The organism is Oceanisphaera litoralis, from assembly GCF_016907015.1.
Lineage (GTDB): Bacteria > Pseudomonadota > Gammaproteobacteria > Enterobacterales > Aeromonadaceae > Oceanimonas > Oceanimonas litoralis.
This window is the reverse complement of the sequence record NZ_JAFBBE010000008.1, coordinates 57672-113665: the sequence shown is the minus strand read 5'-3', so window position 1 is coordinate 113665 and position 55994 is coordinate 57672. Positions and strand designations below refer to the sequence as shown.

Below are 55994 nucleotides of genomic sequence, written 5' to 3'. Positions count from 1 at the left end.
ATGCGCCAGGCGACGAACTGTGTGTCATCGACAGCCCCTTCGGGCGTCTGGGCTTGTCTATCTGTTATGATTTACGTTTTCCCGAGTTGTATCGGGCGTTACGCGAACGGGGTGCCGAGATCCTGATGGTACCGGCGGCCTTTACCCGGGTCACGGGGCTGGCGCACTGGCTGCCGCTGCTGCAGGCTCGAGCCATCGAAAACCAGTGTTATGTGCTGGCGGCGGGCCTCTACGGCGATCAGGGTAAACGACAGACCTGGGGGCATTCGGTTATCCTCGACCCATGGGGAGAGGTTCAGGCCTGTCTACCCGAAGGCGAGGGGCTTGTCATTGCCCCGCTGGAACCCGAACGACTGTCCCGTATTCGCCGTCAGATGCCGGTTGCACAACATGCCCGCCTGAGCGCGGTTTGGAGAAACAAGCATGAGTATTGAACAGATTAACCGCAGCCTGCTGATCCCGAACGAACTGGATATGGCGCTGCTGGATGCCCAGCTGGCACGACTGAGCCGACATCAGATCGACTTTGCCGATCTCTATTTTCAGAACAGCGTGCACGAGTCCTGGGTGCTGGAAGACGGTATCGTCAAGGACGGCAGCTACAACATAGAGCAGGGTGTGGGCGTGCGGGCGGTCAGTGGTGAAAAGACCGGTTTCGCCTATTCCGATGAACTGACGGCGACGGCGCTGGATCAGGCGGTGAGCGCCGCCCGCGGCATTGCCGAGCAGGGCGGTGATGGTCGCTTCCAGATTGGTCGCGAGCGAGCCATCACGCCGCGTTATGTCGGCCTCAATCCGCTCGACAGCCTGAGTCGGGAGCAGAAAATTTCCCTGTTGCAGCAGATGGATGCCTTCGCCCGCAGCCTGGATCCGGCGGTCACCCAGGTGATTGCCTCCATCTCCGGTGTGTATGAAGAGATACTGGTGCTGGCCACCGACGGTACCCTGGCCACCGATCTGCGCCCCCTGGTACGGCTGAACTGCTCGGTGCTGGTGGAGCGCAAGGGGCGGCGCGAACGGGGCGGCAGCGGCGGCGGTGGCCGGGTCGGTTATGACTATTTCCTGGAGGAAGTGGACGGCCAGCCCAGAGCCATGAGCTATGTGAAAGAAGCGGTGCGGCAGGCATTGGTCAACCTGGAGGCGATAGACGCCCCGGCCGGCACCATGCCGGTGGTACTGGGTGCCGGCTGGCCCGGCGTCTTGCTGCACGAAGCGGTGGGCCACGGCCTGGAAGGCGACTTCAACCGCAAGGGCTCGTCCGCCTATGCCGGTCGAATCGGCGAACAGGTCGCCTCCAGTTTGTGCACCATAGTGGATGACGGTACCTTGCCGAACCGTCGGGGCTCGCTGACCATCGACGATGAAGGCACCGCCACCGGTTATAACGTGCTGATCGAAAACGGCATCCTCAAGGGCTACATGCAGGACAAGCTCAATGCCCGACTGATGGGGATGGCACCGACCGGCAACGGCCGGCGGGAGTCTTATGCTCATCTGCCGATGCCGCGCATGACCAACACCTATATGTTACCGGGCGAGACACCGCCGGAAGAGATCATCAGCAGCGTGAAGAAGGGCATCTATGCGCCCAACTTTGGCGGTGGCCAGGTGGATATTACCTCCGGTCGTTTCGTGTTCTCCGCCTCCGAGGCCTATCTCATCGAAGACGGCAAGCTGACGGCGCCAATCAAGGGGGCGACCCTGATCGGCAACGGCCCCGAGGCCATGAGTCAGGTCTCCATGGTGGGGAACGATCTGGCACTGGATGCCGGTGTGGGCGTGTGTGGCAAGGATGGCCAGAGCGTACCGGTAGGGGTCGGCCAGCCGACACTCAAGCTGGATCGGATGACGGTAGGTGGTACTCAGTAAGCACCCTGATTGATTTTCGGGTTGTATTATCAACCTTGTATTGTCAGCCTTGCATTGTTAACCAATAGTTAATGGTTTTTTTCTGTGCACTCCAGGGGCAAGACGATGTCTAACAGGGTGCTGAATCACGCAAAAGCGTGGCGGCAACCTGGAGGCGATAATGATGAAAGCATTGCTATCGATAGCCTTTGCCTCTGTCCTTGGGTTGATGTTAATGCCGGCTCAGGCCGGTTCGGTACTGAATGTGCAGCAGCCTGTAGTGCAGGAAATGGCGAGCGAGGGCGACGGTGCTGATAACCGTGAATGTGCCAAATTACGTAAAATGGGTAAAAAACCGGCGGATATGTGTTTTTAACTGCTGAGTGACCCTGTTAATAACAACGGGAGCCGTGGCTCCCGTTGTGCTGTCCGGCTTATCTTGCTTCGTCATCCTTGCTTCGTCATCAATGACGGCTCGGTCATGATCAAGAGGACGGCCCGGTCATGATTAAGAGGCGTCGGATCCCAGATTCAGCTTCAGATACTGAAACAGTTCGCGGTAACCCTGGGGGGGCAGGCCGGCGGCCAGTTCCTTGCGAGCCTGGCGAGCCAGCTGACGCAGTTTTTGCCGATCCAGATTACGGTGCTCGGCCAGCAGGGCGTTCACCCCTTTGTCGCCTTCCTTGATCAGGCGGTCACGCCACAATTCCAGCTTGTGAAACTGGGCGTTGGCCACGGCGCTCTTGTGCTCGAAGCCCGCCAGTGCCTTCTGAATATCGGTGACGTCCCGGGTGCGCATCAGCTTGCCGATATAGGACATGTGCCGGCGCAGACCTTCCCGCTTGTTGTGGAGTTTGTGCGCCAGCTCTATGGCTTCCAGCAAATCCTCGTCCAGTGGCACCCTGGCCAGTTCATGGGGTTGAAGCTTGACCAGTGACTCACCGAGTTTCTGCAGGGCGCGGCTTTCCCGTTTCATCTCACTTTTACTGACCCATTCGATTTCATCATCGTGCCCGGTGGGATCGTCATGCTGGCTCATAGTTTTTCCGTCTCAATTAACATTTACATATATATTACCAGCTTCTCCCAAGGCGCGCAGGGGTCTGTTATGCTAACTCCAAACCGAGCCAGCGATGTTAATCATGACCCCAGCAGAAATTCAAACCGAACAGCGCCAGCTAGAGCTGGCCGTAGAACAGGCACTGGACAGCGCCAGGCGACTGGGCGCAGACAGCGCCGAAGTGTCCATCAGCAAGCAGACCGGGCTGTCGGTCAATACCCGTAACGGCGAACTGGAAAATATCGAGTTCAACAAGGACGGTGCTCTAGGGATCGCCGTTTATCGGGATGGTCGCAAGGGCTCTGCCTCTACCTCGGATCTGCGCCCGGACGCCATCGCCCGCACCGTGGCGGCGGCGCTGGATATTTCCCGCTATACCACCGCCGATCCCTTCGCCGGTATCGCCGATGCCGACACCCTGGCCTGGGATGCACCCGAACTTGAGCTGTGCTTCCCTCGTCAGCTCGAGCCCGCCGACGGTATCGAACTGGCGCTGCGCTGCGAACAACAGGCGCTGGGCCGGGATCCCCGCATCAAGCAGTCGGACGGCGCCAGTTTTTCCAGCAACCTGGGCATCAAGGTCTACGGTAACAGCCACGGCTTTATCAAGGGCTATGCGGGCAGCCGCTTCGGCATGAGCTGTGTGCTGATCGGCGAACAGAACGGCGACATGCAGCGTGAATACGGCTACACCTCGGCGCGCAGCTTCGAGGATCTCTGGACGCCCGAACAGGTGGCGGATGAAGCCGTCAGTCGCACCCTGGGGCGTCTGGGTGGACGTAAAATCGACACCACCCGGGCGCCGGTGCTGTTTCACCCGGACGTGGCCGCCAGCCTGTTCGGCCATCTGGTGATGGCCATCAGCGGCGGCAACCTGTATCGCCAATCGTCCTTTCTGCTCGATGCCCTTGGCGAGCGGATTTTTCCCGACTGGTTCGATATTCACGAACAGCCGCACCTGCACAAGGGACTGGCCAGCTCGCCGTTCGATAACGAAGGGGTGCGCACGCACGATCGTCATATCATCGAGAAGGGTGAGCTGAAATCCTACCTGCTGACCAGCTATTCGGCCCGCAAGCTGGGCATGGAGCTGACCGGCCACGCCGGTGGCATTCACAACTGGACGGTGGCGAACAGCGGTCACCGTCTGGAACAGTTGCTGAAGATGATGGGCACCGGCCTGCTGGTGACCGAAATGATGGGCCAGGGCGTGAATATCGTCACCGGCGACTATTCCCGCGGTGCGGCCGGTTTCTGGGTGGAAAACGGTGAAATCGCCTATCCGGTGGAAGAGATCACCATCGCCGGTAATCTGAAAGATATGTTTGCGGGCATTCAGGCCATCGGTACCGACGTGGAAACCCGCTCCAGCCTGCAGACCGGCTCGGTGCTGATCGACGAGATGAAAATCGCCGGACAATAAGAACTGTAAGTCTGTCAGTCCGTAAAATAGGCTCAGAGGCAACTGGGTAGCCTCTTCCGACACGCTAAACCGCATCCCTGCGACGCTCAGCACATGACGTCCTGTCATGTGATGGTCGGCTGAGGCTATCCCAGTCACTTCTTTTTAGGCGCCGAGTCGTCGGTGAACACCACTGACAGACCACTCCGCTGCCAACGGGAGGGCAAAGGGTGTCTGCTCAACCGACCATCCGCGCCAAGGATGGCGCGGTTTGAGCCCCCAGGGAGGGGTTTACGGCGTGTCGGCTGAGCAGTGCGTTTTGCCTGATGACATCATTAAGATCAACAAAAACTTGTGACTAAGTGACAGGCTGACCGCTTACAGCTTTAATTCAGTGCAGCAGGATCAGGGTCGAGAGGCCGAGGAAGGAGAACAGGCCGACGATGTCGGTGACGGTGGTCAGGGCCATGGAGCCGGCCAGCGCCGGATCGATGTTGAGCTTGCGCATGACCAGCGGAATGGCGGCGCCGGCCAGACCGGCCACCGACAGGTTGATGAACATGGCCGATGCCAGCACCAGGCCTATCTCCCAGCTGCCTTTCCACAGACTCACCACTATCGCCACCATCACCGCCCACAGCAGGCCGTTGAACAGCCCCACCAGTGCTTCCTTGGTCAGCAGCCAGCGGGCGTTGCTGTCGCCGATATGGCCTACCGCCATGCCGCGGATCACCAGTGCCAGGGTCTGATTGCCGGCGATGCCGCCCATGGAAGGCACTATGGTCATCAGAATGGCCAGGGTGGCCAGCTGTGACAGGGTTTCTTCGAACATGTTGGACACGCTGGCGGCGAGCAGGGCCGAACCCAGGTTGACGGTGAGCCAGATGGAGCGACGGCGGGCACTGGTCAGCACCGGCGCGAAGGTATCTTCATCATCGTCCATCTTGGCCATGCCCATCATGGAGTGCTCACCCTCTTCACGGATGATGTCCACCACGTCATCGATGGTGATACGGCCCAGCAACTGGTAGTCGTCGTCGACCACAGGGGCCGATAGCCAGTCGTGGCGCTCGAACAGGTTGGCGACTTCGGTATCGCTCATGGCCAGCGGAATGGCTTCCACCTGGGTGTCCATGGCGTCGGCGACCCTGGTGGCCGGATCCTGCACCACCAGTCTGGCGAGGGAGATATCGCCCAGCAGCCGGTTATGTTGATCGACCACATAGAGGGTATCGGTGCCCTCCGGCAGTTCGGTGTGCAGGCGCAGATAACGCAGTACCACCTCGATGCTGACATCGGCGCGCAGGGTAATGAACTCGGTGTTCATGATGGAGCCGGCGGTATCTTCCGGGTATGACAACGCCTGTTGTGCCCGCTGCCGGTCCTGCTCGTCCATCTGGGTGAGCACCTGGTTGAACAGCTGCTCGGGCAGGTCCCGCAGTACATAGGCCAGATCGTCCGACTCCATGTCTTCCAGCGCGGCGGCCAGCTTTCCCGGATCCATCAACCGGATAATACCGTCCCTGACTTCTTCCGACAGCTCTTCCAGAATTTCGCCGTATTCATCCGGATCTATCAGTTGCCACAAGACCTTGCGGCTGGGGGAGGGGGAAGATTCCAGCAGCCAGGCGACGTCGCCTGGGCGCATCTGCTGCAGCATGCGGCGAACGTGCACGAACATGCCGCCGTTCAGCGCCTGGGTGATGGTTTCCAGGTGATCCGGCGTCCTTGGTTTTTCGATTGATTCTGTCATCCGGGCTCAGGCCTCTGCGCGGGACGGGATAGGGGAATTATTCCGATTCGTTGAAGCGGTCGGCGACCAGGCGGGACACGGCGTTCATGGCCGCTTCTGCATCCGGCCCTTCGGCGACGACGCGAATGGCGTGCCCCTGGGCGGTCTCCAGCATCAGCAGGCCCATGACGCTGTTGGCCGGGGCCTGTTTTTCCTGAGTACAGACGGTGACGGTGGCATCGAATTGTTGCGTTAACTGCACCAGCTGAATGGCGGCTCGGGCATGGAGTCCGAGCTTGTTGACGATTTGCAGATCTCGCTCAATTCTAGCCATGTTTTTTTTCCAGGGTGCGGTGGCGCAGTTGTACGCTTTTGCCCATCTGCCGGAATACCCGCGCCAGCTGTTCGACGATATACACGGATCTGTGCTTGCCCCCGGTGCAGCCGATGGCGACAGTGACATAGCTGCGGTTGTTGCGTTCCAGATGCGGCATCCAGGTGACCAGCAGGTTTTCAATCTGCCACAGGTACTTGGTGACCTCGGGCTGGCTGCCCAGATAGCCGGCGACCGGCTCGTCCTGGCCGGTAAAGGGGCGCAGTTCGGCTATCCAGTGGGGGTTGGGCAGAAAGCGGGCATCGAACACGAAGTCCGCATCCTGAGAGATACCGTATTTGTAGCCGAAGGACTCGAATACCCAGTTCAGCTCCCGTTCCTTCTTGCCGAGAATACGGGCGCGGATAATTTCGCTCAGATCGTGAATGCTGAGGTCGGAGGTATCGATGCGTAGATCGGCGGCGGAAGACAAGGGCGCCAGCAGATGGGTCTCCTGACGGATGGCTTCGTCCAGGGTCAGGCTGAGACGAGACAGAGGGTGCAGTCGGCGGGTGTCGCCGAAGCGGCGAATAAGGGCGGCGTTGTCCGCATCGATGAAGATACTCGACAGGCTGACGCCTTCCATGGCGCACACTTCGGCCAGACAGGCTTCCAGTTTGTCGGCACTGTCGGGCAGGTTGCGCACGTCGATACTGACCGCCACCTCACCGGGTTCGCGCCGACGCATCTGTACCAGGTCGGGCAGCAACTCGACGGGCAGATTGTCGACACAGTAATAGCCCAGATCCTCGAGCACACGCAGGGCCACGGTTTTACCCGAGCCCGAACGACCACTGACGATCACCAACTGCATATTGCTCTCCTCAGGAAGAAACCATGATGTTGTAGAGTTCGTCATCGCTGCCGGCCTGGCGCAATTGCTTGCAGACTTGCTTGTTGCTGAGTTTTTCGGCAATCAATGACAGTGTCTTGAGATGCAGTTTACACTCCTGCTCCGGTACCAGCAGGGCAAACACCAGGCCCACCGGTTGATTGTCGATGGCATCGAATTCCACCGGGTCGGCAAAGGTGAGTAACACCGCCGTCGCCCGGTTGTTATTGCCGATACGGCCATGGGGAATGGCGATACCGTTACCGATGCCGGTGCTACCCATTTTTTCCCGGGCCAGCAGGCAGTCGAACAACTGCTGGCTGCTGACATCGAGATGCAGGGCGGCCAGTTCACTGATGATTTCCAGAGCACGTTTTTTGCTCGTGCAGGGGACTGCACTGCGGGTGCAGTCCCTGCTAAGTATGTCGGCGACTTCCATGGTTATTTTTGCTTGAGCTTCTCTTTGTGTTTGATGATCTGGCGATCGAGCTTGTCGATCAAGCCATCGATGGCGGCATACATATCGTCATGTTGAGAGTTGGCAAAGAGTTCACCGCCGCTGAGATGGATTTTGGCTTCGGCAACCTGTTGCAATTTTTCGAGTGTGAGGACGACGTGTACATTGGTAATGTTGTCGAAATGACGCTCCAGTCGGGAAAACTTGCTGTTCACATAGTCACGCAGGGAATCCGTGATGTCTACATGGTGTCCAGTCAGATTTATTTGCATATCGTCTTCCTTCTAGATCTGCCTTTACATCAGGCGTTTACGCTGATTGGAAGGGGGGATGGCCAGCGATTCCCTGTACTTGGCGATGGTCCGTCTGGCCACCTGTATCCCCTGTTCGGCCAGCAGCTGGGCAATTTTACTGTCGCTCAGTGGCTTGACCGGGTTTTCCGCACCGACCAGTTTCCTGATCAGGGCGCGAATTGCCGTCGACGAACATTCTCCGCCATCGTCTGTACCCACATGGCTGGAGAAAAAGTACTTCAGCTCGAACACCCCTCTGGGAGTATGCATGAATTTCTGTGTGGTCACCCGGGAGATGGTGGATTCGTGCATTTCCACCGCCTCGGCCACATCATTCAGCACCATCGGCTTCATGGCCTCGGGCCCATACTCAAAGAATGCCTGTTGTTGTTCAACAATACAATTGGCAACCTTGAGCAGGGTCTCATTTCGGCTTTCCAGGCTCTTGATAAACCACTTGGCGTCCTGCAAATGGTTGCGGATAAACTGGCCGTCTTCACTGTTTCTGGGCTGGCGCGCCATGGCGGCATAGGTTTGGTTCAGCCGTACCTTCGGCATGGCTTCCTGGTTGAGTTCGACCATCCAGGCACCCTGGCGCTTGGTGACCACCACATCCGGGATCACGTATTCGGAGCTGCTCTGGATCACGCTGTTACCGGGCCTGGGCTCCAGCTGCTGGATCAGGGCCAGTACCTCCCTGAGCTCCTCTTCCTTCAGTCTGGTCTTGCGTTGCAGGGTGCGGTAATCCCGGGTGCCGAGCAAATCCATATGCTGGTCAATCACGAGGCGGGCCTGGTTCAGCCAGGGCGTGTCGGCCGGAAAGGGGTCCAGCTGAATGCGCAGACATTCCTGCACGCTGCGGGCGGCGACACCGACAGGATCGAAATGCTGGATACGCTTCAGCACCGCCTCCACCTCATCCGCTTCGATCTCCTGTTCACCGCCGGAGACGGCGGCAAGGATATCTTCCAGATCCTGGGTCAGGTAGCCGGCGTCATCGATGGCGTCGATAATGGCCAGTGCTATGGCCTGATCGGTATCACTGAAAGGGGTCAGTTGCATCTGCCACAGCAGGTAATCCTGCAGCGTCTCGGTGGTTTCGCCCTGATAGACGGTATCTTCCATGCCTTCGGGCAGGCCGCCGTTACCACCGCTTCCGGATGAGGTGGTATAGATATCGTCCCAGTGGGTGTCCATCGGCAGTTCGTCGGACAGCTGATTCTGCTCCATGGCGGTATCGGCGGCCATCTGTTCGTCGTTGCCGCCGTCGGTCACCTCAATGCTGTCCGGCTCTTCCTGTTCCAGCAGGGGGTTGCTTTCCAGCGCCAGCTGAATTTCCTGCTGCAGCTCCAGGCTCGACAGTTGCAGCAGGCGAATGGCCTGTTGCAACTGGGGGGTCATGGTCAGCTGCTGTCCCATACGTAACTGAAGAGTTGGCTTCATCGTTGGTAAAGTCCTTCTATGTCAACCGCATATGTCACCGCAGGGAGCTCCGGCGGATCAGCTCAGAGGCTGAATTGTTCACCAAGATAGACTTTCTTGACCTGCTCGTTCGCGAGAATCTCGGCCGGAGTGCCGGCGGCGATACGGTGACCATGACTGACAATATAGGCCCGTTCGCAGACGTCCAGGGTCTCGCGCACATTGTGATCGGTAATCAGTACCCCCAGGCCTCTATCACGCAGATGCAGAATGATTTTCTTGATGTCGATGACCGAGATGGGATCGACCCCGGCAAAGGGTTCATCCAGCAGTATGAAGCGGGGATCGGCCGCCAGTGCGCGGGCAATTTCCACCCGGCGGCGTTCACCACCGGACAGACTCATGCCGGTATTGTCGCGGATATGAGTGATGTTGAACTCTTCCAGCAGTTGCTCCATTTTTTCGCTGCGGCCGTCGGCGTCCAGATCCTGGCGGGTTTCGAGCACCGCCATTAAATTGTCGGCTACGCTCAGGCGCCGAAAAATGGAGGCCTCCTGGGGCAGGTAACCGATACCGGCCCGGGCTCGCACATGCATGGGTTCATGGCTGATGTCATGCTCGTCGATGGTAATGCTGCCGGCGTCGCGCTGCACCAGGCCCACTATCATGTAGAAAGAGGTGGTCTTGCCGGCCCCGTTGGGGCCGAGCAGGCCGACGATCTGGCCGGTATTGACGGTCAGGCTGACATCGGCCACGACCTGGCGCCCCTTGTAACTCTTCTGCAGCCCACGGGCTTTCAGTATTGCCATGATCAGTTCTGGGTCTCTTTTTTATTCATGTCCTGCAGCTGTTCGGGCAGAAAAATGGTGGTGACGCGGTCTGATCCACCCTGGCTTTCTGCCTCCATCTGTTCCTTGTCGATATGGTAGCGAATCCGGTAGCCGGTCACGATGTTGTCGTTCTGCTTCAGCTTCGCTTCCTTCAGCAGGGTGATGGTGCGCGCCTTCATATCGTAGTGGATTTCCCGGGCCTCGGCCTTGACCGGCTGGCCGCTGTCCAGCACTTGATAATAGGTGGCTGGCGCACCGTGAGCGGTCATTGATTGCAGTCCCTGCTCGTTGCGGATCACCACCAGTTTGTCGGCCCGCACATCCATGGTGCCCTGTTTGACCACGACCCGATCGCTGAAGGTCACCTTGTTGTCGACCAGCTCCACCAGCTGACGACCGGCATCTATGGTCACCGGCTGGTTGAAATCAGACTCTTTGGCCTCGGCCAGGCTCAGGCCGAGGGCCAGCAGGCCGCCGATGCTAAGGAGTAAAGTAGGTTGCCCGGGTTTCATGCAGTAATTCCACCGTTTGTTGATCAAGCTTGCCCAGCAGCCCCTGGCCCTGGGCCCGGAAAGTTGGGCTGCTCAGCTGCACATTCCGGTTGGAACGCAGCTGGTTTTTAATAAAATCCAGTTCCAGATATTCGGTGGTCAGGGTTCTCACCAGGGCATCGGGTTGCAGCCCCCGGCCGACCACGGTGCCGTTCAATACCGCATTATCATTGGTATTGATCATGCCCTCATCACCGCTCAACTGCCATTGGGGCCGGCCATCGGGCGAATAAAGCAAGATAACAGGTTTTTCCATCAGGGTCATGGCCAGCGGTTCGTAGTACTCCGCATATTCCGCATCCATGCCGCGGTAGGGCAGACCCAGTTGATTGTATTGCACGCTGCTCAGGTTTTTGGCAATAAAATCCGGCTGATAATCCTGCTGGTTGGCGGGGGCGTCGGTGACCGGCCGGAACCACTGCCAGCAGACAAGGGCGAGCAGGAAGAGGCCGCCAAACCACCAGGTCTGGCGACTCACAGGCTCATGCCTCTGGCCTGTTCCAGCTCTCCCCGCGCCTCAAGCAGCAGATCGCACAACTCGCGCACCGCGCCCCGGCCGCCCTGGATTCGGGTGACGTAGTCGGCGTGCCGCAGCACCAGCGGATGGGCATCGGATACCGCTACCCCCAGGCCGCAGTCCCGCATCACCGGCAAATCGACCACATCGTCGCCGATATAGGAAACCTGCTCCGGCCCCAGCTTTAGGGTATCCAGCAGGGCGCGATAGCTGTGCATCTTGTCGCTCTGGCCCTGATAGACGTGAGTGACGCCGAGCGAGGCCATGCGTTCGCTGACGATACGGGAGTCCCGGCCGGTGATCACCGCCACCTGAATACCGGCATTGAGCAGGGCTTTGATGCCGAAACCGTCTTTGGTGCAGAAATTCTTGTATTCTTCGCCCCGGTTGCCGAGATAGATCATGCCGTCGGACAGCACCCCGTCCACATCGCAGATCAGCAGCTTGATCCCGGCCATTCGCTGCCAGATGTCGTTGGCTACCGGACCGTAAAGGCTTGCTTGTTCCATCAGATCACTCCCGCCCGTAACAGGTCATGCATATTGAAGGCGCCGACCGGATACTGTTGTTCGTCTACCACCAGCAGACCGCTTATTTTCTTTTCTTCCATCAGCTTGACCGCTTCCGCCACCAGCATGGCGGCGTGTGTCGTGGTGCAGCTGCGGGTCATGACCTGTTCGATGGAGGTGTGATGTACATCGATTTTATGATCCAGGGTGCGGCGCAGGTCGCCATCGGTATAGATACCCACCAGCTTCTGCCGCTCATCGACCACGGCGGTAAAGCCCAGGCCGGAGCGGCCGATTTCCAGCAGCGCATCGATAATCAGCGTATTCAGTCCGACTTTCGGGACCTGCTCGTCTCTGTGCATCACATCGCCCACCCGCAGCAGCAGACGCTTGCCGAGGGCACCGCCGGGGTGACTGAGCGCAAAATCATCGGCGGTAAAGCCACGGGCCTCCAGCAGGGAGACGGCCAGGGCATCGCCCATCACCAGGGCGGCGGTGGTGCTGGCGGTCGGGGCCAGGCCGAGCGGGCAGGCTTCCTGCTCCACCCGGGTGCACAGATGCACATTGGCTTCTCGCGCCATGGTGGAGGCGGGGTTGCCGGTCAGACAGATCAACGGCAGGCCACGGCGCTTGAGTACGGGCAACAGTGAAATGATTTCACTGCTTTCGCCCGAGTTGGACAGGGCCAGTACCACATCGTCCCTGCCTATCATGCCGAGGTCCCCATGGCTGGCCTCGCCCGGATGCACGAAAAAGGCGGGGGTGCCGGTACTGGCCAGGGTGGCGGCAATCTTGTGGGCGATGTGCCCGGATTTACCCATGCCGGTCACGATGACTTTCCCCGGGCACTGGAACATCAGCCGGCAGGCATGATTGAATGCCGGGTCCAGATATTGATAAAGGCCATCGATGGCTGCCTTTTCAATATCCAGCACCTGCTTGGCGGTTTTCCGATAATCAAATTCTGCAGTCATAGTTTTCTCCACACCTTAGGCGGCGCCATTATAGAAAAGCTTGTGCCGATAAGCGACTGATGTAACAAAAACGGTAGGAGGTAAGGGGCCACTCTCTTCCCATCTTCCTTCCCACCTTCTTTTATCCGGCAAGAAGACAGAGAGTGGCGCACCGGCTAAGGAAAAGCGGTCGGTCTGGTTGCCCATCCCGCGGGGAACTCATACAATTCTTTCTTTTTATTGAGGAATCAGTTTGAGCCAGAGCCTCGTCGAAATAAGGGATCTTTGCTTCAGCCATGGTGACCGAACCCTGTATGACGGGATCAGCCTGCAGATCCCCAAAGGTAAAATTACCGCCATCATGGGCCCGAGTGGTATCGGTAAAACCACCCTGTTGCGACTCATCGGTGGCCAGATCAAGCCGAGCAGTGGCGATGTGCTGTTCGACGGCGAGTCCATACCCAGTCTGAATCGCTCTCGTCTGTATCGGGTGCGCCGCCGCATGGGCATGCTGTTTCAGAGCGGCGCCCTGTTCACCGGCATGTCGGTATTCGACAATGTGGCGTTCCCGCTGCGCGAGCACAGCGGCTTGCCCGAGGCCATGATCCGTACCCTGGTGATGATGAAGCTGGAAGCGGTAGGGTTGCGCGGTGCGGCGAAGCTATTACCGTCCGAGCTGTCCGGCGGCATGGCGCGGCGGGCAGCATTGGCGCGCTCCATTGCACTGGATCCCGAGCTTATCATGTATGATGAGCCCTTTGCCGGGCAGGATCCCATCAGCATGGGCGTCTTGGTCAAGCTGATATCCGAGCTGAACCGGGCCCAGGGGCTGACCTCCATTATTGTCACCCATGATGTGGACGAGGTGATGAATATTGCCGATTACGCCTATATCATCGCCAACAAAAAAGTGATAGCGGCGGGGACGCCGGCCGAGCTGCAGCAGAATACAGATGCCCAGGTGGTCCAGTTCCTGCAGGGTCTGGCCGACGGCCCGGTGGCGTTTCATTATCCGGCACCTTCATTCAGGGAGTCGTTAGTCGATGTTGATTGATATGATAGGACGCCTGGGGCGTCAGGGGGTGGCCGGAATCACCGCCACCGGGCGCGCCGGCTTCATGTTGTTGCATGCCCTGGTGGGGCCGCCTCAACCAAAGAAACACTTTCCACTGCTGATACAGCAGTTGCAGGTGGTCGGCGTACAGTCGGTGGCCATCATACTGGTGTCGGGGCTCTTCATCGGCATGGTGCTGGCCTTGCAAGGCTACAACGTGCTGGTGGACTTCGGTGCCGAAGGCAGCCTGGGCCCCCTGGTGTCATTGTCGTTGTTGCGGGAACTGGGTCCCGTGGTGACCGGCCTCCTGTTTGCCGGCCGGGCCGGTTCGGCACTGACCGCCGAGCTGGGCCTGATGAAGGCGACCGAACAGCTCTCCAGTCTGGAGATGATGGGCATAGATCCCCTGCGCCGGGTGGTGGCGCCTCGTTTCTGGGCCGGCTTTATCAGCATGCCCTTGCTGGCGCTGATGTTCAGCCTGATAGGCATCTGGGGCGCCAAGCTGGTGGGTGTTGACTGGCTGGGGGTAGACGAAGGTGGCTTCTGGTCGGCGATGCAGGCGGCGGTCGACTGGCAGCAGGACATCATGCAGGGGGTGATCAAGAGCCTGGTATTTGCCCTGGTGGTCACCTGGATTGCCCTGTTCAACGGTTTCGATGCACAGCCGACGGCGGCCGGTATCAGTCAGGCCACGACGCGTACCGTGGTTCATTCTTCTCTGGCGGTACTGGGGCTCGATTTTTCCCTCACCGCCGTCATGTTCGGGTAAATAACAATGAAATACAGCAAACTGGAATTCAGCGTCGGCTGCTTTATGCTGGCCGGCATCGGTGCCTTGCTGCTGCTGGCGTTCAAGGTCGCCGGTGTTGGCGCCAACGGTCAGGGAGAAAGCTATACCCTCTATGCCAAGTTCGATAATATCGGCGGTCTCAAGGTGCGTTCGCCGGTCAAGGTAGGCGGCGTTGTGGTGGGACGAGTCAGCCAGATAACCCTGGATCCCAAGGATCAGGTGCCGGTGGTGACGCTGACGGTCAGCCGCAACGCCGGTGAATTTTCCGAAAGCAGCACGGCGGCCATCCAGACTTCGGGTCTGCTTGGTGAGCAGTATCTGGGGCTGAGCCCCGGGTTTGCCGATGAGGACATGGGCATCGGCATGCTCAAGGACGGCGATACCATAACGGACACCCAATCGGCACTGGTACTGGAAGAGCTGATCGGTAAGTTCATTTATTCCATCGGCGACAAATAAGCCGTAGCCGACTCCCTAGGAGCTAATGATGAAAAAATTACTGATGTCAGGGCTGTTGATACTGGCCGGGCTCTGGACCCCGCTGGTTGCCGCCATTACGCTGTCGAACCCTTATGTGCTGGTGAATGAAGTCGCCCAGAACACCTTCGATCGATTGAACAGACAGCAGGCGGAAATCAAGGCCAATCCGGAATATTTGCGCACCATAGTGCGGGAAGAAATGCTGCCGGCGGTGGATGTGCGTTTTTCCGCCTTTCGGGTGATCGGCAACCAGCTCAACAACACCACCCCCGAACAGCGGGACCGCTTTGTTGCCGCCTTCAGCGACTACCTGGTGGTGACCTATGCCGATGCACTGGCGGCCTACAAGGAACAGAAACTGGACATAGGTACCGGCACCGTCGCCAAGGGCGAAAAGCTGGTATCGGTGCCGGTTTCGGTACTGGAGACCAACAAGCCGGCCATCAAACTGGAGTTCAAACTTCGCCAGAACAGCCGCACCGGCGAGTGGCGAGTATTCGACATGGTGGCCGAGGGCATTAGCCTCTTGTCCGCCAAACAGGCCGAGCTGAGTGGTCTTATCCGTCAGAATGGGATCGACCAGGTGACCCTTCAGTTGCAGGCACACACCCAGAAGCCGGTGACGCCGCTGGAAAGAACCCAATGAAGCTCGAACGGGAACTGACCCGGGATATGCTGCCGGCCTACTGGGCCGAGCGGGCAACCCTGTTCGGTGCCGATCGGGTGGATTTAAGCGAGCTGAAGCAGATCGACTCGGTTGGTCTGGCCTTTCTGGTGCAATGGAGTCAGGCGCTGGCCGCCGGTAACAAGCCACTGACCCTGCTATCCCCCCCGGCCAGCTTTTATCCGCTGGCCGATTTATACGGCGTCAGTTCCCTGTTTGAACTGGTCGACAATACTGCCAAAAGCGCAACATGAGCGAGAGCCAACATGAGCGGGAGCCAACATGGATCTGAATAAAGAAGTTGAACGTTTACTGCGGCAGGCACTGCCGCTGGACGAGCTTTACATCAAAAGCGAAGGCAGCCATTTCGAGGTGATAGCAGTATCTGCCGATTTCACCGACATGAGCCGGCTCAAGCGGCAACAGGCGGTCAATGGCCCCCTGAGGGAGCTGATCGCCCAGAACAGCATCCATGCGCTGACCGTGAAGACCTTTACTCCCGAGCAATGGGCGCGGGAACGAAAATTTATTATGCCTTCCTGAGCAGGAACCGAAATGGATAAATTTAAAATTCAGGGACCTTGCCGGCTTGCCGGCGAGGTCACCATATCCGGCGCCAAGAATGCCGCGCTGCCGATACTCTTTGGTACCCTGCTGTGTGATGAAACGGTGCACCTGTCCAACGTGCCCAGGCTGAAAGACGTGGACACCACGCTGCAACTGCTGGCTTCCATGGGGCTGCAGGTCGGCGAGCAGGATGAGGTTATCGTTATCTCCGGGGCTGTGAACAAGCATGTGGCGCCCTATGAGCTGGTGCGTACCATGCGGGCCTCCATCCTGGCGCTGGGGCCCCTGGTGGCCCGTTTCGGCAAGGCCGATGTCTCTCTGCCCGGCGGCTGCGCCATCGGCGCACGACCGGTGAACCTGCATATTCACGGTCTGGAACAGATGGGTGCCGAGATCCGGGTGGAAGACGGCTACATCAAGGCCCGGGTAGACGGCCGCCTGCAGGGCGCCCATATCCTGATGGACATGGTCAGCGTCACCGGTACCGAAAACCTGATGATGGCGGCGGTACTGGCCGAAGGCCGTACCATTATCGAAAACGCCGCCCGAGAGCCGGAAGTGGTGGATCTGGCCCATTTCCTCAACGCGTTGGGCGCCAGGATCCAGGGCATGGGTCAGGACACGCTGATCATCGATGGTGTCGAGGCGCTGCACGGCGGCGAGTATCGGGTTCAGCCCGACCGCATCGAAACCGGTACCTTCCTGGTCGGCGCGGCCGTCACCGGCGGTGATGTTACCTGTCGCAATACGGATCCGCATCTGCTGGAAGCGGTACTGGTCAAGCTCAAGGATGCGGGAGCGCGGGTGGAAACCGGCGAGGATTGGATCCGCCTGGATATGACGGATCGGGTGCTGAAGCCGGTCGATATCAAGACGGCGCCGTATCCGGCCTTTCCGACCGATATGCAGGCCCAGTTTACCGTGCTGAATGCGGTGGCCAAGGGCGTGGGGCGAGTGACCGAGACCATCTTCGAAAACCGCTTCATGCATGTGCCCGAGCTGAACCGCATGGGTGCTCATATCGAACTGAACGGCAACCTGGCGATCTGTGATGACACCGAGCAGCTGACCGGTGCCACCGTGATGGCCACCGATCTGCGGGCTTCTGCCAGCCTGGTACTGGCCGGTTTCGTGGCCGAAGGCACCACCATAGTGGATCGTATCTATCATATCGACCGGGGGTACGAGTTTATCGAAGACAAACTGTCCGCGCTGGGCGGCAAGATAGAGCGAATTAAAGGCTAACCGCGTCATTGGGGACTGGAGACTGGGGACTGGCCTGGTTTCCAGCCCCATTTTTACGCTTTACTAATCCCCAATCCCTTTCTTTACCGTAACCGCTGAAAGCGGCTGTCTTCTTCGATCATCACCGTTAGTGTCAATATCTTGCCTTTTCGCAGCAAGGTTACCTGTATGTCGGTACCTGGGCGGGTTTCGGCAATCATGTCCATGGCATGGCGCATATTGCGAATGGCCTTGCCATCGATACTCATCAGCACATCTTCCTGGGCAATGCCGGCCTTGGCTGCAGGGCCCTGCTCGTTGACCCTTTCCACATAGATACCGGTGCGTTCTCCCAGCTTGAGCAGCTGGGCCATCATCGGCGGAATATCGGCACCACTGATGCCCAGATAGCCCCGGATCACCCGACCGTTGACGATCAGCTCCTGCATGATGCGGTGGGCCAGGGCATAGGGAATGGCGAAGTTGATGCCGTAGCTTTCCTGATGGGCCAGGCTCTGAAAGGAAGCGGTATTGATGCCGACCATCTCGCCGTAGACGTTGACCAGGGCGCCACCGGAGTTGCCGGCATTGATGGCGGCATCGGTCTGCAGCAAATCCTGACGGCCGTTGCTGTCCGGCCCCATGCTGGACAGACCGGTGCGGCCGGTGGCACTGATAATGCCCTGGGTAATGGTCTGGCCCACGTTATAAGGGTTACCGATGGCCAGCACAATATCGCCGACCTGGGGGGAAAGATCCTGGTCCTGAGGGATCACCGGCAACTGGCCGGCGGTAATTTTCAGTACCGCCAGATCCGTGGGCACATCGAAACCGGTGACGTCACCGGCGAGAATGCGACCATCCTGCAACGCGACTATGACCTGATCCGCATCGGCAATGACATGGTAATTGGTGAGCACATAGCCCAGATCCGACATGATGACGCCGGATCCCAGACCGGTGGCGCTGAGTTCGGGTGACTCGCTGCCCCGTTGAAAGCTGCGGGTATAAATATTGACCACGGCGGGGCCGGCCCGACCGGCGGCATAGGAAAAACTGGACACGCCGACCTGCTGGTTACGCCACCAGTGCTCGAAAGGCTGGGTCTTTAGTTGCGGAAACAGCAATAGCAGGATCAGGGCCATCAGGATGCCTAAGGCCCCGGCCTGAAGCAGAAACTTGAGAAAAGAGGCTAGCCGCATGGGATGTGGTGATTGTTGTCGAATGACTACAGCATAACATAGTGAGGGGTGAGGGGTGAGGGGTGAGGGGTGAGGGGTGAGGGGTGAGGGGTGAGGAGTGAGGAGTGAGGAGTGAGGGAAAGAGCCCCTCACTCCTTGCTGAATTACCTGAGTACCAGATAGATGGAAGATTTGCCGCGCTGTATGTTGAGCGCCAGTACTTCCGGCTTTTCCTGCACTATCTGACGCAGATCGTTCAGGTCCTTTACCCGCTGGCGATTGACGCCGATGATGATGTCGCCCTTTTCCAGGCCGGACATGGCGGCCGGGGAGCGGGGGGTTACTTCGGCTACCTTGACACCCTGCACCCTGTCTTCGTCGCTGGTCTGGGCCAGTAGCGCGCCTTCCAGCGATTCATTCAGGGTGTTGGCCTGAATGTTTTCTTCATCGGCCCGGGACAGGGTCACCTCGACCTGCTGCTCCTTGCCATCGCGGAACAGCCCCAGGCTGACGGTTTTGTCGGCACCCATGGTCGCCACCTTGGCGCGTAACTCTCCGAAGGAACGGATGGGTTTACCATCCAGGCTGATGATGATGTCACCGGCTTTCAGTCCCGCCTTTTCGGCGGAAGAGTTTTCCAGTACCTGGCTGACAAAGGCGCCGTGCTGGCTGCGGTAGCCGAAGGTCCGGGCCAGCTCCGAGGTCAGTTCACCGCCCATCACGCCCAGAACACCACGACGGACTTCGCCGTATTCGAGAATTTGATCGGCCAGGTTCTTGACCATGTTGGAGGGAATGGCGAAACCGATGCCAATATTACCGCCGCCCGGGCCGAGAATGGCGGTATTGATGCCGACCAGCTTACCGTCCAGATTCAGCAAGGCGCCACCGGAATTACCGGAGTTGATGGCCGCATCGGTCTGGATGAAGTTTTCCAGATTCTCCACGTTGAGGCCGGAACGGCCCAGGGCGCTGATGATACCGGAAGTGACGGTCTGCCCCAGGCCGAAGGGGTTGCCGATGGCGATGGCGAAGTCACCCACCCGGAGCCGATCGGAGTCGGCAAATTCGACTTCGACCAGATTCTTGGCATCTACTTTCAACAGCGCTATGTCGCTTTGTTTATCGCGACCGATAAGTTCGGCTTCGTATTCCTGGCCGTCCGTCAGGGTGATGAGTATTTTGTCGGCGTCTTCGATGACGTGGTTATTGGTAATGACATAGCCTTTTTTCGCATCGATAATCACGCCGGATCCCAGCGCCTGAAAGGGTCTTTCCCGCACCTGTTCGCCGGGAAGGCCGGGGCCGAAGAAAAAGCGGAAGGGCTCGGGAAGCGCCTGGCGGCTGACCTTGCTGCCGGACACCGAAATATTGACCACGCCGGGAGTGACTTTTTCCAGCACCGGAGCCAGGCTGCGGATGTCGCTACCGGCACCGAATGGCAGGGCAGCCTGAGCCAGGGGCAGTATGGCCAGACCCAGGCTCAGAGCCAGGGCGGGTACCAGGGGGAGTCGACGTTTCATGCAGATGCTCCTAAATCGATGGATTCTTCAAAAAAGAGTTCATTCAGACCTTCAGCGTGGAACAAGAGTTCCGATTCGGTCTGTATTATTTATTGTGTTTTTTGCTGGCGAGATCAAGTCCCGGCCTTTGGCAGCACTTGCCTGGGTGGGGATGGCGCCTTTACACTGGCAGTCACCACCCGTTATTAGCCAAGTTGTTACATACACTAATGACCCCTAGTCAAAAATACCAGTCAGACCTCAGCCGTCACGACTTTGTCCGCGATCCGGCTCAGGCCCTGGCGGTGTCACATCTACAGCGACTGTTTGACGAGCTGATGGCGCCGTCTCCGGTTCGGCCCCGGCTCAGCCTGTGGCACAAGTTGACCGGAAACAAGTTGACCGGTAACAAGCCGGAGCCGGTGAACAGCATACAGGGACTTTACTTCTGGGGGGGTGTCGGCCGGGGCAAGACCTATCTGGTGGACACCTTCTATGATTGTCTGCCCTTCGATAACAAGCTCAGGGTACATTTTCACCGTTTCATGGTGCGGGTGCATGAGGAACTGCAGAGCCTGAAGGGACAGGCGGATCCACTCAAGCTGGTTGCCGAGCGCCTGGCCCGGGAAGCCCGGGTGATTTGTTTCGACGAATTTTTCGTGTCCGACATCACGGATGCCATGATACTGGGCACCCTGTTCCAGTACCTGTTTGGCCATGGGGTCATACTGGTGGCAACCTCCAACATACCGCCAGGCGATCTGTACCGAAACGGCCTGCAGCGGGCCCGTTTTCTGCCGGCCATCGCACTTATCAAGCAACATTGCGAGGTGGTCAACGTCGACTCGGGTGTGGATTACCGGCTGCGTACCCTGGAGCAGGCCGAAATTTATCACTCGCCGCTCGATGCCGAGGCCAAGACCAATCTCGAGCGGTATTTCGAGCGTCTGACCAGCGAGCCCGGCACCAGAGGGGCCGAGATCGACATCAACCATCGCCGGCTCAAGACCCTCGCCGAAGGCGACGGCGTGCTCCATATCGACTTTCAGGAGCTGTGTTGCACGGCACGATCCCAGCTGGACTATATCGAGCTGGCTCGCTGTTATCATTCGGTACTGCTGGCCAACGTGGTCCCCATGGGCCGGGACAGCGATGATGCGGCCCGGCGCTTTATCGCCATGGTCGATGAATTCTATGAACGACACGTCAAATTAATCATATCGGCGTCGGTACCGATGACGCAACTTTACGGTGAGGGCAGGCTTGGTTTCGAGTTCAAACGCTGTCTGTCGCGACTGACTGAAATGCAATCCCACGAATATCTTGCCAGAGAGCACCTTCCTTAGTCACAATACCCGCCCCGGTATCTGGGCATGATGCCGGGAAGGGGCGGGCGGGCCGACTAATTTTAATGGGCATTAAAATTAGCAGGTGATTTTTACGGCAACTTTACCTATAATCGCTCGGCCCACGTTACACAGCTGTCGATGAGGCAGCATCACTGTAAGAAGACTGGTGCTCGAAGGGGTACAGGTCTTGTCGTGTTTTGCGCATGTGCGCAAGTGTATGATTCATTTTAAGTAATTTGGGTTTATCCATGAAAACTTTTGTTGCTAAGCCAGAAACCGTAAAGCGTGACTGGTATGTTGTTGATGCAGAGGGCAAAACTCTGGGTCGTTTGGCCACCGAGATTGCCAGCCGTCTGCGTGGTAAGCACAAGCCGGAATATACTCCGCATGTTGACTGTGGCGATTACATCGTCGTGATCAATGCCGAGAAAATTCAGGTAACCGGTAATAAAGCCGAAGGCAAAATCTACTATTCTCACTCCGGTTTTCCGGGTGGCATCAAGTCCATCAGCTTCGAGAAGCTGATTGTACGCAAGCCCGAGATGGTAATTGAGTCTGCCGTTCGCGGCATGCTGCCACGTGGCCCCTTGGGTCGTGCTATGTTCCGCAAGATGAAAGTCTTTGTCGGCGGCCAGCACAACCACGCTGCGCAACAACCTCAAGTACTGGACATCTAAGGCGGGATTAGGCAAATGGCAGAAACTCAATACTACGGTACCGGTCGTCGCAAAAGCTCTACTGCACGGGTATTCGTGAAGCAGGGTAGCGGTAACATCGTTATCAATAAACGTTCACTGGATCAGTACTTTGGTCGCGAAACCGCCCGTATGGTGGTTCGTCAGCCGTTGGAACTGGTTGAGATGACCGATAAATTCGATCTGTTCATCACCGTTGCCGGTGGTGGCATTTCCGGTCAGGCCGGCGCTATTCGTCACGGCATTACTCGTGCCCTGATGCAATACGACGAAACCCTGCGCGGTTCGCTGCGCAAGGCTGGCTTCGTTACTCGTGACGCTCGTAAAGTGGAACGTAAGAAAGTCGGTCTGCATAAAGCACGTAAGCGTCCTCAGTTCTCCAAGCGTTAATTGGGATTGCGTTTATATCAGAGCCCGGGTTTACCCGGGCTTTTTTATATTTGAAAGAAATGGATCGGATTCACTAATAAATCCTTGTTTCATAACAAATTATGCTGTGAAACAGTGATTTGTTGACCCTTTAGCCGTCCTTGTAAAAGACCGCGCTTTTCTTTAGAATTTCAGGGTTTTTTCGTGGCAATTGAAACCATAATATCCGCCGCAGTTGTCATAAGCCGTCTCGAAGCATGGAACGAACAATAAACGCGCGGAGACCAAATGGGAGAGTTTTTGGATGAGCAATGCGCCAGTTGATACCGGTCGCCGCAGATTTCTGACCTGGTCAACCACAGCTGTGGGTGGGGTCGGAGCTGCTTTTGTCGCTGTGCCTTTTATCGCATCGTGGAATCCCAGCGCCAAAGCAAAGGCGGCTGGAGCCCCGGTAGAAGTAGATGTCAGTAAAGTCGAACCGGGTCAGTTGATCCGGGTGGAATGGCGAGGAAAGCCGGTCTGGATAGTCCGCCGCACCCAGGACACCCTGGATGCCCTGTCCAAGCACGACAACCAGCTGCGGGATCCTGCCTCCGAGCAGCCGCAACAACCGGATTACGCCCAGAATGGTTACCGCTCGATCAAACCCGAGTTGTTTGTGGCGGTAGGGCTTTGTACCCACCTGGGCTGTTCACCCACCTACCTGCCGGATTCGTTCGGCGAACAGGTTCAGGGGATTACCTCTGGTTTCTTCTGCCCTTGCCACGGCTCCAAGTTCGACATGGCCGGTCGCGTCTTCCAGAGCGTACCCGCCCCGCTGAACCTGGTGATCCCCCCTTATTACTATGTCAATGATGCCACCATTCTGGTTGGCGCAGACAAGGAAGGAGCCTAAGCATGCTGGGTAAACTTGTAGCCTGGATCGATGAGCGGATTCCGATGACCGCGACCTACAACAAGCACGTAGGTCAGTATCCGGCACCGAAAAACTTCAACTTCTGGTACTTCTTTGGCTCCCTGGCCATGCTGGTGCTGGTTAACCAGATACTGACCGGTGTCTGGCTGACCATGAACTACAACCCTTCCGGCGAGGGTGCCTTCGCCTCTGTCGAATACATAATGCGTGATGTGGAATACGGCTGGTTGCTGCGTTACATGCACTCCACCGGTGCCTCCGCCTTCTTCGTGGTCGTGTATCTGCACATGTTCCGCGGCCTGATCTACGGCTCTTATCAGAAGCCCCGTGAACTGCTGTGGCTGTTCGGCATGCTGATCTTCCTGGTGCTGATGGCCGAAGCCTTCATGGGCTATCTGCTGCCCTGGGGACAGATGTCGTTCTGGGGTGCTCAGGTGATCATCTCGCTGTTCGGTGCCATTCCGGTCATCGGCGACGATCTGACCCTGTGGATCCGCGGTGACTACGTCATTTCCGGTGCTACCCTGACCCGCTTCTTCGCGCTGCACGTGATTGCCCTGCCGCTGGTGCTGGTCATTCTGGTGTTCCTGCATATAGTGGCGCTGCACGAGGTCGGTTCCAACAACCCCGATGGCATCGATATCAAGAAGCACAAGGACGAAAACGGCTGGCCCAAAGACGCCATTCCGTTCCACCCTTACTACACCGTCAAGGATGTGGTGGGCGTGGCCGGCTTCCTGTTCCTGTTCGCCTTCGTGATTTTCTTCATGCCTGAAGGTGGCGGTTACTTCCTGGAAGGGCCCAACTTCGAAGCGGCCAACGGCCTGAAAACCCCGGAGCATATTGCGCCCGTGTGGTACTTCACCCCCTTCTACGCCATTCTGCGGGCGGTGCCCGACAAGTTGACCGGCGTTATCCTGATGGGGCTGTCGATTGCCGTGCTGTTCGTGCTGCCCTGGCTGGATCGCTGCAAGGTGCGTTCGTTCCGCTACCGCAGCAAGCTGCACCTGCTGAACATCGCTCAGTTCGTGATCTGCTTCATCATCCTGGGTGTTCTGGGTGCCTTGCCGTCCACCTCGCTGCTGACGCTGATCGCCCAGATTTGTTCGTTCGGCTACTTCGCCTTCTTCGTACTGTTGTTCTTCTACAGCAAAAACGAAAAAACCAAGCCGCTGCCAGAGAGGGTCACGTTCAAATGAAGAAGTTAATCATCGCTGTATTTGCGTTCCTGCCGTCTCTGGTGATGGCGGCCGGTGGCGCCGTTCATCTGGACAAGGCCGACTACGATCTGAGTGACAAGGCGTCGCTGCAGAACGGTGCCAAGCTGTTCATGAACTATTGTTCCGCTTGCCACAGCACCCAGTATCAGCGTTATAACCGGGTGGCCGAGGATCTGGGTATTCCGGAAGACATCATGCAGGCCAACCTGAATTTCACCGGTGTCGGTATCGGTGAACTGATGGAAAATGCCATTCCCGAAAAAGATGCGGCCAGCTGGTTTGGCGCACCGCCGCCCGACCTGACCCTGGTGGCCCGGGTACGTGGAGCCGACTGGCTGTACACCTACCTGCGTTCCTTTTACAAGGACGACAGCCGCCCGTTCGGGGTGAACAACCTGGTCTTCCCGTCTGTGGGCATGCCTCATGTACTGGAGCCGCTGCAGGGTAGTGCACACCTGAAAACCGTGGTGCACACCGTGGATGGCCATGAGGTGGCAACACCGGTGGGGATCGAGACCGAGGGTAACGGTGAGCTGACCACGGAAGAGTACGACAAGGCGGTACTGGATATTGTCAACTTCCTGGTCTATTCCGGTGAGCCAGTCAAGCTGGAACGTCAGCGTATGGGCTACTGGGTACTGGGTTTCCTGGCTATCTTCTTTGTCTTTGCCTACATGCTGAAGAAAGAATACTGGCGTGACGTACACTGAGTAGACATCGTTTAAGCTAGGCAGGGGAGCGGCAATGGGGCGAATATGCTTCCATTGCCGTTCCTATTTATGATTTGCGGAGGATTCAATGGCAGTTGCAGCTAATAAGCGTTCCATCATGACGCTGTTTTCAGGGGCTGAGGATATTTACAGCCACCAGGTGCGTATCGTCCTGGCAGAAAAAGGGGTAAGTGTCGAGATCAGCCATGTTGAACCCGACAGCCTGCCCGAGGAGATGCTGGAGCTGAACCCTTACGGCACCCTGCCGACCCTGGTCGACCGGGAGCTGGTGCTTTACGAATCTCATATCATCATGGAATACCTGGATGAGCGTTTTCCTCATCCGCCGCTGATGCCGGTCTATCCGGTCGCCCGGGGTACCAGCCGACTGATGATGCACCGCATCGCTCAGGACTGGTATTCACTGGTCAAGCGTATCCAGCGCAATGAAAAAGCGGACGAAGCCCGCAAGGAACTGCGTGAGGCCTTGCTGGCCGTAGCGCCTGTATTTGCCGAGTATCCTTACTTCATGAGTGAGGAGTTCAGCCTGGTCGATTGCTACATGGCCCCCTTGCTGTGGCGTTTGCCGTCACTGGGTATCGAGTTGTCCGGTCGCGGTGCCAAAGAGCTCAAGACCTATATGATCCGTCTGTTCGAGCGGGAGTCGTTCCAGGCTTCCCTGACCGAAGACGAACGTGATATCGGTGGTAAGGTCTGAGCATGGACAAGATGACGCCCAGCCGGCCCTATTTGCTGCGCGCTTTCTATGACTGGCTGCTGGATAACGAACTGACGCCACACCTGGTGGTCAATGCCGAAGTGGCTCACACCAGGGTGCCGCACCAGTATGTGCAGGACGGACAGATAGTGTTGAGCATTGCCCCCCAGGCGGTGGTCGGTTTGCACATGGATAACGAAGCGGTCACCTTCAGCGCCCGTTTCGGCGGCTCGCCGTTCCAGGTGTATGTGCCGATGGCGGCGGTGGTATCGATTCAGGCGCGGGAAAACGGCGCCGGTACCTTCTTTCCGCCGGAGCCGGCCTATGAGGCCTGGTTGGCTGCTGCCGACGAGGTAGCGGAAGATGAAGCCGATACGCCGCCGGCACCGGAGCCGGCGGCTTCTGTACCGAAGAAAGGCAAGCCCACCCTGAGGGTGATTAAATAAAAAAACGCAGCCAGTTGGCTGCGTTTTTTATGGCTGAGCTATATGGTAATTTACGGTGCCGCCTGTACAAACTCGAACACGGTGATCACGCGTTTCACGCCGCTGATATTGCGGGTCAGTTGCACGGAAATATCCGCTTCCTTGCGGGTGACCAGGCCAATCAGAAAGACTTCGCCATTCTCGCTTACTACCTTGATCTTGGTGCCATCGATGTTCTTTTCCGCCAGCAGGGTGCTCTTGACCTTGGACGTCAGCCAGGTGTCCTGGCTGCGGCCCGCCAGCTCGACCGGCTGGCCGATGCGTACCTCGTTGAACACCTCGGAGACACCGGGTACGCCCCGGACTATGTCTTCCGCCTGCCGACGATAGGCGTCAGTCGGGGTCTGGCCGATCAGCAGGCTCTTGCCGTTGGTGGTGATCACCGCCAGCCGGCTGTCATCCCACAGGGGTTTGGTGGCGCCGAGGCGATGCAGGGCGCGCATATCTATGGTCTGATCGCTGATCTGGGTACCCAGGGTCCGACGGTCGGTGGCGGAATTGACGCCGGTACCGGCGCCGACCAGCATGGCGCCGGCGCAGCCTTGCAGCAGCAGCGCCGACGTCAGTATCAGCATATATCCTTGTTTCATTATTCATCTTCCTGTTGGGGGAACAGAGTGCGGTCGATCAAATCGCACAGGCAATGCAGGGTCAGCAAATTGACCTCATGAATGCGGGGCGCCCGTAACGCCGGCACCCGGATTTCCACGTCGTTGGGGCCGAGCAGGCCGGCAAGCTCGCCGCCGTCACCGCCACTCAATGCCACTATGGTCATGTCCCGGCTGAGCGCGGCTTCCGCCGCCTTGATCAGATTGCGGCTGTTGCCGCCGGTGGAGATCACCACCAGCACATCGCCGGTCTGGCCCAGGGCGCGTATCTGGCGGGCGTAGGCCTCGTCGAAATGCTGATCGACCGCAATGGCGCTGATGCTGCTGGTATCGAGCGTCAGGCAGAGGGCGGGCAGGGCCGGGCGCTCGGTTTCGTAGCGGTTGATCAGCTCGCTGACAAACAGTTGCGCCAGGGCATTGGAGCCGCCGTTGCCACAGACCAGCAACTTGTTGCCGTTGAGCAGGCACATCACCATCATCTGGGCGGCGGCCAGAATATCATCCGGCAGCGCTTCGGCGGCGGCGATTTTGGTCTGGATGCTTTCGGTAAAACTGGCTTTGATTTCTTCCTGCATGGGGTTCCTTAAAAGGCGTTGGGTATCCAGTGAACATGATTTCCTTCACAGGCAACCAAATCGAATCGACAGGACTGGCGGGATTCATTCAGCCCTTTTGATTGCAGGTAGCTGTGGGCCGTTCGTCGTAATCGCTGCTGTTTGGCCGGGGTCACCGAGGCGGCGGCACCGCCGAAGCCGCTGTTCTTGCGGTAACGGACCTCGACGAAGATCAGGGTGTTGTCTGTGCTCATGATCAAGTCGATTTCGCCGAGCTTGCACTGATAGTTACGCACCAGCAGCGTCAGCCCCTGCTCGAGTAAAAATTGTTCGGCCCGGCGTTCAAACTGCTCGCCTCTGGCCCGGCTAGTATTCAGCGGGTAGCCATTCGCCATTGCGGTACTCCATCCATTGCAGTCGGCGCTGCACCACGCCGCGCTCGTTCAGACTGAGCTCACCGGTCAACGCCGGTACTGCCGGCGCATTATCCCGTAGCTGAGTCAGTTGGGGGATCAGGGTCAGGGCATCATAACCGAAGGCGAACAGTCGTAACCAGCTGGAGCCGACGGTGGGCCACAGAGTCTCGACTTCTTCCATCAGCTGCGGCGCCCCGCCGAACAGCCAGGGCATGTCGGCCAGCCGCAGGCCGTTCAGCTCGCTCATCGGCGGTTCACCACCGGGTACATAGCTGCGCGAGGTGACATAGGTCGGCAGGCGGGCGGCGCGGCTGTCTCGGACGAAATCGAAATAGGGCAGAATAAAGCGGGTTTCAGTGCTGTTGCTCACCATGAATACCGAATCGATGGGCCCTGCCGGTGGCACGGCCTCGATGCTGCCTCTGATCACGCCAATGCCGGCCGCCACACCGGAGGTCACACCGGCGTTGCCGTTATCAAGAGCACGTCGCACATCGGACTCGATGGATTGCTGGTTGTTGAAGTAGGCCAGTATGGCCGGACTACCACTCTGCTGCTGCCAGCGGGTATTGAACTCGGCGGCGACCCGGCGGCCCAGCTCGTTGTCGGGAGCAAATACCAGCGGTTGGTGGTGGCCCTGTTCCCACATATGAAGCGCCGCTTCGCTCGCTTCCGCTTCCGGTGACAGGGAGAAGTAGTAGCGGTGTGGCAACACAGGTTGATAGGCAGGGTTATTGAGGGCGAACACCGGAATGGCCGGATCCAGGCTGCTCAGGGCATCGATATCTTCTTTCAGCAGCGGGCCCAGAATGAAATCGGCCCCGGCCTGCTGGATCTGCTGGTAGAGGCCGACCATGTCCCGGCCGTGTGTGTCGAAGAAGCTGACCCGTGACGACTGGCCCTGATGGGCACTCAGTATACCGTTGCGAATGGCATCGGCCTGCTCGGCCAGCTTGCCGGTCATCGGCAACAGCACGGCAATATGGGTCGGTTGATAGGATGCCAGCGTCATCACAGGCCCCGGGCTGTCGGACAGATAGCGGTGCCCCGGATGATCCGGATAGGCATGGCGCCAGGACTGCAGCTGCCAGCGGCGCTGACCCGGATCGACCTCGGTGTTGTTCACAATCGCCATCAGCCGCAGCCAGCCGTTGACCGGCTCGCTGTTACCGGTGTTCTGAGCCCGCCGCAAGGCCAGCGGCGACGCTTGGGTCAGCAGCTGATAGATACGCTCCAGGCCGGCGTTTTGCTCCTGGCCATCCAGCAGCGATTGGCGTTCGATCAGCATTTTGGCGGCGTCGATCGGCTGTTGCTGCTGTTCGAACCTGTTGGCCTGCAGCAACAGATAATAGCTGGCCGCGCTGGGTGGCAGGACTGTGTTGTCCACGGCGGCCAGTCGCTGGTCGGCCAGCCCGGTATTGCCGTCTGCGAGGGCGGCGGCGCTGTCCAGCAAGGCGACTAATGGCCGTTGTGCCAGTGTGGCTTGCTGCCGCAGGCGGGCCAGCTGGGGTTCGGCGGCACCGACATTGCCCTGTTGCAGCCAGGCGCGAATGGCCAGTGCCCGCCAGGAAAAGGCATCCGGCTCGGGGGCTTGCTCCGCCTGGGCCAGATATTGCTCGGCGCTTCTGTCGGTCTGGCCAAACATGTCCGGCGCCGGCTCTAATGGCCCCTTTTGCAGGGGACCGGTACCACAGGCCAGCAGGACGGATGAAAGCACCAGGGTGCACAGCAGTCGTGTTACACTGTTACGTTGAATTTGTGTCGCCAATCCCTTTATCCCAAGCTGTGTCATTCTGGCCCTAAGTGTAATAGGGCCATGACGGTGAAACAATTGCTTGCACAGGAGTCCCCATGAGCCAAGCGGCTGCACTTTATATTGTGCCTACCCCTATCGGCAACCTGAATGATATCAGCCAGCGTGCACTGGACACATTACAACAGGTTGATTTGATTGCCTGTGAAGATACCCGCCATACGGCGAAACTGCTATCCCATTACCAGATTAGTACGCCAACCTGGGCGCTACATGATCATAATGAGCAGTATAAATCCGAGCAGCTGGTGACGCGGCTGCAGGGTGGTCAGTCGGTGGCACTGGTATCGGATGCCGGCACCCCCCTGATCAGTGACCCGGGTTATCATCTGGTCAACAGCTGTCGTGATGCGGGGGTACAGGTTATTGCCTTGCCCGGCCCCTGTGCGGCGGTAACGGCGCTGTCGGCCGCCGGTCTGCCCACGGATCGCTTTGCATTCGAAGGTTTTCTGCCGGCGAAGGAAAAGGCCCGGCTGGACAAGATCGAGAGCCTGAAGGACGAACCTCGTACCCTGGTGTTCTACGAATCACCCCGTCGCCTGCTCGACAGCGTGGCGGCGCTGGTCGCGGTGCTGGGCGACCAGCGCCGGCTGGTGGTGGCGCGGGAGCTGACCAAGACCTTTGAAACCATTCACAGCCTGCCCGCCGCCGAGATGCTGGTCTGGCTGCAGCAGGACAGCAATCGCAGCCGGGGTGAAATCGTGCTGATGGTCGCCGGCTACCGGCCCGACAGCGAGGATGAACTGTCGGCCGAGGTGCTGCGCACCCTGGCCTTGCTGCGTGGCGAGTTGCCGTTGAAGAAGGCGGCGGCGCTTACTGCCGAAATTCACGGAGTCAAAAAAAACGCCCTCTACAAGTACGGACTCGAGAATGGGCTTTAAGGGCTATTGGCTCTAAGAGGCTAAGGTAGGAATTGTGCATCAGATCCAGCGTTGCTGGATTTCGTGGCTAAAGCGCGCGACTACATTCGTGCACCATGCGAGTATCGGAAGGGCTGGTGTCATCATGCCGGCTGGTGTACACTCCGCCGCGGAGTTGGCCGGGTAATCGCTGCTTCGTCGTTGTGTCTTCGGGCATACGGGCGGAGGGGAGGAAAGTCCGGGCTCCACAGGGCAGGGTGCCAGGTAACGCCTGGGGGGTGCGAACCCACGACCAGTGCAGCAGAGAGTAGACCGCCGATGGCCCGCAAGGGATCAGGTAAGGGTGAAAGGGTGCGGTAAGAGCGCACCGCGCGACTGGCAACAGTTCGTGGCACGGTAAACTCCACCCGGAGCAAGACCAAATAGGCCTCCTACAGGCGCGGCCCGCGCTGGAGGCGGGTAGGTTGCTGGAGCCAGTGAGCGATTGCTGGCCTAGAGGAATGATTACTAATCGAGCTTGCTCGATACAGAACCCGGCTTACAGGCCAACTCCCATTATTTTATAAAACGCAGCTTCGGCTGCGTTTTCTGTTTACCAGCACCGCCGATGTGGCCGCTTCATTTCCCCCTCCGCTTCACACCATCTTTGTTCGGGTTGCAATGTTCGGGTTGCAAGGTATAGCGCGGTTAATACCCATCACCGGCCTGAACATCAACTTTCTCTTCTTTGCTTGCTTGAAAAGCTTGAGCCCGCTCCTTACACTTGAGCGGGGTGGGAAAAAGTGGTTTTTTGTGGAACAAAGTAGATCTTAAGGACTCAGAATGCTGCGTGGTGCTCACGCCATCAGCCTGGATACCAAGGGCCGGTTGGCAATACCGACACGACTCCGGGATGCGTTGCGCGATGAATGTGACGGTCTACTGATCTGTACCATAGATCTCAGCAATCCCTGTCTGCTGCTTTATCCCCTTGCCGAATGGGAACTGATAGAAAAAAAATTGCGGGCCCTGTCGAGCACCAATCCGGTGGAACGGCGCCTGCAACGGGTATTGCTGGGACATGCTGCCGAGTGCGAGTTGGATGCTCAGGGCCGGTTTTTAATACCGGGCCCACTCAGACAACATGCGGGACTCGACAAAAAAATCATGCTGGTGGGGCAACTCAACAAGTTCGAAATATGGGATGACACCCGCTGGCAACAACAAATCAACGATGACTTACTGGCGCTCCTGCGGGAAGGCTGGGAGTCATCGGAACGACTGCGGGACTTCGCGCTATAACATGAGTCAACAACAGACACATATCACGGTACTGCTGCACGAAGCCGTGGACGGCTTGAATATCAAGCCGAATGGCATTTATGTCGACGGTACCTTCGGCCGCGGTGGGCACTCCCGGCATATCCTGTCCCGGCTGGGGCCCGATGGGCGCCTGCTGGCAATCGATCGCGACCCTCAGGCCATTGCCGAAGCGGGCAAGATTGATGATCCCCGCTTCCAGATACTGCACGGTCCCTTCTCCCGTCTGGCGGAGATGGTGGAAGAGCGGGGGTTGACGGGGCGCATCGATGGCGTCCTGCTCGATCTGGGGGTGTCTTCTCCCCAGCTGGATCAGGCCGAACGCGGCTTCAGCTTTCAGAAGGACGGCCCTCTGGATATGCGCATGGATCCCACCAGTGGCCAGAGTGCCGCCGAATGGCTGGCCCGTGCCGATGTGGATGATATCGCCTGGGTGCTGAAAACCTTCGGTGAAGAGAAATTTGCCAGGAAGATAGCCCGTGCCATCGTGCATGACAGGGCAACAGAGCCTTATACCCGCACTCGCGCCCTGGCAGAGATGATCGCCAGGGTCAGCCCCAGCCGAGATAAGCACAAACATGCGGCGACCCGCAGTTTTCAGGCGATTCGTATCTATATCAACAGCGAGCTGGAAGAAATCGAGCAGGCATTGAACGGCGCCATGCAGGTACTGGCTACGGGCGGCCGCTTGTCGGTGATCAGCTTCCATTCGCTGGAAGACCGGCTGGTCAAACACTTCATCCGCAAACAGGAAAAGGGCCCCGAGGTTCCGCCCGGACTGCCGTTGACCGAGGCCCAGCTGTCCGGTGGCCGTCTGTTGAAGAGCATCGGCAAGGCGCAAAAACCGTCGGCCGCCGAGGTGGACGCCAACCCGCGTTCACGCAGCTCAGTGCTGCGCGTTGCCGAGCGTCTGGATACCCCTGCGTGATAGCCGGACGCATCAACCTGGCCAGGGAGATTGGCCAGGATTTGTTGCGGCACAAGTGGCAATTGCTGCTGACGCTGGTGACCCTGAGTTCGGCCCTGCTGGTCATCGTCATTACCCAGGGGACCCGACAGCTGACCAGTGAATACAACGAACTGATGGCGGAGCAGGACCGGCTGGATATCGAGTGGCGGCATCTGCTGCTGGAGCAAAGCACCCTGATGGAGCATAGCAGGATAGAGGCACTGGCCCGAGACAAGCTTGGTATGCAACGGCCGGCCCCGGCGCAGGAAAAACTGGTGACGCAACGATGAGACGGCGCAAGCAGAATAAAAAAGAACCCATGCTGACCGGTTGGCGTTTTATGACCGTCTGCGGGGTGATCCTGTTCGCCTTTGTCGCCCTGTTCGCCCGGGCCGCCTGGATCCAGGTGGTGTCACCGGATCGGCTGCGGCTGGAAGGCGATATGCGCTCGCTGCGCACCACAGTCACCAGTACCAGCCGTGGCATGATCATGGATCGCAACGGCGAAGAGCTGGCGGTGTCGGTGCCGGTACAGGCGGTATGGGCCGATCCCAAGCAGGTGCATACCGAGCTGAGTCTGGAAAAAGGACAGGCCTGGCAGGCGCTGGCCGATGTGTTGGGTGTTCCGCATGAAACCTTGATGAAGCGGGTCGGGGACCCCCGGCGTCGCTTCGTCTATCTGCAGCGTCAGGTGACCCCGGCGGTGGCGGAATATATCCGTCGGCTTCGGCTGCCCGGCGTGCATTTGCGACCGGAAGAGCGTCGCTTCTACCCCACCGGCGAAATCAATGCCCATCTGGTGGGGTTGACCAATATCGACGGCGCCGGTATCGAAGGCATAGAGCGGGGCTTCAACGAGTGGCTTACCGCTCAGGCCGGCGAGCGCCGGGTACGCAAAGACAGAACCGGCCGGGTGATCGAGGATCTGGGCCTGGTCTCCGAGGCGCGGGAAGCGAACAATATTCAGTTGACCATCGATCAGCGTATTCAGGCGCTGGCCTACCGTTCGCTCAAGCGGGCCAGCGAATACCATCGCGCCACCTCTGCCTCCCTGGTGATGCTGGACGTGAAAACCGGCGAAGTGCTGGCCATGGTCAACAGTCCCTCCTTCAACCCCAATAACCGCAGCCAGTACCAGAGCTTTCGGGCGCGCAACCGGGCGGTCACCGATACCTATGAACCCGGCTCTACCATCAAGCCGTTGATCGTGGTCAGTGCCCTGGAAAACGGCGTGGTCAACGCCGACAGCATCGTCGATACCAGCCCCGGCTGGATGCGACTGGGTGGGAAACGCGTGTCCGATACCCGCAACCTGGGCCCCATCAGCGTGCAAACCGTGCTGCAACGCTCGTCCAACATGGGGATGGCGCGCATGGCACTGCAGGAAACCCCGGAGCAACTGCTCGACACCCTCTATCGCTTCGGACTGGGTATCGACTCGGGCATGGGGCTGGTGGGCGAAAGCACCGGCCTGGTGCCCCAGCGTCGGCGCTGGTCCGACATAGAAAGGGCGACCCTGTCGTTCGGTTATGGCATCACAGTGACCCCGCTGCAGCTGGCCCAGTCTTATGCGGTGCTGGCCAATGGTGGCGTACGCTATCCGCTGACCATCATCAAGCGTAGCCAGCCTCCGGTGGGCGAGCAGGTGGTGCCGAGGCAGCATGCGGATGCGGTGCTGCATATGCTCGAAAGCGTGGTCGGACCCGGTGGCACGGCGCGCAAGGCGGAGATTCCCGGTTATAGAGTCGCCGGCAAGACCGGCACTTCACGCAAGGCCATCGCCGGTGGCTATGGCAGCGACTATGTGGGTGTCTTTGCCGGCATGGCGCCGGTCAGTAACCCGCGGCTGGCCATGGTGGTGGTGGTGAACGAACCCCAGGGTGAAAAATATTACGGCGGTGACGTGGCGGCACCGGTCTTTGCCGAGGTGATGAGCGGTGCCCTGCAATTATTGAATATTCGTCCGGATGGGGCGACCCAGGAACAGTTCCAGCTGGCAGGTCAGGAGGCAAAACGTGTCCCTCACACTTAGAGATCTGGCGGTGCCGCTGGGTCTGTCGGCCCCGGCCATCGCCATCAATGCCATGACCCTCGACAGCCGGGCCGTGACGCCCGGCGCTTTGTTTGTTGCCGTTAAAGGTCATAGCGTCGACGGTCGTCGCTTTATTGAATCCGCGTTGAACAAGGGCGCGGCGGCGGTGCTGTTCGAGGTGGACAGCCCGGAACAGTCCGGTCTGGATCATCGGGATCATCGTCTGCTGGGGGTGTACCGTCTGCCCGAAAGCCTGTCGCTGCTGGCCGGGGTGTTTTACGGCGAGCCGTCCACCGAGCTGCAACTGATTGGCGTGACCGGCACCAATGGCAAGAGTACCGTCACCCAGCTTATCGCCAACTGGAGCTGCCTGTTGGGCACTCAGACCGGGACCATGGGCACCCTGGGTAACGGGCTTTACGGTCAGTTGCAGGAGGCGGTCAATACCACGGGTTCGGCGTTGGAGGTCCAGCACCAACTGGCCGAGCAGCAGCGTGCGGGAGCCCAGCGGCTGGCGATGGAAGTCTCGTCCCATGGGCTGGCTCAGCACCGGGTGGCTGCGTTGAGTTTTGACGTGGCGGTGTTCACCAATCTCAGCCGGGATCATCTGGATTATCACGGCACCATGGCCGCCTATGGCGAGGCCAAGCGGCAGCTGTTCGAACAGTGTCGCCAGGCGCGCGTCATCAATGCGGACGACCCGCTCGGGCGGCGCTGGCTGGGCCGGTATCCGGACGCCATTGCCTTTGGTCTTCATGGCCGCATGGGTGATTTCGGTGGCCGTCAGCTGGTGGCGGAAATCGTTCACTTTTACAGCGAAGGCGTGAAAGTGTCCATTAACTCAGACTGGGGGAATGGTGTATTATCCGCCCCCCTGATGGGCCGCTTCAACGTGTCCAACCTGTTGGCGGCCATGGCCGCCCTGCTGGCGCTGGGTGAATCCTTCGAGCGGCTGCTGGCAACGGCGCCGCAGCTCGCTGGCGTGGCCGGGCGAATGGAGCCTTTTACCGCCCCCGGCCAGCCGCTGGTGGTGGTGGATTATGCCCATACCCCCGATGCGCTCGAGCAGGCATTGCAGGCGCTGCGTCAGCACTGCAAGGGTCGGTTATGGTGCCTGACCGGTTGCGGCGGCGACAGAGACAAGGGCAAGCGCCCGCTGATGGCGGCGGCGGCACAGGCCGGTGCCGATGTGGTGATCCTGACCGACGACAACCCGCGTACCGAGCCGGCCGAGGCCATAGTGGCAGACATGAAGCAGGGCCTGAGCGAGCCCGATGCCGTGCTGGTGATCCACCGGCGAGCGGAGGCCATTGCTCATGCCATCGAGCAGGCGGATGCGGAAGATATTATTTTGGTGGCCGGCAAGGGCCATGAGGATTATCAGATAGTGGGTACTGACAAGATGCATTACAGCGACCGGGAAACCGTGTCCGGCCTCTTGGGGCTGAATACATGATACCGCTCAGTCTCGAGCAGCTGGCTCAGGCCTCCGGCGGTGAACTGCGCGGTGCCGATGGTGCCATAGTGGCGGTGACCACCGACAGCCGGCAGGCGCTGCCCGACGGCGGCCTCTTCGTGGCCCTGAGTGGCGAACGCTTCGACGGCCATGACTTCGCCGCCAAGGCGCAGCAACAGGGGGCCACCGCCCTCTTGGTAGAGCGCTGGCTGGAACTGGACCTGCCCCAGATCAGGGTGGCGGATACCCGCCTGGCGCTGGGCGTGCTCGGTGGCCTGGTACGGGAGCTGAGTTCGGCGCGGGTGCTGGCCATTACCGGCAGCTGTGGCAAGACCACGGTCAAGGAAATGGCGGCGTCGATTCTGCGCCGGAAAGGCAAGGTGCTGGCCACCAGGGGCAACCTCAACAACGAAATCGGTGTGCCTCTTACTCTCTGTGAACTGACCGCGGATACCGAATACGCCGTGGTCGAGCTGGGTGCCAATCATATCGGCGAGATTGCCTGGACCTGTTCGCTGGTGAAGCCTCATGCCGCACTTATCAACAATGTGGAAGCCTCTCATCTCGAGGGCTTTGGCTCACTCGAGGGCGTGGCCCGGGCCAAAGGCGAAATTTACGACGGTCTGGCAGAAGGTGGCGTGGCCATCGCCAATGGCGACAGTCCCTTCTGTGCCCTGTGGCGTCAGCAACATGAGCTGGTGTATTTCGGTGAGCAGCGGGAATATCAGGCCCGGCAAATCAGCCTCGACAAGTCGGGCTGCGCTCGTTTTCGTCTGCTGACTCCCCAGGGGGAGGTGGATGTGCAGTTACCGATACCCGGTAAACACAACGTATCCAATGCCCTGGCCGCCGCCGCCGGCACCGAGGCGCTGGGCGCGAGCCTGGAAGAAATCTCGGCCGGGCTGCGTCAGTTTGGCTCGCCTGCGGGTCGACTGCAGGTCTGGACGCGACCCGGACTGACGGTGCTGGATGACACCTATAATGCCAGCGTCGCTTCCGTGCTGGCGGGACTCGATACCCTGGCCAGCCTGTCCGGTTACCGTATCTTCGTCTTCGGTGATATGGCGGAGCTGGGTGACTACAGCAAAGAGATGCATATCCGGGTGGGCGAGTACGCCCGCAAGCTGGGTATCGATCGGGTATTGACCGTGGGTCGAGACAGCAAACATACGGCGAGTGCGGCCCAGGGGCAGCACTTCGACCAGAAACAACAATTACAGCCGGTCCTCTTCGAGGCGCTGTCACAACATAATAAGGTAGTGATTTTGATCAAGGGCGCGCGCAGTGCACGGATGGAAGAGATAGTTAAGGCCATTCAGGAGGGTGAGGCATGCTAGTCTGGCTGGCGGAGTGGCTGACCCCTCATTTCAGCTTTTTGAACGTCTTTTCCTATCTCACCTTTAGAGCGGTGATTTCCATTCTCACCGGCCTGGTGGTCTGCCTCTGGATAGGCCCGCGGCTGATCCGCCGGCTGCAGGCGCTGCAGATCGGTCAGGTGGTACGCAACGACGGGCCCGAGTCTCATTTCAGCAAGGCCGGCACCCCCACCATGGGTGGCCTCATGATACTGGTCTCCATCTTCGTGTCGGTCTTGCTGTGGGCGCGGCTGGACAACCCCTATGTGTGGGTGGTGCTGTTCGTGCTGGGTGCCTTCGGTGCCATCGGCTTTGTCGATGACTACCGCAAGGTGGTACGCAAGAACACCGATGGCCTGGTTGCACGCTGGAAGTACTTCTGGCAATCGGCGGCGGCATTGGCGGCGGCGGTCTTCGTGTACTGGATAGCCAGGGATCCGGCCCAGACCCAGCTGGTGGTGCCCTTTTTCAAGGACGTTATGCCCCAGCTCGGCCTCTTCTTCATCGTGCTCAGCTACTTCGTGATCGTCGGTTCCAGCAACGCGGTCAACCTGACCGACGGCCTGGACGGTCTGGCCATCATGCCCACCGTCATGGTGGCGGCGGGCTTTGCCCTGGTGGCCTGGGCCACCGGCAACGTCAACTTTGCCGCCTACCTGCATATTCCCTATGTGGCTCATGCGGGCGAGCTGACCGTGGTCTGCACCGCCATGGTGGGCGCGGGGCTGGGGTTTCTCTGGTTCAATACCTTTCCGGCCCAGGTGTTCATGGGCGATGTGGGCTCCCTGGCACTGGGGGCGGCGCTGGGCGCCATCGCCGTGCTGGTACGACAGGAATTTCTGCTGGTGATCATGGGCGGTATCTTCGTGATCGAAACCCTGTCGGTGATACTGCAGGTGGGCTCCTACAAGTTGCGTGGTCAGCGGATTTTCCGTATGGCCCCCATTCATCACCATTACGAGCTGAAGGGCTGGCCCGAGCCGCGGGTGATAGTACGTTTCTGGATTATTACCCTGATGCTGGTGCTGATTGGCCTGGCCACCCTTAAGGTGAGATAAGCGTATGTTACCCGAGCGTATCCTGATTATTGGCCTGGGGCAGACGGGACTTTCCTGTCTGCGTTACTGCCTGCAGCGAGGCGTCAGCCCCGTGGTGATGGATACCCGTGCCCGGCCCCCGGGCGCCGAGCAGTTGCCCGCGCAGACCGAGCATCACTTCGGTGGCCTGAGCCTGGCGCCGATACTGGCGGCCGAGCTGATTATCGTCAGCCCCGGCCTGCCGCTGACCAGCCCCGAGCTGCAGCAGGCATTGGCCGCCGGCATCGAGATTGTCGGCGACATCGAGCTGTTCGTACGCGAGTGCACCGCCCCCATCGTCGCCATTACCGGCTCCAACGGCAAGAGCACAGTGACCACCCTGGTCGGAGAGATGGCGGCCGAGGCAGGCATCCGGGTCGGGGTGGGCGGTAATATCGGCATACCGGCGCTGGACCTGTTGCAGCGGCAGACAGGGCAGCCACCACTGGCGCTGGCGGTGCTGGAGTTGTCCAGCTTTCAGCTGGAAACCACCCCCGGCCTGCGGGCCTGTGCCGCCACCGTGCTCAATATCAGCGAAGATCACCTGGATCGTTACGACTCGCTGGCCCATTACCGCGATACCAAGCTGGGTATCTATGAAGGGGCCGAACTTGCGGTGTACAACCGGGAAGACGGCGAGACCCGGCCGCGGCAAGCGCAGGCCGCCGTCAGCTTCGGCCTGGATTCGGCGGAATATGGCCGCATGGAACAGGACGGCGAGCTCTGGCTGAGCCGCTTCGGCGAGCCGGTGTTGCCGGTGTCGGCGCTGAAGATCATCGGCGCTCACAACCAGCTCAATGCGCTGGCGGCGATGGCGCTGGCGGATCAGGCCGGTATTGCCGTTGACGTTCAGCTCAGGGTGTTGCGCCGCTTCGGCGGTCTGGCGCACCGGTGCCAGTTTGTGGCCGAGAAAAACGGTGTGTGCTGGGTCAACGACACCAAGGCGACCAATGTGGGCGCCACCCTGGCGGCCATCGCCGGTATCCAGGATGCGGTCTCTGGCCGGCTGTGGCTGATTGCCGGCGGCCAGGGCAAGGGCCAGGATTTCGGGCCTCTGGTGCCCCTGCTCGAGGGCGTCGTTGCCGGTATGGTCTGCTTCGGGCAGGACAGCGCTCAATTGCTTCAGCTTGCCGACAACACCCATGAGGTGGCGACTCTGGAAGAGGCGGTAGCCTGGTGTGCCGGGCAGGCCAGGCCCGGCGACTGGGTGCTGCTGGCACCGGCCTGTGCCAGTCTGGACATGTATCCCAGCTATCAGAAACGGGGCGAGCACTTTATCGCCCTGGTGGAGGCGCTATGAACCTGGTGGAGGCGATATGAAGTGGTGGCCTTCCTCCGGCAGCGGCTGGTTGCTGCGGCCCTCCCAGGGGCTGATCTACGATCGGCAGCTGGTGATATTGGCGTTGTCGCTGATGGCCATCGGCCTGGTGATGGTGTCGTCGGCTTCCATTGCCGAGGGCATCAACATTGGCAATGACCCCTTCTATTTCGTCAAGCGGCACGGCGCTTTTCTGCTGATCTGCCTGATGCTGGCCAGCCTGATACTGCAGGTGCCCATGGCCCGCTGGCAGCAATGCAACACCGGGTTTCTGGTGCTGGCAATCGTGCTGCTGGTGGTGGTGCTGCTGGTGGGACGTGAAATCAACGGCAGTCAGCGCTGGCTGCCGCTGGGGCCGCTGAACGTGCAACCGGCGGAAATTGCCAAGCTGGCGCTGTTTACCTTCCTGGCCGGTTATCTGGTTCGCCGGCAGGATGAAGTTCGGGGCCAGTGGAAGGGCTTTCTCAAGCCGCTGGCGGTGATGGGGGTGATGTCGGTGCTGTTGCTGCAGCAGCCGGATCTGGGCTCTGTGGTCGTGCTGTTCGTCACCACCCTCGGCATGCTGTTTCTGGCCGGGGCCCGGCTCAGCCAGTTTTTGAGTCTGGTGGGGCTGGGCGCCGGCCTGCTGACCTTTCTGATCATCAGTGCGCCCTATCGTATTCGGCGGGTGACCTCCTTTCTCAACCCCTGGGAAGATCCCTTCGGCAGCGGTTATCAGCTGACTCAGTCGCTGATGGCCTTCGGTCGCGGCGGCTGGTTTGGCGAAGGACTGGGCAACTCCATTCAGAAGCTGGAATATCTGCCCGAGGCCCATACCGATTTCGTGTTCGCCATTCTCGGCGAAGAGCTGGGCTTTACCGGCGTGCTGCTGGTGCTGCTGCTGCAGGCCTGGCTGGCGTTCAAGGCGCTGCATATCGGCCAGAAAGTCCTGCTGGGCGGCCGTCAGTACGAAGGTTATCTTGCCATGGGCATCGGCATCTGGTTCAGCTTCCAGACGGTGGTGAACGTGGGCGCGGCCTCGGGCATGCTGCCCACCAAGGGCCTGACCCTGCCGCTGGTCAGCTACGGCGGCTCCAGCCTGCTGGTGATCACCACCGCCGTGTGCATTCTGGTGCGCATCGACTTCGAGTGGCGACGGGATCACATGCAGGCACGACAACGGGAGGCGACATGAGCAAGCCCAAAACCCTGCTGGTGATGGCCGGTGGCACCGGGGGCCATGTCTTTCCCGGACTGGCGGTGGCGGATCGGCTACGGGCCGAAGGCTGGGATATTCACTGGCTGGGTACCGCCGAGCGGATGGAAGCCCAACTGGTACCGAAACACGGCTATCCGCTGCATACCATTGCCATCGCCGGTGTGCGCGGCAACGGCCTCAAGCGCAAGCTGCTGGCGCCGTTCCAGATCCTGAAGGCGGTCTGTCAGGCGCGGCGAGTGTTGCGTCAGGTGCAGCCGCAGGTGGTGCTGGGCATGGGGGGCTTCGCCGCCGGGCCCGGTGGCGTGGCGGCAAGACTGGCGGGCATTCCGCTGGTGCTGCACGAGCAGAATGCCGCCGCGGGCCTGACCAACCGTTTGCTGGCACGCATCGCCCAACGCGTGCTGATGGCCTTCCCCGGCGCCTTCGCCGAGGCCGACAATACCGCCGTGGTTGGCAATCCGGTACGCCCGGACGTGCTGGCGTTACCGGCACCGGCCGAGCGCATTTCCATCGAACCCCGGCCGTTGCGGCTGCTGGTGGTGGGGGGCAGCCTGGGGGCCAGAATACTGAACGACACCCTGCCCGAGGCGGTGGCCCGAGCCGGCAAGATACAGGTGCGGCATCAGACCGGCAAGGGCAACGCCGAGGCGGTGCGCCAGGCCTATGAGGCGCTCGGTATCGAGGCCGAGGTGAGCGATTTTATCGACGATATGGCGGCGGCCTATGGCGCGGCGGATCTGGTGGTCTGCCGGGCGGGAGCCTTGACGGTGTCGGAAGTGGCCGCCGCCGGTGTGGCTGCCCTGTTCGTACCGCTGCCTCATGCGGTAGATGACCACCAGACCAAAAATGCGCGCTCTCTGTCCGACAAGGGGGCGGCCGTATTGCTGCCTCAGACCGAGCTGAATGCGGAAGGTCTGGCGGCACAATTACAACAACTTGGCGATAACCGGGCGCAACTGCTGGCCATGGCCAGCCGCGCCCGGTCGCTGGCGATTACCGATGCTGCGGAGCGGGTGGCCGAGTGCCTGCGCGCCGTGGCGAAATAAACGAGAGAATGGCATGACCAAGGTTGAACTGGCAAAACTCAGAAGCATGGTCCCCGAGATGAGACGGGTACGACGCATCCACTTTATCGGCATCGGTGGTGCCGGTATGGGCGGTATTGCCGAGGTGCTGGCCAACGAAGGCTATGTCATTTCCGGTTCCGATATCGCCTACAACCCGGTCACCGACCGCCTGGCGGCGATGGGCGCCACCATTTATCTGGGGCATGCCCCGGAACAGGTCGCCAATGTCAGCGTGGTGGTGGTTTCCACTGCCATCAAGGCCGACAACCCCGAGTTGGTGGCGGCCCGGAAGCTGCGTATTCCGGTGGTGCGCCGGGCCGAAATGCTGGCCGAGCTGATGCGTTTTCGCCACGGGGTGGCGGTGGCCGGTACCCACGGCAAGACGACTACCACCAGCCTGGTCGCCAGCATTTATGGCGAGGCGGGCATGGATCCGACCTTTGTCATCGGCGGCCTGCTCAACGGCGCCGGTTGCAACGCCCGTCTTGGCTCCAGCCGCTACCTGATTGCCGAAGCCGACGAAAGCGATGCCTCCTTCCTGCACCTGCAGCCGATGGTGTCCATCGTTACCAATATCGAAGCGGATCACATGGACACCTACGGTGGCGATTTCAGCAAGCTGGAAACCACCTTCGTCGATTTTCTGCACAACCTGCCGTTCTACGGTCTGGCGGTGCTCTGTGTCGACGACGAGGTGGTGCGCGAACTGATGCCGCGCATCGGTCGTCAGTTTGTTACCTACGGTTTTGCCGAGGATGCGGACTACCGGATCGAGGCCTTCAGCCAGCAACGGGATCACAGCCGTTTCAAGGTGTGCCGTCCCGATGGTGATTGCCTGGAGGTGCAGCTCAACCTGCCCGGCCGTCACAATGCCCAGAACGCCGCCGCCGCCATTGCCGTGGCCTGTGAAGACGGGGTAGCCGACGATGCCATACTGGCGGCGCTGATGAAATTCGAAGGCGTCGGCCGCCGCTTTCAGCAATACGGCGAATTCGAGACCGGCCGCGGCCTGGTCAAGCTGGTGGATGACTATGGGCACCACCCGAGCGAAGTGCGCGCCACCCAGAATGCGGTGCGCGCCGGCTGGCCCGAGCGTCGGCTGGTCACCATCTATCAGCCGCACCGTTACAGCCGGACCCGGGATCTGTATGAAGATTTTGTCGAGGTGCTGTCGAAAAGCGATGTGCTGATCCTGCTTGAGGTATACAGTGCCGGCGAAGCGCCCATCCCCGGTGCCGACAGTCGCGCCCTGTGTCGATCCATTCGCAGTCGTGGTCATCTGGAGCCTATCTATGTGGCCAGTCCCGACGAGGTACCGGCGGCGCTGGCGGAGCTGCTGCAAGACGGTGATCTGGTGCTGACCCAGGGCGCCGGTAATGTGGGTGGCCTGGCCCGCAAGCTGGGCCGGCTACGGCTATCGATTGAAGCGATGAAGCAACAGGGAGAGCAGGCATGACAGAGTTCGGTAAAGTCGCGGTATTGTTCGGTGGCCATTCCGCCGAGCGGGAAGTGTCGCTGCGCTCCGGTGCGGCGGTACTGGCCGGTCTGCAGCGGGCCGGGGTGGACGCCCACGGCATGGACCCCCGGGACACCCCCCTGGCGCGACTGAAGGAAGACGCCTTCGATCGGGCCTTTATCGTGGTTCATGGTCGGGGTGGTGAAGACGGAACCCTGCAGGGCGCGCTGGAACACCTTGGTGTGCCCTATACCGGTTCCCGGGTGCTGGGGGCGGCGCTGGCGATGGACAAGGCTCGTACCAAGCAGGTCTGGCAGGCGATGGGGTTGCCCACCGCCGACTTTCGCGTGGTGCACAGGAACAGCTTCAGGGCCGAGGATGCGTCGGCGTTGATGGCGCAGTTTGACGGCCCCGTGTTCGTCAAGCCCTCTCACGAAGGCTCCAGCATCGGCATGACCAAGGCGGCCGATGCCGAGGCCCTGGCCCGGGCCGTGGAAGAGGCCTTCGCGTTTGATGACGAGGTGCTGATCGAGCGCTTTATCGAAGGCGATGAATACACGGTCAGCATACTGGGTGAACAGGCGCTACCGGCGATCCGGTTGCGTACCAGCCACGATTTCTATGATTACTCGGCCAAGTACCAGTCCGGTGATACCGAATACCTGTGCCCCTGCGGCCTGAACGAGGCCGATGAACAGGCGCTGGGTGCACTGAGCCTGGCGGCTTTCAAGGCCGTGGCCGCCAGTGGCTGGGGCCGGGTCGATCTGATGCAGGACAAACAGGGCCGCTGGTGGCTGCTGGAGGTGAATACGGTGCCGGGCATGACCGAAACCAGCCTGGTCCCCAAGTCCGCCAGGGTGGCCGGCCTGTCGTTCGATGAGCTGGTGGTGGCGGTACTGGAAATGGCGTACTGATATGAGCGCTGTCGCAATCCGTACCCGGCTGGCCTTTATCGGCGGCCTGAGCTTCTTTCTGGCGGTGCTGTCGGCGCTGCTGTGGGGGCTGTGGTTGTTGGTGATATGGATGACGGCGGCCAATCAGGTACCGGTCAACAGCCTGATGATTCAGGGCGAGCAGCACTATCTCAGCCGGGAAGAAGTGCGTCAGTCGGTGCTGGCGTTGCCGGAGGTCGGCAACTTCTTCACCCTGGAAGTGGACAGGGTACAGCAACAACTGCAGTCGCTGCCCTGGGTTTATCAGGCGTCGGTGCGCAAGCAATGGCCCGACATACTGCGGGTTTACATCGTGGAGCAGCCGGTGGCGGCCCGGTGGAATCAGGATGCCATGGTGAATGCCCATGGCGAGATCTTTCAGGTGCGCCATGATGATCCGAGTCTGGTCTCCCTGTCGGGGCCGGATGAAGAATCGAACAGGGTGCTGGAGGGATATCGCAGTGTGCAGAAATTGTTACAACCCGGGGGTTATCGAATCGAGCGGGTTCACCTTACCCCTCGGCGCTCCTGGGAACTGACCCTGTCGGACGGGGTTACGCTGTTGCTGGGGCGCGAGGATCTCGAGGCCCGTTTGCAACGATTTATCGATGTCTATCCGGGCATTGCGGAGCGGGAGCGAGTGGCTTATCTCGATCTGCGTTACGATACCGGGCTGGCAGTGGGATGGAAGCAGGACGAAGAGACAGATAATGACAAAAAGCACGGAACGAAATCTGATCGTCGGGCTTGATATCGGCACGGCTAAGGTCACGGCCCTGGTAGGGGAAGTGTTACCGGATGGCGATCTGAATATCATCGGGCTTGGCAGCCATTCCTCGAAGGGAATGGACAAAGGCGGCGTCAACGATCTCGAATCGGTGGTCAAGTCGCTGAAGCGGGCGGTGGATGAAGCCGAAATGATGGCGGATTGTCAGATCACCTCCGTCTACCTGGGATTGTCGGGCAAGCATATCGAGTGCCGCAACGAAACCGGCATGGTGCCGATTTCCGATGAAGAAGTGACTCAGGAAGACGTGGACAGCGTGATCCATACCGCCAAGTCGGTGCGACTGTCCGATGAGCACAGGGTGCTGCATGTGCTGCCCCAGGAGTACTCCATCGACTTCCAGGAGGGGATCAAGAATCCCATCGGGCTGTCGGGGGTGCGCATGCACGCCAAGGTGCATCTGATCACCTGTCACAACGACATGGCGCGCAATATAGAAAAGTGCGTGGAACGACTGGGGTTGCGGGTAGACCAGCTGATTTTCAGCGCCCTGGCATCGAGTTATGCGGTGCTGACCGATGACGAGAAAGAACTGGGTGTCTGCGTGGTGGATATCGGCGGGGGCACCATGGACATGGCGGTGTTTACCGGCGGCGCCTTGCGTCATACCAAGGTGATCCCCTATGCGGGCAGCACTGTGACCAGCGACATCGCCTACGCCTTTGGCACGCCGCCGCTCGATGCGGAAGCGATCAAGGTGCGCCACGGTGGCGCCTTCAGCCGGCTGGTCAGCAAGGAAGACACCATAGAGGTGCCCAGCGTGGGCGGTCGTCCGGCCCGCAGTCTGCAGCGCCAGACTCTGGCCGAGGTGATAGAACCGCGTTACAGCGAGCTGCTCGGCATGATCAATCAGGAGTTGAGCAAGGTACAGGGCGAGCTGAAAAAAGCCGGGGTCAAGCATCAGCTGGCCGCCGGACTGGTGCTGACCGGCGGTGCCGCACAGATAGAAGGCCTGGTGGAATGTGCCGAGCAGATCTTCCAGTGTCAGGTGCGTATTGGCCAGCCGGCCGGGGTAAAAGGCTTATCGGATTATGTTGAAACACCGGTGTACTCCACCGCCGTCGGCTTGTTGCATTACGGCAAGGAGCATCAATCGATGCCTCAACAGGACTATAAAAGCAAATCCAGTGTTACCGGGCTGTTGAAACGGGTCGGATACTGGCTGCGTGGCGAATTTTAACCTTGGCAGTATTTGATACTGATAGTAAGCAACCAAGAGCAAAGCGGAGAGAGCCTTATGTTTGAATTAATGAATGATCATGAGCAGGAAGCCGTCATTAAAGTGGTGGGTGTCGGTGGCGGCGGCGGTAATGCCGTCGAACACATGGTGCGTGAAAACCTGGAAGGCGTGGAGTTTCTGGCCATCAATACCGATGCCCAGGCCCTGCGCAACTCCAGTGCCTCGCGCACCCTGCAGGTGGGTGGCGACATCACCAAGGGACTGGGCGCCGGGGCCAACCCGGAAGTCGGCCGGGATGCGGCACTGGAAGACAGGGATGCCATTCGCGATCTGCTGGACGGCGCCGACATGGTGTTTATTGCCGCCGGCATGGGCGGCGGTACCGGTACCGGTGCCGCTCCCGTGGTGGCCGAAGTGGCCAAGGAGCTGGGTATTCTGACCGTGGCCGTGGTCACCAAGCCGTTTGCCTTCGAGGGCAAGAAGCGGATGAACTACGCCCAGCAGGGCATCAACGAGTTGGCCAAGCATGTCGACTCGCTGATCACCATTCCCAACGACAAGCTGTTGAAGGTGCTGGGCCGTGGTATTTCCCTGCTGGACGCCTTCAAGGCCGCCAACGACGTGCTGTTGGGCGCGGTGCAGGGTATCGCCGAGCTGATCACCCGTCCGGGCCTGATCAACGTCGACTTTGCCGATGTGCGCACCGTGATGCGTGAAATGGGTACTGCCATGATGGGTACCGGCCACGCCACCGGTGAAGACAGGGCCGAAGAAGCGGCCGAAAAAGCGATCTCCAGCCCGCTGCTGGAAGACGTGGATCTGGCCGGTGCCCGCGGCATCCTGGTCAACATCACCGCCGGTCTGGACATGACCATCGAAGAGTTTGAAACCGTGGGTAATGCGGTCAAGGCCTTTGCCTCCGAAAATGCCACCGTGGTGGTGGGGACGGTACTGGATCCGGACATCAGCGACGAGCTGCGGGTCACAGTAGTGGCCACCGGTATCGGTGCCGAGCGCAAGCCGGACATCACCCTGGTCAAGTCGGGTACCAGCAACCGCGACGATAACGGCATGCGTCAGGTGGAAACGCAGCGTGAAGAGCAGGCCGGAAAACTGGTGGTGAACGCCGACGCCACCCAGGCCAAATCCGATATGGATTACCTGGATATTCCGGCGTTTTTGCGCAAGCAGGCCGACTGAGAAAGGCTCTCAATTGGCGATGGCGGATTATTGTGCTAACATATCGGACCATTTGAATTCGGTTCGAATAGGGCCCTTTTGACTTGCGGACAACCTTATGATTAGACAACGAACGTTGAAAAATACCGTGCAGGCCACCGGAATCGGCCTGCATTCCGGACACAAGGTGCAAATGACATTTGTGCCGGCGCCGGCCAATACAGGTATTGTATTTCGTCGTACCGATCTGGACCCGCAGGTCGATATTCGAGCCGATGCCGCCCTGGTCAAGGACACCATGCTCTGTACCGCTTTGGTCAATGAGCAGGGGGGGAGGGTCTCGACCATAGAGCACTTGTCTGCCGCCCTGGCGGGTCTGGGCATCGATAACCTGGTTATCGAGGTGGATGCCCCCGAGGTGCCGGTGATGGACGGCAGTTCACATCCCTTCATCTATCTGCTGCAGTCCGGCGGTATTCGCGAACTGAATGCGCTCAAGCGTTTCATTCGCATCAAGCAGCCGGTACGAGTAGAAGACGGCGACAAGTGGGCGGAATTCCGGCCTTATCGCGGCGGCTTCAAGATGGATCTGACCATCGACTTCAAGCATCCGGTGTTTGAAGGTCAGAGTCAGCATCTGGTGCTGGATTTTTCCGGTGCGGCCTTCGTCAAGGAGCTGAGCCGGGCCAGGACCTTCGGGTTTATGCGGGATATCGAATATCTGCATTCCCAGAATCTGGCCCTGGGCGGCAGCCTGGAAAACGCAGTGGTGCTGGACGACTACAAGGTGCTTAACGACGACGGTTTGCGTTACCCCAACGAGTTTGTCAAACACAAGATGCTGGATGCCATCGGTGATCTCTATATGTGCAATCACAGCATTCTGGGCGAGTTCTGCGCCTACAAGACCGGTCATGCCCTGAACAACAAGCTGCTGCGCGCCATGCTGGCCAATACCGAAGCCTGGGAAATGGTCACCTTTGGTGAACAGGGTGCCGAGTCGCCGATTCGTTACTACGATACCGCGTTCAGCCCTGCCTGAACCCAATGAGGCCACAGAAGACACGCCGGCATCCTCTCCGCGCCGGCGTGTTTTCTGTGCGTCTGTTTTTCTGTATTCCCGTTGTGGTGTCAGGCCGTTTGTCATGGGCCGGCAGTATCCACCCTGACGCCGGATACCGGCATGCTGTTACCACGCCGGACGTCGGCAATGCTTGCAGTCCTTGAATCTTTGCTGCTTAATCTCCATATCTGTTTAATTATCCTGATACCGGGCATACGGCGCCTGTTTGCCTGACCAAGAGTTCGGCCCCATACGGGGCTTTATTTTTCATCATCATTATTGGCCAAACATGATTACTAAACTTTTCACCATGATAATCGGTAGCCGTAACGACAGAACGCTCAAGCGACTACGTAAAGTTGTAAATGAAATCAATGCGATGGAGCCGAAATTCGAGGCGCTGTCCGATGCCGAGCTACAGGCCAAGACCGTCGAGTTCCGCAGCCGGCTGGAGCAGGGCGAAACCCTGGATCAGCTGCTGCCGGAAGCCTTCGCCACGGTACGCGAAGCCTCCCGTCGAGTGTTCGAGATGCGTCACTTCGATGTACAGCTGATCGGCGGCATGGTATTGCACAACAACCAGATCGCCGAAATGAAGACCGGTGAGGGCAAGACCCTGACCGGCACCCTGCCGGTGTACCTGAACGCCCTGACCGGGCGAGGTGTTCACGTGGTGACGGTGAACGACTATCTGGCCCGCCGCGATGCGGAAGCCAACCGACCCTTGTTCGAATTTCTGGGCCTGACCGTAGACTGCAACCTGCCGGGCATGGATTCGGCACAAAAGCACGCCGCCTATGCGGCCGACATCACCTACGGCACCAACAACGAGTTCGGTTTCGACTATCTGCGCGACAACATGGCGTTCTCGCCCCAGCAGCGGGTACAGAGACCCCTGTACTATGCGCTGGTGGATGAAGTGGATTCGGTGCTGATCGATGAAGCCCGTACCCCGCTGATTATTTCGGGCCCGGCAGAAGACAGCTCCGAGCTTTATATCCGCATCAATACCCTGATCCCCAAGCTGATCAAGCAGGACAGGGAAGACACCGAAGAGTACACCGGTGACGGCCACTACACGGTGGACGAGAAAAACAAGCAGGCGCTACTGACCGAAAACGGCCAGATTTTCGTGGAAGAAGAACTGAAACGTATGGGGCTGCTGCAAGAGGAGGACTCGCTGTTCTCTGCCGGCAACATTACCCTGTTGGCCCACGTCAACGCTGGCCTGCGGGCCCATACCCTGTTCGAGCGCAATGTCGACTATATAGTGCAGGACAACGAAGTGATCATCGTCGACGAGCACACCGGCCGTACCATGCCGGGGCGTCGCTGGTCCGAAGGTTTGCATCAGGCGGTGGAAGCCAAGGAAGGGACCAAGATCCAGAACGAAAACCAGACCCTGGCATCGATCACCTTCCAGAACTTCTTCCGGTTGTACGAGAAGCTGGCGGGCATGACCGGCACCGCCGATACCGAAGCCTTCGAGTTTCAGCATATCTACGGCCTGGATACGGTGGTGATCCCCACCAATCAGCCGATGGTGCGCAAGGACATGGGCGATCTGGTCTACCTGACCGCGCCCGAGAAATACCAGGCCATAGTGGCCGATATCAAGGACTGTGTGGAGCGGGGTCAGCCGGTGCTGGTGGGTACCGTCTCTATCGAAAACTCCGAGTTGCTGTCGGGCATCCTCAAGAAAGAAGGCATAGTGCACCGGGTGCTGAACGCCAAGTTTCACGAAAGCGAGGCGGAAATCATCGCCCAGGCGGGCCAGTCCGGTGTGGTGACCATCGCCACCAACATGGCCGGTCGCGGTACCGATATCGTGCTCGGAGGTAACTGGCAGGCCGAAATCGACGCGCTGGATAACCCGAGCGCCGAACAGATTGCCGCCATCAAGGCCGCCTGGAAACAGCGCCATGAAACGGTGATCGCCGCGGGCGGCCTGCATATCATCGGCACCGAACGCCATGAATCCCGCCGCATCGACAATCAGCTGCGCGGTCGCTCCGGTCGTCAGGGTGACCCGGGCTCCAGCCGTTTCTACCTGTCGATGGAAGATGCGCTGATGCGTATCTTCGCCTCCGACCGGGTGACCGGCATGATGAAGAAACTGGGCATGGAAGCAGGCGAGGCCATCGAGCATCCCTGGGTGAGCCGCGCCATTGAAAACGCCCAGCGCAAGGTGGAAACCCGCAACTTCGATATTCGTAAAAACCTGCTGGAATTCGATGACGTCGCCAACGATCAGCGCAAGGTGGTGTACGAGCAGCGCAACGAGCTGCTCGACTCCGGTGATATCAGCGACACCATCGCCGTGATCCGCGAAGACGTGCTGAACGGCATTATCGACGAATACATACCACCCCAGTCACTGGAAGAAATGTGGGATGTGCCTGGCCTGGAGCAGCGGTTGCAGACCGATTTTGCGCTGGAACTGCCGGTCGGCGCCTGGTTGAAAGAGAACGAGAAGCTGCACGACGAACAGTTGCGCGAACGCATTCTCGAAGAAGCTGCGAAGGCGTATGCAGACAAGGAAGCGGTGGTGGGCGCCGAGGTGATACGCCAGTTCGAAACGTCCGTGATGCTGCAGACGCTGGACACCCTGTGGAAAGAGCATCTGGCGGCCATGGATCACCTGCGCCAGGGCATTCACCTGCGCGGTTATGCCCAGAAGAACCCGAAGCAGGAATACAAGCGTGAATCCTACGAGCTGTTTACCCAGTTGCTGGACAACCTCAAGCGTGAAGTGGTCAGCATCCTGAGCCGGGTACGGGTACAAAGCCAGGAAGAAGTGGAAGCGGCCGAGGCGAAACGGCGCGAGGCGGCAGCAAGCCTGCCCCAGAGCTACAGCCATGCGGTGGCCGACAGCCTGCTGGAGGAAGAAGGTGCGGCTTCTTCTTCCAGTGATGACTCGGCACCTTTTGTGCGCGAAGGCCAGAAGGTGGGGCGTAACGATCCCTGTCCCTGTGGCTCGGGCAAGAAGTACAAACAGTGCCATGGCAAGCTGAGCTGATCGGAGACTGCCACAACGTCGAACCGCCCCTCGAGGGCGGTTTTTTTCTGACGGCCCGGAACCCCTGCTGCATCGATATCGCCATCGATACGCAGTCGCAATCCTTGTTCCCTCCGGGTCCGCTCAGTATACTGCCGTCTCTCAAAAAGCGAGGTTTGTTCATGTTAAAGCTGTTGCGGCTGTTCTTGCTGGCCCTGGCCATGGTGGTTGTTTTCGTGCTTGGCACTCTGGTGTGCCTGCTGCGCCCCCGTCATCCCAATAACGTCCATCTGCTGGGGCGTTTGTTCAACAGGGCCTGCCCACTGGTGGGGCTCAAGGTACGTGTTCGGGGCTATGAACATGCCAGGCACCTGCATTCGGCGGTGTATATCGCCAACCACCAGAGCAACTGGGATATTATCGCCCTGCCCGGTGCCGTGATGCCGCGTACCGTGGCCATCGGCAAGAACAGCCTGTTCTGGATACCGCTGTTCGGGCAGTTGTTCTGGCTGAGTGGCAACCTGTTGATCAACCGCGAGAACAAGGCCAAGGCCGCCAGCACCATAGGTAAAGTGGTCGACAAGATTCGCCAGCGCAACATGTCGATCTGGATGTTCCCTGAAGGGACCCGCAGCAAGGGCAAGGGGCTGTTGCCGTTCAAGACCGGTGCCTTTCATATCGCCCTGCAGGCGGGTGTTCCCATCGTGCCCATCGCCTGTTCCAGCTATTTCGGTCAGGTTGACCTGAACCGCTGGGACAACGGTGAGCTGATCGTCGACATCATGCCGCCGATTTCGGTCGAAGGTTATGCGCCCAATCAAATCAGAGACTTGCTCAAGCACAGTCGTCAGCTGATTGCCGAGCGCATTGCCGAGCTGGACAGCGAAGTCCGTCGTCCCTGAACCCATTCCGTTATCCGGCCAAGGAGCCACCCATGACTGAACAGCAAGACTGGCGGGAAGAAACCCGTGAAATCATTACTTCTCTGCTGGAAGACGGCAGCAACCCCGAGGTGGAATACACCATAGAGCATCATTTTTCCGGACAGGACTTCGACCGGCTCGAAAAGGCCGCCGTCGATTGCTTCAAGGCGGAATTCGAGGTGACCGATGCGGAAGAGCTGACCCTGGAGCGGGGCCAGACCTTGCTGTGTTTCGATGCGGTCAAGGAAGGCCCCCTGACCGAGGAGGCCATCATGGCGCAGATTGAACAGTTGCTGCCGATCGCCCGGAAATACGGTATCGAATACGATGGCTGGGGCACTTACTTCGAAGAGTAATACCCACTCCTTCAAAGCGTGATACCTAGCTCAGGGGCAGCATCAGGGTGATTTCACAGTCATGATGCCCGGTGTTGCCCCGTCGTTCGCAGGGCGCGAACCCCAGCGTTTGATACAGCGCCAGTGCCTCGGGCAATAGCGCCGTGGTTTCCAGATAACAGTATCGATAGCCCAGCCGGCGCGCCTGCTGCAAGACATGCAGCGCCAGCCTGCGACCCAGTCCCATGCCCCTGGCTGTTGAGTCCAGATACATTTTCTGTAATTCACATACTTCTTGCTCTTCCGGCATCGGGCCCAGACCCGCACCGCCCAGCAGGCGCCCCTCACCATCTTCCACTACCCAGTATCCGGCCCCCTGTTGTCGGTACACTTCACTCAGCCGGTCCAGGCTGGGATCGGCCACGCTGAAGCCCTTATCGGCGGTCAGGCCATACTCTGCCGATACCGTCCGAATAAGCGCTGCCAGCCCGCTATCATGCCGGGATTCCAACGGTATTATTCTGCCGAGAGCCGGGGGCCATCTGTAGGCGCTTGCTGCGTTTTTCGATGTTTCAATCATCCATCCTCTCCTCTTTATCGGCGTGACCATAACCGCTTTAATGAGAGATGCAACGCTTTTTCTCTCCGCTATGCTTAGCTCAGAGGTGACGTGATATGAATAAAAAAAGCAGACGTTGGTGGTGGCCGTTGCCACTGGTGGTATTACTGCTGCTGGCGAGCTGGCCGCTCTTGCAGGCAAGGCTGGGTCGCCATCTGTTGTCGGATCCTCCCGAGCTGGTGGTGGAGGCGCTGCCACCCGGTTACGATCCCGCTGCGCCAAGGCCCGTTTATAAGGGGCCTCATGCCTCCCGGGTGCCGCTGGATTTATCCGTCTTTGATTTTCCTGTCGGTCCCGGGCAAGTCGGACCTGTGGATACCTCGCTCGGCCCGCTGCAGTATCCCTTTGCCTGTACTACCGAAGAGGTCGGGCTGGGACAGCCGTTGGTGGATAACCGGCAAGGCATCGGCACCCCTGTGTATGCCGAGCAGGACGGAGTGAAGGACAAAACCCGCCTGCTCGGGCACAGCAAGGACTGCCTGTTGCCGACCCGGATCGACTATTTCTACAAGGTGGAAGGGCGGAACGATTTTGAGCTCTGGCCCGAGCGCGGAGAGCCGGCCGATCTGGCCTGGATAGACTGGCAAGGCAGCAGCATTCCCTTCGTACTCAGGGTGGAGCGGGGCACCATCAATCGCTTTATGTATGTTATCGCCATGCTGGCCGATCCCATGACGCCGGTGACCGATACCCAAAGCCCTTACTGGAACAACAAACTCATCTATCACTTCAAGGGCGGTGTGGGCATAGGCAAGCGCCAGGGCAAGATGAGTCTGGGGCGTATCGCCTCACGCCTGGCCAAGCAACTGGCCGAGGGTTACGCCCTGGCGGGCTCCGGCGGCAATGTGACCAGCAATCACTACAACATGTGGCTGGCGGCCAACACCGCCGAGATGGTCAAGGCGCAGTTTGTGGCCCGTTATGGCAAGCCGGACTACACGGTTGGCATCGGTGGCTCCGGCGGTGCGGTGCAGCAGTATCTGATTGCCCAGAACAAGCCTGGCCTGCTCAATGCCATTATTCCCCAATACAGTTATCCGGACATGATCACCCAGAGCATCTGGGCGCTGGACTGTGAACTGCTGGAATATTATTTCGATGTCACGGCGCGGGATAACCGGCGCTGGCAGGTGCAGGAAAACCGGGGCCAGGTGATGGGGGTAGCGGCCAGCAGTGATGTGGAGCACGAGTTCAAGAAGTATTATCGCTGGGCCCGGGTCGCGGGCCTGGGGCTGAGCCTGCCGGCCCTGCCGCCGGGGGCCACCGAGTGTTCCAAAAGCTGGCGCGGGCTGGCGCCGCTGACCAATAACCCCCGTTACTTTCATCGAATACATCACTATGCGCCGGCCGTGGCCAGAGCCGACCGCTTCAGTCACTGGCACGATCTGTCTGCATTCTATGGGGTGGGAGAAGACGGTTTTGCCCACCGCACCCATGATAACGTCGGGGTGCAGTATGGCCTGGAGGCACTGAAACTGGGGCAGATCAACATGGCCGAATTTCTTCACCTCAACGCCAATATCGGCAGCTGGAAGGCATCGAAAGACATGGCGCAAGAGAAGCTGTGGGTGCTGAGCGGTGATGACAGCCTGGCGGATGTGTCCATCTGGAGTGACCATAACATGCGAAAAACGCCGGGTAGCCCGGTGCCATTGCGGGTGTTTGAGCGTAATCAGGTCGACTTGATCAAGACGGCGCCCCGGAGCCGGGGGCACGATGGCGCCATGGCGGCGGCCTATTATTCCGGTCACGTCTTTCTCGGCAACATCGACATTCCGGTGATCGACCTGCGGCACTATCTGGATAACCAGCTCGACA

At 59.4% G+C, this 55994-nt stretch carries 59 protein-coding genes and 1 other RNA gene (2 of these 60 cut by a window edge); 41 read left to right on the top strand and 19 right to left on the bottom strand.

The features are described 5' to 3' along the window. The 3 genes from HNR62_RS06975 to HNR62_RS06965 all read left to right on the top strand — a co-directional run. Positions 1-434, top strand: partial view of a carbon-nitrogen hydrolase family protein gene (locus HNR62_RS06975; protein ID WP_204795368.1) — the 3' portion only. 397 nt of this gene lie to the left of the window's left edge; only the last 434 of its 831 coding nucleotides appear in the window; its start codon lies off the left edge, out of view; the stop codon is at positions 432-434. Then, entirely contained in the window at positions 424-1869 is a 1446-nt protein-coding gene (gene tldD / locus HNR62_RS06970; protein ID WP_204795367.1) for a metalloprotease TldD, read from the top strand. Before HNR62_RS06975 ends, tldD begins: the two co-directional genes overlap by 11 nt. Positions 1870-2029: 160 nt before the next feature. Beyond that, positions 2030-2224 carry a hypothetical protein gene (locus tag HNR62_RS06965; RefSeq protein WP_204795366.1) on the top strand — a complete coding sequence of 65 codons (195 nt, stop codon included), beginning with the start codon at positions 2030-2032 and terminating at the stop codon, positions 2222-2224. Positions 2225-2356: 132 nt separating this feature from the next. On the opposite strand, the gene yjgA is transcribed toward HNR62_RS06965, so the two are convergent. Next, a complete protein-coding gene (gene yjgA / locus HNR62_RS06960; RefSeq protein WP_204795365.1) occupies positions 2357-2887 on the bottom strand; it encodes a ribosome biogenesis factor YjgA in 531 nt (176 codons plus the stop codon). Between the two features lie 103 nt (positions 2888-2990). Between yjgA and pmbA the strand changes: the two genes are divergently transcribed. Next, positions 2991-4331, top strand: a complete 1341-nt coding sequence (gene pmbA / locus HNR62_RS06955) for a metalloprotease PmbA (RefSeq protein ID WP_204795364.1) — start codon at positions 2991-2993, stop codon at positions 4329-4331. A 370-nt stretch (positions 4332-4701) separates the two neighbouring features. Here the strand turns inward: pmbA and mgtE are convergent, their stop codons facing one another. The 11 genes from mgtE to HNR62_RS06900 all read right to left on the bottom strand — a co-directional run bounded on the left by mgtE (position 4702) and on the right by HNR62_RS06900 (position 12800). Then, positions 4702-6063: a magnesium transporter gene (gene mgtE / locus HNR62_RS06950; RefSeq protein WP_204795363.1), complete on the bottom strand. Its 1362-nt coding sequence runs from the start codon at positions 6061-6063 to the stop codon at positions 4702-4704. A gap of 37 nt (positions 6064-6100) precedes the next feature. After that, a complete protein-coding gene (locus HNR62_RS06945) occupies positions 6101-6376 on the bottom strand; it encodes an HPr family phosphocarrier protein (RefSeq protein ID WP_204795362.1) in 276 nt (91 codons plus the stop codon). Beyond that, positions 6369-7229, bottom strand: a complete 861-nt coding sequence (rapZ, locus tag HNR62_RS06940) for an RNase adapter RapZ (protein ID WP_204795361.1) — start codon at positions 7227-7229, stop codon at positions 6369-6371. Before rapZ ends, HNR62_RS06945 begins: the two co-directional genes overlap by 8 nt. Positions 7230-7239: 10 nt before the next feature. Further along, a complete protein-coding gene (ptsN, locus tag HNR62_RS06935) occupies positions 7240-7686 on the bottom strand; it encodes a PTS IIA-like nitrogen regulatory protein PtsN (protein ID WP_204795360.1) in 447 nt (148 codons plus the stop codon). 2 nt (positions 7687-7688) lie between these two features. Next, entirely contained in the window at positions 7689-7976 is a 288-nt protein-coding gene (hpf, locus tag HNR62_RS06930; RefSeq protein WP_204795359.1) for a ribosome hibernation promoting factor, read from the bottom strand. 24 nt (positions 7977-8000) lie between these two features. Then, positions 8001-9440, bottom strand: a complete 1440-nt coding sequence (locus HNR62_RS06925; protein WP_204795358.1) for an RNA polymerase factor sigma-54 — start codon at positions 9438-9440, stop codon at positions 8001-8003. 62 nt (positions 9441-9502) lie between these two features. Then, the gene (lptB, locus tag HNR62_RS06920; RefSeq protein ID WP_204795357.1) at positions 9503-10228 is read right to left on the bottom strand and encodes an LPS export ABC transporter ATP-binding protein; all 726 of its coding nucleotides are present in this window, start codon (positions 10226-10228) and stop codon (positions 9503-9505) included. Positions 10229-10230: 2 nt separating this feature from the next. After that, positions 10231-10761, bottom strand: a complete 531-nt coding sequence (lptA, locus tag HNR62_RS06915; protein ID WP_204795356.1) for a lipopolysaccharide transport periplasmic protein LptA — start codon at positions 10759-10761, stop codon at positions 10231-10233. Beyond that, positions 10730-11278: an LPS export ABC transporter periplasmic protein LptC gene (gene lptC / locus HNR62_RS06910; RefSeq protein WP_204795355.1), complete on the bottom strand. Its 549-nt coding sequence runs from the start codon at positions 11276-11278 to the stop codon at positions 10730-10732. The genes lptA and lptC overlap by 32 nt, the downstream gene beginning before the upstream one ends. Beyond that, the gene (kdsC, locus tag HNR62_RS06905) at positions 11275-11826 is read right to left on the bottom strand and encodes a 3-deoxy-manno-octulosonate-8-phosphatase KdsC (RefSeq protein ID WP_204795354.1); all 552 of its coding nucleotides are present in this window, start codon (positions 11824-11826) and stop codon (positions 11275-11277) included. The genes lptC and kdsC overlap by 4 nt, the downstream gene beginning before the upstream one ends. Continuing rightward, the gene (locus tag HNR62_RS06900) at positions 11826-12800 is read right to left on the bottom strand and encodes a KpsF/GutQ family sugar-phosphate isomerase (protein WP_204795353.1); all 975 of its coding nucleotides are present in this window, start codon (positions 12798-12800) and stop codon (positions 11826-11828) included. Before HNR62_RS06900 ends, kdsC begins: the two co-directional genes overlap by 1 nt. 232 nt (positions 12801-13032) lie before the next feature. On the opposite strand from HNR62_RS06900, the gene mlaF reads away from it, so the two are divergent. From mlaF to murA, 7 genes are read left to right on the top strand one after another with little or no spacing between them, the layout of a single operon-like run. After that, complete coding sequence (gene mlaF / locus HNR62_RS06895; protein ID WP_204795352.1) at positions 13033-13833, top strand: phospholipid ABC transporter ATP-binding protein MlaF; 801 nt, start codon at positions 13033-13035, stop codon at positions 13831-13833. Continuing rightward, entirely contained in the window at positions 13823-14602 is a 780-nt protein-coding gene (gene mlaE, locus HNR62_RS06890) for a lipid asymmetry maintenance ABC transporter permease subunit MlaE (RefSeq protein ID WP_204795351.1), read from the top strand. Before mlaF ends, mlaE begins: the two co-directional genes overlap by 11 nt. A 6-nt stretch (positions 14603-14608) precedes the next feature. Beyond that, the gene (mlaD, locus tag HNR62_RS06885; RefSeq protein WP_204795350.1) at positions 14609-15082 is read left to right on the top strand and encodes an outer membrane lipid asymmetry maintenance protein MlaD; all 474 of its coding nucleotides are present in this window, start codon (positions 14609-14611) and stop codon (positions 15080-15082) included. Between the two features lie 25 nt (positions 15083-15107). After that, positions 15108-15749 (top strand): phospholipid-binding protein MlaC, encoded by a 642-nt coding sequence (mlaC, locus tag HNR62_RS06880; RefSeq protein ID WP_204795349.1) that lies wholly within the window; start codon positions 15108-15110, stop codon positions 15747-15749. After that, the gene (locus HNR62_RS06875) at positions 15746-16021 is read left to right on the top strand and encodes an STAS domain-containing protein (RefSeq protein ID WP_204795348.1); all 276 of its coding nucleotides are present in this window, start codon (positions 15746-15748) and stop codon (positions 16019-16021) included. Before mlaC ends, HNR62_RS06875 begins: the two co-directional genes overlap by 4 nt. 28 nt (positions 16022-16049) lie before the next feature. Continuing rightward, a complete protein-coding gene (locus HNR62_RS06870) occupies positions 16050-16310 on the top strand; it encodes a BolA family protein (RefSeq protein ID WP_204795347.1) in 261 nt (86 codons plus the stop codon). Positions 16311-16322: 12 nt separating this feature from the next. After that, entirely contained in the window at positions 16323-17579 is a 1257-nt protein-coding gene (gene murA, locus HNR62_RS06865; RefSeq protein ID WP_204795346.1) for a UDP-N-acetylglucosamine 1-carboxyvinyltransferase, read from the top strand. Positions 17580-17662: 83 nt separating this feature from the next. Here the strand turns inward: murA and degS are convergent, their stop codons facing one another. Together degS and HNR62_RS06855 are read right to left on the bottom strand one after the other, a co-directional pair. Continuing rightward, positions 17663-18760, bottom strand: a complete 1098-nt coding sequence (gene degS, locus HNR62_RS06860) for an outer membrane-stress sensor serine endopeptidase DegS (RefSeq protein ID WP_204795345.1) — start codon at positions 18758-18760, stop codon at positions 17663-17665. A gap of 143 nt (positions 18761-18903) precedes the next feature. Continuing rightward, positions 18904-20262 (bottom strand): Do family serine endopeptidase, encoded by a 1359-nt coding sequence (locus tag HNR62_RS06855; RefSeq protein WP_204795344.1) that lies wholly within the window; start codon positions 20260-20262, stop codon positions 18904-18906. A gap of 209 nt (positions 20263-20471) precedes the next feature. On the opposite strand from HNR62_RS06855, the gene zapE reads away from it, so the two are divergent. The 8 genes from zapE (at position 20472) to HNR62_RS06815 (ending at position 26664) form a co-directional block, all read left to right on the top strand. Then, positions 20472-21587, top strand: coding sequence for a cell division protein ZapE (zapE, locus tag HNR62_RS06850; RefSeq protein WP_204795343.1), 1116 nt, complete (start codon positions 20472-20474; stop codon positions 21585-21587). Between the two features lie 251 nt (positions 21588-21838). Then, positions 21839-22267, top strand: coding sequence for a 50S ribosomal protein L13 (rplM, locus tag HNR62_RS06845; RefSeq protein WP_204795342.1), 429 nt, complete (start codon positions 21839-21841; stop codon positions 22265-22267). Positions 22268-22282: 15 nt separating this feature from the next. Next, positions 22283-22675 (top strand): 30S ribosomal protein S9, encoded by a 393-nt coding sequence (rpsI, locus tag HNR62_RS06840; RefSeq protein ID WP_204795341.1) that lies wholly within the window; start codon positions 22283-22285, stop codon positions 22673-22675. A 283-nt stretch (positions 22676-22958) separates the two neighbouring features. Further along, complete coding sequence (gene petA / locus HNR62_RS06835; RefSeq protein ID WP_204795340.1) at positions 22959-23549, top strand: ubiquinol-cytochrome c reductase iron-sulfur subunit; 591 nt, start codon at positions 22959-22961, stop codon at positions 23547-23549. Positions 23550-23551: 2 nt separating this feature from the next. Further along, entirely contained in the window at positions 23552-24769 is a 1218-nt protein-coding gene (locus HNR62_RS06830; protein ID WP_204795339.1) for a cytochrome b, read from the top strand. After that, positions 24766-25500 (top strand): cytochrome c1, encoded by a 735-nt coding sequence (locus HNR62_RS06825; RefSeq protein WP_204795338.1) that lies wholly within the window; start codon positions 24766-24768, stop codon positions 25498-25500. The genes HNR62_RS06830 and HNR62_RS06825 overlap by 4 nt, the downstream gene beginning before the upstream one ends. 88 nt (positions 25501-25588) lie before the next feature. Further along, positions 25589-26218, top strand: a complete 630-nt coding sequence (gene sspA, locus HNR62_RS06820) for a stringent starvation protein SspA (RefSeq protein WP_204795337.1) — start codon at positions 25589-25591, stop codon at positions 26216-26218. An 11-nt stretch (positions 26219-26229) separates the two neighbouring features. After that, positions 26230-26664 (top strand): ClpXP protease specificity-enhancing factor, encoded by a 435-nt coding sequence (locus HNR62_RS06815; protein ID WP_204795396.1) that lies wholly within the window; start codon positions 26230-26232, stop codon positions 26662-26664. A gap of 50 nt (positions 26665-26714) precedes the next feature. Here the strand turns inward: HNR62_RS06815 and dolP are convergent, their stop codons facing one another. From dolP to HNR62_RS06795, 4 genes are read right to left on the bottom strand one after another with little or no spacing between them, the layout of a single operon-like run. Further along, on the bottom strand, positions 26715-27296 hold the full coding sequence (gene dolP / locus HNR62_RS06810; RefSeq protein WP_204795395.1) for a division/outer membrane stress-associated lipid-binding lipoprotein: 582 nt from the start codon (positions 27294-27296) through the stop codon (positions 26715-26717). Then, positions 27293-27886, bottom strand: a complete 594-nt coding sequence (locus HNR62_RS06805; RefSeq protein WP_204795336.1) for a D-sedoheptulose-7-phosphate isomerase — start codon at positions 27884-27886, stop codon at positions 27293-27295. The genes dolP and HNR62_RS06805 overlap by 4 nt, the downstream gene beginning before the upstream one ends. 8 nt (positions 27887-27894) lie before the next feature. Continuing rightward, positions 27895-28260 (bottom strand): YraN family protein, encoded by a 366-nt coding sequence (locus tag HNR62_RS06800; protein ID WP_204795335.1) that lies wholly within the window; start codon positions 28258-28260, stop codon positions 27895-27897. Next, entirely contained in the window at positions 28232-30049 is a 1818-nt protein-coding gene (locus HNR62_RS06795) for a penicillin-binding protein activator (RefSeq protein ID WP_239552647.1), read from the bottom strand. Before HNR62_RS06795 ends, HNR62_RS06800 begins: the two co-directional genes overlap by 29 nt. Positions 30050-30132: 83 nt before the next feature. On the opposite strand from HNR62_RS06795, the gene rsmI reads away from it, so the two are divergent. From rsmI to rraB, 21 genes are all read left to right on the top strand, one after another. Continuing rightward, a complete protein-coding gene (gene rsmI, locus HNR62_RS06790) occupies positions 30133-30975 on the top strand; it encodes a 16S rRNA (cytidine(1402)-2'-O)-methyltransferase (protein WP_204795333.1) in 843 nt (280 codons plus the stop codon). A 150-nt stretch (positions 30976-31125) separates the two neighbouring features. After that, positions 31126-31511: RNase P RNA component class A (gene rnpB, locus HNR62_RS06785), an RNA gene on the top strand. Positions 31512-31776: 265 nt separating this feature from the next. Then, positions 31777-32235 carry a division/cell wall cluster transcriptional repressor MraZ gene (gene mraZ / locus HNR62_RS06780; RefSeq protein ID WP_204795332.1) on the top strand — a complete coding sequence of 153 codons (459 nt, stop codon included), beginning with the start codon at positions 31777-31779 and terminating at the stop codon, positions 32233-32235. A 1-nt stretch (position 32236) separates the two neighbouring features. Continuing rightward, positions 32237-33181, top strand: coding sequence for a 16S rRNA (cytosine(1402)-N(4))-methyltransferase RsmH (rsmH, locus tag HNR62_RS06775; RefSeq protein ID WP_204795331.1), 945 nt, complete (start codon positions 32237-32239; stop codon positions 33179-33181). Then, the gene (gene ftsL / locus HNR62_RS06770) at positions 33181-33492 is read left to right on the top strand and encodes a cell division protein FtsL (RefSeq protein ID WP_420827146.1); all 312 of its coding nucleotides are present in this window, start codon (positions 33181-33183) and stop codon (positions 33490-33492) included. Before rsmH ends, ftsL begins: the two co-directional genes overlap by 1 nt. Further along, the gene (locus tag HNR62_RS06765; RefSeq protein ID WP_204795329.1) at positions 33489-35234 is read left to right on the top strand and encodes a penicillin-binding transpeptidase domain-containing protein; all 1746 of its coding nucleotides are present in this window, start codon (positions 33489-33491) and stop codon (positions 35232-35234) included. The genes ftsL and HNR62_RS06765 overlap by 4 nt, the downstream gene beginning before the upstream one ends. After that, complete coding sequence (gene murE / locus HNR62_RS06760; RefSeq protein ID WP_338044081.1) at positions 35218-36690, top strand: UDP-N-acetylmuramoyl-L-alanyl-D-glutamate--2,6-diaminopimelate ligase; 1473 nt, start codon at positions 35218-35220, stop codon at positions 36688-36690. The genes HNR62_RS06765 and murE overlap by 17 nt, the downstream gene beginning before the upstream one ends. Next, positions 36687-38027 (top strand): UDP-N-acetylmuramoyl-tripeptide--D-alanyl-D-alanine ligase, encoded by a 1341-nt coding sequence (locus tag HNR62_RS06755; RefSeq protein ID WP_204795327.1) that lies wholly within the window; start codon positions 36687-36689, stop codon positions 38025-38027. Before murE ends, HNR62_RS06755 begins: the two co-directional genes overlap by 4 nt. Beyond that, entirely contained in the window at positions 38021-39103 is a 1083-nt protein-coding gene (gene mraY, locus HNR62_RS06750) for a phospho-N-acetylmuramoyl-pentapeptide-transferase (RefSeq protein ID WP_204795326.1), read from the top strand. Before HNR62_RS06755 ends, mraY begins: the two co-directional genes overlap by 7 nt. Positions 39104-39107: 4 nt before the next feature. Then, positions 39108-40421 (top strand): UDP-N-acetylmuramoyl-L-alanine--D-glutamate ligase, encoded by a 1314-nt coding sequence (murD, locus tag HNR62_RS06745; RefSeq protein WP_204795325.1) that lies wholly within the window; start codon positions 39108-39110, stop codon positions 40419-40421. Between the two features lie 16 nt (positions 40422-40437). Beyond that, positions 40438-41613 (top strand): cell division protein FtsW, encoded by a 1176-nt coding sequence (gene ftsW, locus HNR62_RS06740; RefSeq protein ID WP_204795324.1) that lies wholly within the window; start codon positions 40438-40440, stop codon positions 41611-41613. Further along, positions 41610-42683 (top strand): undecaprenyldiphospho-muramoylpentapeptide beta-N-acetylglucosaminyltransferase, encoded by a 1074-nt coding sequence (gene murG / locus HNR62_RS06735; protein WP_204795323.1) that lies wholly within the window; start codon positions 41610-41612, stop codon positions 42681-42683. The genes ftsW and murG overlap by 4 nt, the downstream gene beginning before the upstream one ends. A gap of 13 nt (positions 42684-42696) precedes the next feature. After that, entirely contained in the window at positions 42697-44160 is a 1464-nt protein-coding gene (gene murC, locus HNR62_RS06730) for a UDP-N-acetylmuramate--L-alanine ligase (RefSeq protein ID WP_204795322.1), read from the top strand. Beyond that, the gene (locus HNR62_RS06725; protein ID WP_204795321.1) at positions 44157-45074 is read left to right on the top strand and encodes a D-alanine--D-alanine ligase; all 918 of its coding nucleotides are present in this window, start codon (positions 44157-44159) and stop codon (positions 45072-45074) included. The genes murC and HNR62_RS06725 overlap by 4 nt, the downstream gene beginning before the upstream one ends. 1 nt (position 45075) lies before the next feature. Beyond that, positions 45076-45843 carry a cell division protein FtsQ/DivIB gene (locus tag HNR62_RS06720; RefSeq protein WP_204795320.1) on the top strand — a complete coding sequence of 256 codons (768 nt, stop codon included), beginning with the start codon at positions 45076-45078 and terminating at the stop codon, positions 45841-45843. After that, positions 45803-47059: a cell division protein FtsA gene (gene ftsA / locus HNR62_RS06715; RefSeq protein WP_204795319.1), complete on the top strand. Its 1257-nt coding sequence runs from the start codon at positions 45803-45805 to the stop codon at positions 47057-47059. The genes HNR62_RS06720 and ftsA overlap by 41 nt, the downstream gene beginning before the upstream one ends. A gap of 57 nt (positions 47060-47116) precedes the next feature. Then, the gene (ftsZ, locus tag HNR62_RS06710) at positions 47117-48259 is read left to right on the top strand and encodes a cell division protein FtsZ (RefSeq protein WP_204795318.1); all 1143 of its coding nucleotides are present in this window, start codon (positions 47117-47119) and stop codon (positions 48257-48259) included. 97 nt (positions 48260-48356) lie between these two features. Then, positions 48357-49280 carry a UDP-3-O-acyl-N-acetylglucosamine deacetylase gene (gene lpxC / locus HNR62_RS06705; RefSeq protein WP_204795317.1) on the top strand — a complete coding sequence of 308 codons (924 nt, stop codon included), beginning with the start codon at positions 48357-48359 and terminating at the stop codon, positions 49278-49280. A gap of 310 nt (positions 49281-49590) precedes the next feature. Continuing rightward, positions 49591-52320 (top strand): preprotein translocase subunit SecA, encoded by a 2730-nt coding sequence (secA, locus tag HNR62_RS06700; protein WP_204795316.1) that lies wholly within the window; start codon positions 49591-49593, stop codon positions 52318-52320. Between the two features lie 161 nt (positions 52321-52481). Further along, positions 52482-53201, top strand: coding sequence for a 1-acylglycerol-3-phosphate O-acyltransferase (locus HNR62_RS06695; protein WP_204795315.1), 720 nt, complete (start codon positions 52482-52484; stop codon positions 53199-53201). Positions 53202-53233: 32 nt separating this feature from the next. Then, positions 53234-53578, top strand: coding sequence for a ribonuclease E inhibitor RraB (rraB, locus tag HNR62_RS06690; RefSeq protein ID WP_204795314.1), 345 nt, complete (start codon positions 53234-53236; stop codon positions 53576-53578). 25 nt (positions 53579-53603) lie between these two features. On the opposite strand, the gene HNR62_RS06685 is transcribed toward rraB, so the two are convergent. Further along, positions 53604-54137 carry a GNAT family N-acetyltransferase gene (locus tag HNR62_RS06685; RefSeq protein WP_204795313.1) on the bottom strand — a complete coding sequence of 178 codons (534 nt, stop codon included), beginning with the start codon at positions 54135-54137 and terminating at the stop codon, positions 53604-53606. Between the two features lie 95 nt (positions 54138-54232). Here HNR62_RS06685 and HNR62_RS06680 point away from each other — a divergent pair, with 95 nt between their 5' ends. Next, positions 54233-55994: the 5' portion of a DUF6351 family protein gene (locus HNR62_RS06680; RefSeq protein WP_204795312.1), read on the top strand. 608 nt of this gene lie beyond the right edge of the window; only the first 1762 of its 2370 coding nucleotides appear in the window; it begins with the start codon at positions 54233-54235; the stop codon falls past the right edge of the window.

What these genes read in the sequence shown, in the direction of transcription:
- secA (WP_204795316.1), top strand. Translation starts at nt 49,591, where the DNA reads ATGATTACTAAACTTTTCACCATGATAATCGGTAGCCGTAACGACAGA.
- pmbA (WP_204795364.1), top strand. Translation starts at nt 2,991, where the DNA reads ATGACCCCAGCAGAAATTCAAACCGAACAGCGCCAGCTAGAGCTGGCC.
- rsmH (WP_204795331.1), top strand. Translation starts at nt 32,237, where the DNA reads ATGAGTCAACAACAGACACATATCACGGTACTGCTGCACGAAGCCGTG.
- HNR62_RS06805 (WP_204795336.1), bottom strand. Translation starts at nt 27,886, where the DNA reads ATGCAGGAAGAAATCAAAGCCAGTTTTACCGAAAGCATCCAGACCAAA.
- HNR62_RS06900 (WP_204795353.1), bottom strand. Translation starts at nt 12,800, where the DNA reads ATGACTGCAGAATTTGATTATCGGAAAACCGCCAAGCAGGTGCTGGAT.
- mlaC (WP_204795349.1), top strand. Translation starts at nt 15,108, where the DNA reads ATGATGAAAAAATTACTGATGTCAGGGCTGTTGATACTGGCCGGGCTC.
- HNR62_RS06815 (WP_204795396.1), top strand. Translation starts at nt 26,230, where the DNA reads ATGACGCCCAGCCGGCCCTATTTGCTGCGCGCTTTCTATGACTGGCTG.
- HNR62_RS06755 (WP_204795327.1), top strand. Translation starts at nt 36,687, where the DNA reads ATGATACCGCTCAGTCTCGAGCAGCTGGCTCAGGCCTCCGGCGGTGAA.
- mgtE (WP_204795363.1), bottom strand. Translation starts at nt 6,063, where the DNA reads ATGACAGAATCAATCGAAAAACCAAGGACGCCGGATCACCTGGAAACC.
- HNR62_RS06875 (WP_204795348.1), top strand. Translation starts at nt 15,746, where the DNA reads ATGAAGCTCGAACGGGAACTGACCCGGGATATGCTGCCGGCCTACTGG.
- ptsN (WP_204795360.1), bottom strand. Translation starts at nt 7,686, where the DNA reads ATGGAAGTCGCCGACATACTTAGCAGGGACTGCACCCGCAGTGCAGTC.
- HNR62_RS06965 (WP_204795366.1), top strand. Translation starts at nt 2,030, where the DNA reads ATGATGAAAGCATTGCTATCGATAGCCTTTGCCTCTGTCCTTGGGTTG.
- rraB (WP_204795314.1), top strand. Translation starts at nt 53,234, where the DNA reads ATGACTGAACAGCAAGACTGGCGGGAAGAAACCCGTGAAATCATTACT.
- mlaE (WP_204795351.1), top strand. Translation starts at nt 13,823, where the DNA reads ATGTTGATTGATATGATAGGACGCCTGGGGCGTCAGGGGGTGGCCGGA.
- rplM (WP_204795342.1), top strand. Translation starts at nt 21,839, where the DNA reads ATGAAAACTTTTGTTGCTAAGCCAGAAACCGTAAAGCGTGACTGGTAT.
- sspA (WP_204795337.1), top strand. Translation starts at nt 25,589, where the DNA reads ATGGCAGTTGCAGCTAATAAGCGTTCCATCATGACGCTGTTTTCAGGG.
- ftsW (WP_204795324.1), top strand. Translation starts at nt 40,438, where the DNA reads ATGAAGTGGTGGCCTTCCTCCGGCAGCGGCTGGTTGCTGCGGCCCTCC.
- ftsZ (WP_204795318.1), top strand. Translation starts at nt 47,117, where the DNA reads ATGTTTGAATTAATGAATGATCATGAGCAGGAAGCCGTCATTAAAGTG.
- lptB (WP_204795357.1), bottom strand. Translation starts at nt 10,228, where the DNA reads ATGGCAATACTGAAAGCCCGTGGGCTGCAGAAGAGTTACAAGGGGCGC.
- mraY (WP_204795326.1), top strand. Translation starts at nt 38,021, where the DNA reads ATGCTAGTCTGGCTGGCGGAGTGGCTGACCCCTCATTTCAGCTTTTTG.
- murC (WP_204795322.1), top strand. Translation starts at nt 42,697, where the DNA reads ATGACCAAGGTTGAACTGGCAAAACTCAGAAGCATGGTCCCCGAGATG.
- yjgA (WP_204795365.1), bottom strand. Translation starts at nt 2,887, where the DNA reads ATGAGCCAGCATGACGATCCCACCGGGCACGATGATGAAATCGAATGG.
- mraZ (WP_204795332.1), top strand. Translation starts at nt 31,777, where the DNA reads ATGCTGCGTGGTGCTCACGCCATCAGCCTGGATACCAAGGGCCGGTTG.
- kdsC (WP_204795354.1), bottom strand. Translation starts at nt 11,826, where the DNA reads ATGGAACAAGCAAGCCTTTACGGTCCGGTAGCCAACGACATCTGGCAG.
- HNR62_RS06765 (WP_204795329.1), top strand. Translation starts at nt 33,489, where the DNA reads ATGAGACGGCGCAAGCAGAATAAAAAAGAACCCATGCTGACCGGTTGG.
- petA (WP_204795340.1), top strand. Translation starts at nt 22,959, where the DNA reads ATGAGCAATGCGCCAGTTGATACCGGTCGCCGCAGATTTCTGACCTGG.
- hpf (WP_204795359.1), bottom strand. Translation starts at nt 7,976, where the DNA reads ATGCAAATAAATCTGACTGGACACCATGTAGACATCACGGATTCCCTG.
- murD (WP_204795325.1), top strand. Translation starts at nt 39,108, where the DNA reads ATGTTACCCGAGCGTATCCTGATTATTGGCCTGGGGCAGACGGGACTT.
- HNR62_RS06945 (WP_204795362.1), bottom strand. Translation starts at nt 6,376, where the DNA reads ATGGCTAGAATTGAGCGAGATCTGCAAATCGTCAACAAGCTCGGACTC.
- murA (WP_204795346.1), top strand. Translation starts at nt 16,323, where the DNA reads ATGGATAAATTTAAAATTCAGGGACCTTGCCGGCTTGCCGGCGAGGTC.
- HNR62_RS06685 (WP_204795313.1), bottom strand. Translation starts at nt 54,137, where the DNA reads ATGATTGAAACATCGAAAAACGCAGCAAGCGCCTACAGATGGCCCCCG.
- HNR62_RS06925 (WP_204795358.1), bottom strand. Translation starts at nt 9,440, where the DNA reads ATGAAGCCAACTCTTCAGTTACGTATGGGACAGCAGCTGACCATGACC.
- HNR62_RS06870 (WP_204795347.1), top strand. Translation starts at nt 16,050, where the DNA reads ATGGATCTGAATAAAGAAGTTGAACGTTTACTGCGGCAGGCACTGCCG.
- HNR62_RS06800 (WP_204795335.1), bottom strand. Translation starts at nt 28,260, where the DNA reads ATGGCGAATGGCTACCCGCTGAATACTAGCCGGGCCAGAGGCGAGCAG.
- rpsI (WP_204795341.1), top strand. Translation starts at nt 22,283, where the DNA reads ATGGCAGAAACTCAATACTACGGTACCGGTCGTCGCAAAAGCTCTACT.
- rsmI (WP_204795333.1), top strand. Translation starts at nt 30,133, where the DNA reads ATGAGCCAAGCGGCTGCACTTTATATTGTGCCTACCCCTATCGGCAAC.
- HNR62_RS06825 (WP_204795338.1), top strand. Translation starts at nt 24,766, where the DNA reads ATGAAGAAGTTAATCATCGCTGTATTTGCGTTCCTGCCGTCTCTGGTG.
- mlaD (WP_204795350.1), top strand. Translation starts at nt 14,609, where the DNA reads ATGAAATACAGCAAACTGGAATTCAGCGTCGGCTGCTTTATGCTGGCC.
- ftsA (WP_204795319.1), top strand. Translation starts at nt 45,803, where the DNA reads ATGACAAAAAGCACGGAACGAAATCTGATCGTCGGGCTTGATATCGGC.
- HNR62_RS06720 (WP_204795320.1), top strand. Translation starts at nt 45,076, where the DNA reads ATGAGCGCTGTCGCAATCCGTACCCGGCTGGCCTTTATCGGCGGCCTG.
- tldD (WP_204795367.1), top strand. Translation starts at nt 424, where the DNA reads ATGAGTATTGAACAGATTAACCGCAGCCTGCTGATCCCGAACGAACTG.
- HNR62_RS06695 (WP_204795315.1), top strand. Translation starts at nt 52,482, where the DNA reads ATGTTAAAGCTGTTGCGGCTGTTCTTGCTGGCCCTGGCCATGGTGGTT.
- lpxC (WP_204795317.1), top strand. Translation starts at nt 48,357, where the DNA reads ATGATTAGACAACGAACGTTGAAAAATACCGTGCAGGCCACCGGAATC.
- HNR62_RS06855 (WP_204795344.1), bottom strand. Translation starts at nt 20,262, where the DNA reads ATGAAACGTCGACTCCCCCTGGTACCCGCCCTGGCTCTGAGCCTGGGT.
- rapZ (WP_204795361.1), bottom strand. Translation starts at nt 7,229, where the DNA reads ATGCAGTTGGTGATCGTCAGTGGTCGTTCGGGCTCGGGTAAAACCGTG.
- degS (WP_204795345.1), bottom strand. Translation starts at nt 18,760, where the DNA reads ATGCGGCTAGCCTCTTTTCTCAAGTTTCTGCTTCAGGCCGGGGCCTTA.
- murG (WP_204795323.1), top strand. Translation starts at nt 41,610, where the DNA reads ATGAGCAAGCCCAAAACCCTGCTGGTGATGGCCGGTGGCACCGGGGGC.
- HNR62_RS06725 (WP_204795321.1), top strand. Translation starts at nt 44,157, where the DNA reads ATGACAGAGTTCGGTAAAGTCGCGGTATTGTTCGGTGGCCATTCCGCC.
- lptA (WP_204795356.1), bottom strand. Translation starts at nt 10,761, where the DNA reads ATGAAACCCGGGCAACCTACTTTACTCCTTAGCATCGGCGGCCTGCTG.
- HNR62_RS06830 (WP_204795339.1), top strand. Translation starts at nt 23,552, where the DNA reads ATGCTGGGTAAACTTGTAGCCTGGATCGATGAGCGGATTCCGATGACC.
- zapE (WP_204795343.1), top strand. Translation starts at nt 20,472, where the DNA reads ATGACCCCTAGTCAAAAATACCAGTCAGACCTCAGCCGTCACGACTTT.